This is a genomic window from Roseburia faecis, assembly GCF_001406815.1.
In the GTDB taxonomy this organism is placed as follows: Bacteria; Bacillota; Clostridia; order Lachnospirales; family Lachnospiraceae; genus Roseburia; species Roseburia faecis.
Genome location: NZ_CVRR01000071.1, coordinates 1 through 57,671 on the forward strand (window position 1 = coordinate 1; position 57,671 = coordinate 57,671).

The 57,671-nt window shown below is 42.6% G+C and carries 49 protein-coding genes (1 of these 49 running past the window's edge); 44 read left to right on the plus strand and 5 right to left on the minus strand.

Annotated features, from left to right (window positions below):
- Positions 1 to 132 precede the first annotated feature (132 nt).
- The 13 genes from M72_RS14220 to M72_RS14275 all read left to right on the plus strand — a co-directional run bounded on the left by M72_RS14220 (position 133) and on the right by M72_RS14275 (position 16,033).
- Positions 133 to 999: a DMT family transporter gene (locus tag M72_RS14220; protein WP_055068693.1), complete on the plus strand. Its 867-nt coding sequence runs from the start codon at positions 133 to 135 to the stop codon at positions 997 to 999.
- Between the two features lie 12 nt (positions 1,000 to 1,011).
- Complete coding sequence (locus M72_RS14225; RefSeq protein WP_022046336.1) at positions 1,012 to 1,944, plus strand: hypothetical protein; 933 nt, start codon at positions 1,012 to 1,014, stop codon at positions 1,942 to 1,944.
- Between the two features lie 326 nt (positions 1,945 to 2,270).
- On the plus strand, positions 2,271 to 5,438 hold the full coding sequence (gene ileS / locus M72_RS14230) for an isoleucine--tRNA ligase (RefSeq protein ID WP_055068694.1): 3,168 nt from the start codon (positions 2,271 to 2,273) through the stop codon (positions 5,436 to 5,438).
- Positions 5,439 to 5,472: 34 nt separating this feature from the next.
- A complete protein-coding gene (locus tag M72_RS14235; protein WP_055068695.1) occupies positions 5,473 to 7,941 on the plus strand; it encodes a glycogen/starch/alpha-glucan phosphorylase in 2,469 nt (822 codons plus the stop codon).
- Positions 7,942 to 8,097: 156 nt separating this feature from the next.
- A complete protein-coding gene (locus tag M72_RS14240) occupies positions 8,098 to 8,826 on the plus strand; it encodes a LytR/AlgR family response regulator transcription factor (RefSeq protein ID WP_055068696.1) in 729 nt (242 codons plus the stop codon).
- 223 nt (positions 8,827 to 9,049) lie between these two features.
- Positions 9,050 to 9,679, plus strand: a complete 630-nt coding sequence (locus M72_RS14245; protein ID WP_141652758.1) for a hypothetical protein — start codon at positions 9,050 to 9,052, stop codon at positions 9,677 to 9,679.
- A complete protein-coding gene (locus M72_RS14250; protein WP_055068698.1) occupies positions 9,628 to 10,068 on the plus strand; it encodes an ATP-binding protein in 441 nt (146 codons plus the stop codon). Before M72_RS14245 ends, M72_RS14250 begins: the two co-directional genes overlap by 52 nt.
- Positions 10,069 to 10,256: 188 nt before the next feature.
- Positions 10,257 to 10,403 carry an AgrD family cyclic lactone autoinducer peptide gene (locus M72_RS16955; protein ID WP_242853284.1) on the plus strand — a complete coding sequence of 49 codons (147 nt, stop codon included), beginning with the start codon at positions 10,257 to 10,259 and terminating at the stop codon, positions 10,401 to 10,403.
- A gap of 20 nt (positions 10,404 to 10,423) precedes the next feature.
- On the plus strand, positions 10,424 to 13,957 hold the full coding sequence (locus M72_RS14255) for a cellulose binding domain-containing protein (protein WP_055068699.1): 3,534 nt from the start codon (positions 10,424 to 10,426) through the stop codon (positions 13,955 to 13,957).
- A 79-nt stretch (positions 13,958 to 14,036) separates the two neighbouring features.
- On the plus strand, positions 14,037 to 14,591 hold the full coding sequence (locus M72_RS14260; protein ID WP_055068700.1) for a DUF5104 domain-containing protein: 555 nt from the start codon (positions 14,037 to 14,039) through the stop codon (positions 14,589 to 14,591).
- A complete protein-coding gene (locus tag M72_RS14265; protein ID WP_055068701.1) occupies positions 14,581 to 15,168 on the plus strand; it encodes a DUF5104 domain-containing protein in 588 nt (195 codons plus the stop codon). Before M72_RS14260 ends, M72_RS14265 begins: the two co-directional genes overlap by 11 nt.
- Before the next feature lie 26 nt (positions 15,169 to 15,194).
- Entirely contained in the window at positions 15,195 to 15,431 is a 237-nt protein-coding gene (locus M72_RS14270) for a hypothetical protein (protein WP_055068702.1), read from the plus strand.
- Between the two features lie 26 nt (positions 15,432 to 15,457).
- A complete protein-coding gene (locus M72_RS14275; protein WP_055068703.1) occupies positions 15,458 to 16,033 on the plus strand; it encodes an accessory gene regulator B family protein in 576 nt (191 codons plus the stop codon).
- Positions 16,034 to 16,374: 341 nt separating this feature from the next.
- Here the strand turns inward: M72_RS14275 and M72_RS16960 are convergent, their stop codons facing one another.
- The 3 genes from M72_RS16960 to M72_RS14290 all read right to left on the minus strand — a co-directional run bounded on the left by M72_RS16960 (position 16,375) and on the right by M72_RS14290 (position 19,157).
- Entirely contained in the window at positions 16,375 to 16,647 is a 273-nt protein-coding gene (locus M72_RS16960) for a hypothetical protein (RefSeq protein WP_141652761.1), read from the minus strand.
- 344 nt (positions 16,648 to 16,991) lie between these two features.
- Positions 16,992 to 17,843, minus strand: a complete 852-nt coding sequence (locus M72_RS14285; RefSeq protein WP_082413930.1) for a patatin-like phospholipase family protein — start codon at positions 17,841 to 17,843, stop codon at positions 16,992 to 16,994.
- A gap of 459 nt (positions 17,844 to 18,302) precedes the next feature.
- Complete coding sequence (locus M72_RS14290; protein WP_055068706.1) at positions 18,303 to 19,157, minus strand: AraC family transcriptional regulator; 855 nt, start codon at positions 19,155 to 19,157, stop codon at positions 18,303 to 18,305.
- 359 nt (positions 19,158 to 19,516) lie between these two features.
- On the opposite strand from M72_RS14290, the gene M72_RS14295 reads away from it, so the two are divergent.
- From M72_RS14295 to M72_RS14405, 23 genes are all read left to right on the plus strand, one after another.
- Positions 19,517 to 20,878 carry an MFS transporter gene (locus tag M72_RS14295; protein ID WP_055068707.1) on the plus strand — a complete coding sequence of 454 codons (1,362 nt, stop codon included), beginning with the start codon at positions 19,517 to 19,519 and terminating at the stop codon, positions 20,876 to 20,878.
- A gap of 58 nt (positions 20,879 to 20,936) precedes the next feature.
- Positions 20,937 to 22,838: a glycoside hydrolase family 2 TIM barrel-domain containing protein gene (locus M72_RS14300; RefSeq protein ID WP_055068780.1), complete on the plus strand. Its 1,902-nt coding sequence runs from the start codon at positions 20,937 to 20,939 to the stop codon at positions 22,836 to 22,838.
- Positions 22,822 to 23,769, plus strand: a complete 948-nt coding sequence (locus M72_RS14305; RefSeq protein WP_055068708.1) for a beta-galactosidase small subunit — start codon at positions 22,822 to 22,824, stop codon at positions 23,767 to 23,769. Before M72_RS14300 ends, M72_RS14305 begins: the two co-directional genes overlap by 17 nt.
- Positions 23,770 to 23,816: 47 nt before the next feature.
- A complete protein-coding gene (locus M72_RS14310) occupies positions 23,817 to 24,605 on the plus strand; it encodes an AraC family transcriptional regulator (RefSeq protein ID WP_055068709.1) in 789 nt (262 codons plus the stop codon).
- A 123-nt stretch (positions 24,606 to 24,728) separates the two neighbouring features.
- On the plus strand, positions 24,729 to 28,226 hold the full coding sequence (locus M72_RS14315; protein WP_055068781.1) for a DNA polymerase III subunit alpha: 3,498 nt from the start codon (positions 24,729 to 24,731) through the stop codon (positions 28,224 to 28,226).
- A 63-nt stretch (positions 28,227 to 28,289) separates the two neighbouring features.
- Positions 28,290 to 29,261: a 6-phosphofructokinase gene (gene pfkA, locus M72_RS14320; RefSeq protein WP_022046325.1), complete on the plus strand. Its 972-nt coding sequence runs from the start codon at positions 28,290 to 28,292 to the stop codon at positions 29,259 to 29,261.
- Positions 29,262 to 29,354: 93 nt separating this feature from the next.
- Positions 29,355 to 30,128: a threonine/serine exporter family protein gene (locus M72_RS14325; RefSeq protein WP_055068710.1), complete on the plus strand. Its 774-nt coding sequence runs from the start codon at positions 29,355 to 29,357 to the stop codon at positions 30,126 to 30,128.
- Positions 30,125 to 30,559, plus strand: a complete 435-nt coding sequence (locus M72_RS14330; protein ID WP_022046323.1) for a threonine/serine exporter family protein — start codon at positions 30,125 to 30,127, stop codon at positions 30,557 to 30,559. Before M72_RS14325 ends, M72_RS14330 begins: the two co-directional genes overlap by 4 nt.
- Positions 30,560 to 30,586: 27 nt before the next feature.
- On the plus strand, positions 30,587 to 31,381 hold the full coding sequence (locus tag M72_RS14335) for a TrmH family RNA methyltransferase (RefSeq protein WP_055068782.1): 795 nt from the start codon (positions 30,587 to 30,589) through the stop codon (positions 31,379 to 31,381).
- On the plus strand, positions 31,365 to 31,628 hold the full coding sequence (locus M72_RS14340) for a hypothetical protein (protein WP_022046321.1): 264 nt from the start codon (positions 31,365 to 31,367) through the stop codon (positions 31,626 to 31,628). The genes M72_RS14335 and M72_RS14340 overlap by 17 nt, the downstream gene beginning before the upstream one ends.
- A 153-nt stretch (positions 31,629 to 31,781) precedes the next feature.
- Positions 31,782 to 32,441, plus strand: coding sequence for a GTP pyrophosphokinase (locus M72_RS14345; RefSeq protein ID WP_055068711.1), 660 nt, complete (start codon positions 31,782 to 31,784; stop codon positions 32,439 to 32,441).
- A 48-nt stretch (positions 32,442 to 32,489) separates the two neighbouring features.
- Positions 32,490 to 32,834 carry a DUF3837 domain-containing protein gene (locus tag M72_RS14350; protein ID WP_022046319.1) on the plus strand — a complete coding sequence of 115 codons (345 nt, stop codon included), beginning with the start codon at positions 32,490 to 32,492 and terminating at the stop codon, positions 32,832 to 32,834.
- Positions 32,835 to 32,925: 91 nt separating this feature from the next.
- On the plus strand, positions 32,926 to 33,378 hold the full coding sequence (locus M72_RS14355; protein ID WP_082413936.1) for a SpoVA/SpoVAEb family sporulation membrane protein: 453 nt from the start codon (positions 32,926 to 32,928) through the stop codon (positions 33,376 to 33,378).
- Between the two features lie 199 nt (positions 33,379 to 33,577).
- Positions 33,578 to 34,240 carry a stage V sporulation protein AA gene (locus tag M72_RS14360; RefSeq protein WP_055068783.1) on the plus strand — a complete coding sequence of 221 codons (663 nt, stop codon included), beginning with the start codon at positions 33,578 to 33,580 and terminating at the stop codon, positions 34,238 to 34,240.
- Positions 34,221 to 34,679, plus strand: coding sequence for a stage V sporulation protein AB (locus tag M72_RS14365; protein WP_022046316.1), 459 nt, complete (start codon positions 34,221 to 34,223; stop codon positions 34,677 to 34,679). Before M72_RS14360 ends, M72_RS14365 begins: the two co-directional genes overlap by 20 nt.
- 77 nt (positions 34,680 to 34,756) lie before the next feature.
- Positions 34,757 to 37,510, plus strand: a complete 2,754-nt coding sequence (locus M72_RS14370; RefSeq protein WP_055068713.1) for a glycoside hydrolase family 3 protein — start codon at positions 34,757 to 34,759, stop codon at positions 37,508 to 37,510.
- A gap of 3 nt (positions 37,511 to 37,513) precedes the next feature.
- Complete coding sequence (locus tag M72_RS14375) at positions 37,514 to 39,754, plus strand: cyclic nucleotide-binding domain-containing protein (RefSeq protein ID WP_055068714.1); 2,241 nt, start codon at positions 37,514 to 37,516, stop codon at positions 39,752 to 39,754.
- A gap of 8 nt (positions 39,755 to 39,762) precedes the next feature.
- Positions 39,763 to 40,458, plus strand: coding sequence for a tRNA (N6-threonylcarbamoyladenosine(37)-N6)-methyltransferase TrmO (gene tsaA, locus M72_RS14380; protein WP_055068715.1), 696 nt, complete (start codon positions 39,763 to 39,765; stop codon positions 40,456 to 40,458).
- Positions 40,459 to 40,545: 87 nt separating this feature from the next.
- Positions 40,546 to 41,070, plus strand: coding sequence for an adenine phosphoribosyltransferase (locus tag M72_RS14385; RefSeq protein ID WP_022046312.1), 525 nt, complete (start codon positions 40,546 to 40,548; stop codon positions 41,068 to 41,070).
- A gap of 59 nt (positions 41,071 to 41,129) precedes the next feature.
- Entirely contained in the window at positions 41,130 to 42,170 is a 1,041-nt protein-coding gene (locus M72_RS14390) for a stage V sporulation protein AD (protein WP_055068716.1), read from the plus strand.
- A gap of 4 nt (positions 42,171 to 42,174) precedes the next feature.
- On the plus strand, positions 42,175 to 42,534 hold the full coding sequence (locus tag M72_RS14395; RefSeq protein ID WP_055068717.1) for a SpoVA/SpoVAEb family sporulation membrane protein: 360 nt from the start codon (positions 42,175 to 42,177) through the stop codon (positions 42,532 to 42,534).
- A gap of 83 nt (positions 42,535 to 42,617) precedes the next feature.
- The gene (locus M72_RS14400) at positions 42,618 to 42,995 is read left to right on the plus strand and encodes a hypothetical protein (RefSeq protein ID WP_055068718.1); all 378 of its coding nucleotides are present in this window, start codon (positions 42,618 to 42,620) and stop codon (positions 42,993 to 42,995) included.
- A 12-nt stretch (positions 42,996 to 43,007) separates the two neighbouring features.
- Positions 43,008 to 43,490 (plus strand): phosphatase PAP2 family protein, encoded by a 483-nt coding sequence (locus tag M72_RS14405; RefSeq protein WP_022045195.1) that lies wholly within the window; start codon positions 43,008 to 43,010, stop codon positions 43,488 to 43,490.
- 29 nt (positions 43,491 to 43,519) lie between these two features.
- Here the strand turns inward: M72_RS14405 and M72_RS14410 are convergent, their stop codons facing one another.
- Complete coding sequence (locus tag M72_RS14410; RefSeq protein ID WP_022045194.1) at positions 43,520 to 44,395, minus strand: AraC family transcriptional regulator; 876 nt, start codon at positions 44,393 to 44,395, stop codon at positions 43,520 to 43,522.
- Positions 44,396 to 44,420: 25 nt separating this feature from the next.
- Here M72_RS14410 and M72_RS17250 point away from each other — a divergent pair, with 25 nt between their 5' ends.
- The 6 genes from M72_RS17250 (at position 44,421) to M72_RS14435 (ending at position 55,266) form a co-directional block, all read left to right on the plus strand.
- The gene (locus M72_RS17250) at positions 44,421 to 44,564 is read left to right on the plus strand and encodes a hypothetical protein (RefSeq protein ID WP_176694795.1); all 144 of its coding nucleotides are present in this window, start codon (positions 44,421 to 44,423) and stop codon (positions 44,562 to 44,564) included.
- A 104-nt stretch (positions 44,565 to 44,668) separates the two neighbouring features.
- The gene (locus M72_RS14415; RefSeq protein ID WP_022045193.1) at positions 44,669 to 46,921 is read left to right on the plus strand and encodes a glycogen/starch/alpha-glucan phosphorylase; all 2,253 of its coding nucleotides are present in this window, start codon (positions 44,669 to 44,671) and stop codon (positions 46,919 to 46,921) included.
- Positions 46,922 to 47,107: 186 nt separating this feature from the next.
- Entirely contained in the window at positions 47,108 to 48,289 is a 1,182-nt protein-coding gene (locus M72_RS14420) for a BMP family ABC transporter substrate-binding protein (RefSeq protein ID WP_055068719.1), read from the plus strand.
- A 9-nt stretch (positions 48,290 to 48,298) separates the two neighbouring features.
- Positions 48,299 to 49,999, plus strand: a complete 1,701-nt coding sequence (locus M72_RS14425; RefSeq protein ID WP_055068720.1) for a methyl-accepting chemotaxis protein — start codon at positions 48,299 to 48,301, stop codon at positions 49,997 to 49,999.
- A 143-nt stretch (positions 50,000 to 50,142) separates the two neighbouring features.
- Positions 50,143 to 52,557 (plus strand): glycoside hydrolase family 94 protein, encoded by a 2,415-nt coding sequence (locus tag M72_RS14430; RefSeq protein ID WP_055068721.1) that lies wholly within the window; start codon positions 50,143 to 50,145, stop codon positions 52,555 to 52,557.
- A 12-nt stretch (positions 52,558 to 52,569) separates the two neighbouring features.
- Positions 52,570 to 55,266 carry a GH36-type glycosyl hydrolase domain-containing protein gene (locus tag M72_RS14435; protein ID WP_055068722.1) on the plus strand — a complete coding sequence of 899 codons (2,697 nt, stop codon included), beginning with the start codon at positions 52,570 to 52,572 and terminating at the stop codon, positions 55,264 to 55,266.
- Between the two features lie 7 nt (positions 55,267 to 55,273).
- On the opposite strand, the gene M72_RS14440 is transcribed toward M72_RS14435, so the two are convergent.
- Positions 55,274 to 56,011 carry an AraC family transcriptional regulator gene (locus M72_RS14440; protein ID WP_055068723.1) on the minus strand — a complete coding sequence of 246 codons (738 nt, stop codon included), beginning with the start codon at positions 56,009 to 56,011 and terminating at the stop codon, positions 55,274 to 55,276.
- Positions 56,012 to 56,147: 136 nt separating this feature from the next.
- Here M72_RS14440 and M72_RS14445 point away from each other — a divergent pair, with 136 nt between their 5' ends.
- On the plus strand, positions 56,148 to 57,560 hold the full coding sequence (locus tag M72_RS14445) for a type 2 periplasmic-binding domain-containing protein (protein WP_022045188.1): 1,413 nt from the start codon (positions 56,148 to 56,150) through the stop codon (positions 57,558 to 57,560).
- A gap of 90 nt (positions 57,561 to 57,650) precedes the next feature.
- On the plus strand, positions 57,651 to 57,671 hold the beginning of the coding sequence (locus M72_RS14450; RefSeq protein ID WP_022045187.1) for a carbohydrate ABC transporter permease. It continues 894 nt past the right edge of the window; 21 of the gene's 915 nt are visible here — the first part of the coding sequence; the start codon lies at positions 57,651 to 57,653; its stop codon lies beyond the right edge, outside the window.

Consider the following 57,671-nt stretch of genomic DNA (forward strand, 5'->3'; position numbering starts at 1 on the left):
TTTTCGGAATAAATTTCATAAACACAAAGAAAAATGCTCCGAGAAACGGAAGTTTCTCGGAGCACTTTGTCTACGGTCTGAACCGGCATCACGGATGCCGGTTCTATAATAAAAATCTGAGGTGATTGTACAATGAAACAGGAAAATTATATACGTGGCATGATAATGATCATTTTGTCGGCATTCTTTTTTGCGTGTATGAATGTGAGTGTGCGGCTGGCGGGAGATCTGTCGTCCGTACAGAAAAGTTTTTTTCGGAATCTGGTAGCTGCATTTTTTGCGGCAATTATTCTTATCAAAAATCATACAGCACCTAAGGTGGAAAAAACACAGTGGGGTTCACTGTTTTTACGCTGTGCATTTGGGACACTTGGAATTCTTTGTAATTTCTACGCGATTGATCACCTGCTGGTGGCAGATGCTTCTATTTTAAATAAATTATCTCCCTTTTTTGCAATTATTTTTTCCTTCCTGTTATTAAAAGAAAGGATAAAACCAGCTCAGGCAATGTGCGTTATACTGGCATTTGTCGGCTGTTTGTTTGTGGTAAAACCGGGGTTTGAAAATGCACATCTGATCCCTGCGCTTATTGGCGTATGCGGAGGACTGGGTGCAGGAATCGCATATACAATGGTGCGGAAGATGGGTACACACGGAGTAAAGGGACCGGTCATTGTGTTTTATTTTTCCTGCTTTTCCTGTATTATTGTGATACCGTGGATCGTATTTCATTATCAGCCGATGTCACTGCGGCAGTTGTTGACGCTGCTTCTTGCGGGACTTTTTGCAGCGGGAGGACAGTTTACGATCACCGCAGCATATACCTATGCACCCGCCGGAAAAATTTCTATTTTTGATTATTCACAGATTATTTTTGCAACATTACTTGGATTTCTTTTATTCGCGGAGATTCCGGATCGATACAGTCTGATAGGATATGGATTGATCATTCTGGCTTCACTGGGAAATTTTCTGTATAACTGGAAACACAAAGATTAAAGGAGTATTCACATGTCGATTATTTCATTTCGGTGTCATACAACCATTCATCTGGCACCATTGGTAAATCAGGAAACCATTCATCAGGATATGGATAGGGGACAGCAGCTTATGTCAAGGATCAATCAGGGAATCCTTAGGGAGATAAAGCCCAAAAACCCACTGGTTGAATGGTATTACTGGAAGGACAAACACACAGTTTCGGATGTCACAGAGCATAGTTTGTTTAAGATGGCGCAGGGGATGCTGTCCCCCGTGGAAAATGATAATTACCGGTTGGAAGAGATCGAAGAATTAAATAATGCATGGGCCGTTTATGATAAAAAACTGAACACATTTTTTGCGTTTGACCCGGCAATTACGACATTGCAAAAAGATGAGAAGCGAAACCGTGTGCTGGTGGTCTGTGAAGACAAGGAACGCGGGCTGATTGATGTTATTGAAGCGGGAGCTCTGCTGCTTGAGTGTCTGCGTGCATTTACAGGGATAGAAGAACTTTGCTTTCTTCCGGTCAACCCGGACTACTATATATGGACAGGAATGGTGACAGGGATTGACGGATTGAAGATGCGCAGTAATGGATATGCCGGTACCTGGCTGCTTCTGCAGAGTGAAAGCCAGGTGAAGAAATTGCGGATGCTTGCAACAATTTACAGTATGGATTACCCGGATCTGGTAGATTCGGTTGAACTGGCACGCAGACTGGCAAAGGAGGAAGCCGCAGGGCAGTGCATCCGAAGCAGGCATGGGATCGTGCTGTTTACGGAAGAGGGACTTGTGTATATGGATGGAACAAATCCGGACAATGACTGGGAACTGAAGTATCCAATTTATGAGAATGACTGTTATTATGAGATGTTGAGATTTGCTTACCGGAAACAGGTATCCGGGGAACTGGAAAATTACTGTGCATGGAAAGCCTGGCTGAACAGGAATTTTACTTGACATCTGAAAGAATCATTACTATACTTAAAACCAAAGGTGAAAAACGAAGACGAAGACAGTAACTGTGATAGGAAAGTCAAAGAGAGTTGGAACAGGTGAGAGCCAATACGAGTAATATGACAGTGAAAATCACTTCCGAGTTGCGGATCGAAATCCCAGGAGAGTAGAGTTCGACGTATTTCCAGCGTTATGGGAACGAAGTATGCAAATCCTTTTTGAATACGGGATTTAAGTACATGGTAATCAGGTGGTATAACGTGACCCCGCGTCCTAATTACTGGACGTGGGGATTTTTTATTTCAGAATCATAAATGCAGGAGGAAAATATGTACAACAAAGTAGATACCAATATGAACTTTGTCGATCGCGAAAAAGAAACGGAAAAATTCTGGCGCGAAAATGATATCTTCAAAAAATCCATGGAGAACCGTAAGGAAGGCGAGACTTACACATTTTATGACGGACCGCCTACGGCAAACGGAAAACCACATATCGGACATGTAGAGACACGTACCATCAAGGATATGATTCCGAGATTCCAGACCATGAAAGGAAAGTACGTTCCACGGAAAGCCGGATGGGATACCCACGGTCTTCCGGTAGAAATCGAAGTGGAGAAACTTCTTGGACTGGATGGAAAGGATCAGATCGAAGCATATGGTCTTGAGCCATTCATCAAAAAGTGTAAAGAATCCGTCTGGAAATACAAGGGTATGTGGGAAGATTTCTCAAATACGGTAGGTTTCTGGGCAGATATGGACAATCCATATGTCACTTATGATGACAATTTCATTGAGTCTGAGTGGTGGGCGTTAAAGGAGATCTGGAACAAAGGTCTTCTCTACAAGGGATTTAAGATTGTGCCGTATTGTCCGCGTTGTGGAACTCCGCTTTCTGCACAGGAGGTGGCACAGGGCTATAAACTGGTAAAAGAAAAATCCGCAGTTGTTCGTTTTAAGGTTGTGGATGAAGATGCTTATTTCCTGGCATGGACGACAACTCCGTGGACACTGCCAAGTAACGTGGCACTTTGTGTAAACCCGAATGATACCTATATCAAGGTAAAAGCAGTAGATGGTTATACGTATTATCTGGCAGAGGCACTGGCAGACAAGGTGCTTTCTCCACTTCTTTCCAAAGAGGATAAAGAGGCAGGAAAGAAAGCCTACGAAGTGCTTGAAACCTACAAGGGACAGGATCTTGAACGTAAAGAATATGAGCCTCTTTATGCCTGTGCAAAGGAACTGGCAGATAAGCAGGGCAAGAAAGGCTTCTTTGTGACCTGCGATACTTATGTCACGATGTCCGATGGTACTGGAATCGTTCATATCGCACCTGCATTTGGTGAGGATGATGCCAATGTCGGAAGAAACTACGACCTTCCGTTTGTACAGTTCGTAAATGGAAAAGGAGAACTGACTGAGGAGACACCGTTTGCCGGTATGTGGGTAAAGGATGCCGATCCGGAAGTATTAAAGGATTTAAGTGCCAGAAAGCAGCTGTTTGATGCTCCGAAGTTTGAACATGAGTATCCACACTGCTGGAGATGTGACAAGCCTCTGATTTATTATGCAAGAGAGTCCTGGTACATCAAAGAGACTGCAGTAAAGGATGATCTGATCCGCAATAACAACACTGTTAACTGGATTCCGGAATCCATCGGTTCCGGACGTTTCGGAAACTGGCTGGAAAACATTCAGGACTGGGCAATTTCCCGTAACCGTTACTGGGGTACTCCACTTAACATCTGGGAGTGTGCGTGCGGACACAGAGAATGTATCGGAAGCCGCGCTGAATTAGCAGAAAAAGCCGGTGATCCAAAGGCAGCAGAGGTAGAACTTCACAGACCATATATTGATGCGGTGACGATCAAGTGTCCGGAGTGTGGCAAGGATATGCACCGTGTACCGGAAGTATTGGATTGCTGGTTTGATTCCGGAGCTATGCCGTTTGCACAGCATCACTATCCATTTGAAAATAAAGAAGTATTTGAGCAGCAGTTCCCGGCCAAATTTATCTCAGAGGCAGTTGATCAGACCAGAGGATGGTTCCATTCTCTTATGGCAGAATCGACACTGCTTTTCAACAAAGCACCTTATGAGAACGTCATCGTGCTCGGACATGTACAGGATGAAAACGGACAGAAGATGTCCAAGTCCAAGGGAAATGCCGTAGATCCGTTTGATGCCCTGCAGACATACGGCGCAGACGCTATCCGCTGGTATTTCTATACGGCATCCGCACCATGGATTCCAAAGAGATTCTCCGGCAAGCTTGTGCTTGAGGGCCAGCGTAAGTTTATGGGAACGCTCTGGAATACCTATGCGTTCTTCGTACTTTATGCAAATATTGACCAGTTTGACGCTACAAAATACAAGCTGGAGTATGACAAATTATCGGTTATGGATAAGTGGCTGCTTTCTAAGCTCAATTCTGCAGTAGCTGGTGTGGATGAAAGTCTTTCTAATTATAAGATTCCGGAAGCTGCAAAATATCTGCAGGAGTTTGTCGATGATATGAGTAACTGGTATGTCCGCCGCTCCCGTGAGCGTTTCTGGGCAAAAGGCATGGAGCAGGATAAGATCAATGCTTATATGACATTGTATACCGCACTTGTTACAATCAGCAAAGCGGCAGCACCGATGATTCCATTTATGACAGAAGATATTTATCGCAATCTGGTATGCTCCATCGATCCGTCAGCACCGGAAAGTATTCATCTGTGTGACTTCCCGGTTGTGGATGAAAAGCTGATCGACAAAGATCTCGAAACCGCAATGGATGAGGTATTAAAGATCGTTGTTATGGGACGTGCGTGCCGTAACAGTGCCAATATCAAGAACCGTCAGCCGATCGGACAGATGTATATCAAGGCACCGGAAGCACTGGGTGATTTTTATAAAGAGATTATTGCCGATGAGTTGAATGTCAAAAATGTGGCATTTACCGATGATGTTTCTTCTTATACAGATTATCAGTTCAAGCCGCAGCTTCGTACGGTTGGTCCGAAATATGGTAAGTATTTAAAACAGATTCAGGCTGCCCTGTCAGAACTTGACGGAAATGCTGCAATGAAAGAATTAAAAGAGAACGGATGTCTGAAACTTGACAGTGTAAGTTCCGAGGTTGTATTATTGGAGGAGGATCTTCTGATTACCATGACACAGGCCGAAGGCTTTGTGACCGAGGGGGATAACAATGTGACAGTTGTTATGGATACAAGACTGACACCGGAATTGATCGAAGAAGGTTTTGTACGTGAACTGATCAGTAAGATTCAGACCATGCGTAAAGAGGCTGGTTTTGAAGTTATGGATCATATTGCTGTTTCCTATACAGCAGACGAGAAGGTAACTGGTATTTTCAATAAATACGGAGAAAAGATCCAGACAGAGGTACTTGCAAATGCTATCACTGCAGGCACACTTGCCGGATATCAGAAAGAATGGAGCATTAACGGTGAGAAGGTTACGCTGGCAGTGGAAAAACAATAGTGTCACGCAAACCAAGCACAGAGGAGGACTTTTGATGCGAGACAAAGTGTTTAGTAAAAAGGAGTTTATTGCTTCCGTGACAGAAAATGTCAAGACGATGTATCGTAAGACATTGAAAGAAGCGACACAGCAGGAGATTTATCAGGCTGTTTCACTGGCTGTCAAGGATGTTGTCATGGATGAATGGATGGCAACACAGCAGGTCATTGAAAAAGATGACCCTAAGATATTGTATTATATGTCCATGGAGTTTCTGATGGGCAGGGCACTGGGGAATAATCTGATTAATCTGGGGGCTTATGGGGAAGTAAAAGAAGCACTTGAAGAGATTGGACTGGATTTGAGTGTCATTGAAGACCAGGAGCCGGATCCGGCTCTTGGAAATGGTGGACTTGGCCGGCTGGCAGCATGTTTTATGGATTCTCTTGCTACCTTGGGCTATGCCGCATATGGATGTGGAATTCGTTATCGTTATGGTATGTTTAAGCAGCAGATCATCGATGGATTCCAGGTAGAAGTACCGGACAACTGGCTGAAGGATGGATATCCATTCGAGCTGCGCAGACCGGAATACTGCTACGAGATCAAGTTTGGTGGTCATGTGGAAGAAACCGCAGGGGAGGACGGAAATCTGCACTTTGAGCAGGTAGGGTATCAGTCTGTTCTTGCAATTCCTTATGATATGCCGATCGTTGGCTACGGCAACCATGTGGTAGATTCCCTGATGATCTGGGATGCACAGCCGAAGGAAGAGTTTTCACTGGATTCCTTTGACCGTGGAGATTACGATCAGGCAGTGGAGCAGGAAAATCTTGCCCGCAACCTGGTAGAGGTGCTGTATCCGAACGACAATCACGTAAAAGGAAAGGAACTGCGCTTAAAACAGCAGTATTTCTTTGTTTCCGCAAGTATCCAGCGTGCGCTGGAGCGTTTTAAGAAACATCACAATGATCTGCATGATCTGCCAAAGAAGGTAACGTTCCAGATGAATGATACCCATCCGACGGTTGCTGTTGCAGAACTGATGCGAATCCTTCTGGATGAGGAAGGCATGTCATGGGATGAGGCATGGGAGATCACAACACACTGTGTAGCTTATACCAACCATACCATCATGGCAGAGGCACTTGAAAAGTGGCCGATCGACATCTTCCAGAGACTGCTTCCGCGTGTATATCAGATCGTGGATGAGATCAACCGCCGTTTTGTAGAAGAGATCCGTGCAAAATATCCGGATAATGAGGAGAAGGTGCGCAAGATGGCAATTCTCTACGACGGACAGGTGAAGATGGCAAATCTTGCAATTGTTGCCGGATATTCTGTCAACGGTGTGGCAAGACTGCATACAGAGATTCTTGAGAAGCAGGAACTTCGTGATTTCTATGAACTGTTTCCGGAGAAATTTAACAATAAAACCAACGGTATCACACAGAGACGTTTCCTTGCACATGGAAATCCACTGCTTGCAGATTGGGTAACAAAGCATGTCGGAAAAGACTGGATCACAAGTCTTGCGAAGGTCGAGGATCTGACAAAATATGCAACCGATCCGAAAGCACAGCAGGAATTTCTGGAGATCAAAAAGCAGAATAAGATCCGTCTGGCAAAATATATCAAGGAGCACAATGGTATCGAAGTCGATCCGAATTCTATCTTTGATGTACAGGTTAAGAGACTGCATGAGTATAAGAGACAGCTTATGAATATCCTGCATGTGATGTATCTGTACAACCAGATCAAGGCAAATCCGGGCATGGATTTCTATCCGAGAACTTTTATCTTCGGAGCAAAGGCTGCAGCCGGATATCGTACGGCAAAGAAGACCATCAAGCTGATTAACACTGTTGCGGATGTAATCAATAATGATCCATCCATCAACGGAAAGATCAAGGTTGTGTTCATTGAGGATTACCGCGTATCCATTGCAGAGTGGATTTTTGCGGCAGCAGATGTCAGCGAACAGATTTCCACAGCAAGTAAAGAGGCATCCGGAACCGGAAATATGAAGTTTATGTTAAACGGTGCGATCACATTGGGAACCATGGATGGCGCAAATGTTGAGATGTACGAGGAAGTTGGCGCAGACAATATCTTTATCTTTGGTATGAGCGCAGACGAAGTCATTGCACATGAGCAGCATCATGATTACAATCCATATGATATTTACAATAATGATGAGGATATCAAGAAGGTTGTCAACCAGCTGGTAGATGGAACGTATTCTCATAATGACCGTGAGTTGTTCCGCGAGCTGTACAACTCACTGCTCAATCCACAGCAGGGACAGGTAGCAGACCGCTACTTTATCCTTGCAGATTTCCGTGCATATGCAAATGCACAGAAGAAGATCGGTGTTTATTACACCAACAAGAGTGCGTGGGTAAAGTCTGCAATTTTAAATATTGCGCACAGTGGTAAATTCTCTTCTGACAGAACCATTCAGGAATATGTCGATGATATCTGGAAACTGGATAAGATTGAAGTGAATACGGAAGGCTGTTAATCGCTTGGATGGCAGTAAAAAAGGCGGGAACCTGGTTGCGGTTTCCGCCTTTTTCGCGTAGAAATACTGGTCAAAAATTTCCTTTGTGGTAACATTTTCAGGATCAGTTTGACGTAGATAAAAGAAATGGTAAAATAAAAATGGAGGAGAATATCGATGAAAATTGCAATATGTGATGATGAAAAACATTACTGCAAACAGATACAGGAATGTGTGGAAATATATTTGGACAAGCATCATATATACGGGAAAACAGAAATTTTTATGGATGGAAATGCTTTGTTAGAAAAAGGTATGCTGGCGGAATTTGATGCTTTGTTTCTAGATGTGGAATTTGGTGGAAAAGCGCAGGGAATGAAAATTGCAAGAGAGGTGCATCAGAGAAATGCAATGCTTCCGATTGTATTTGTGTCGGCATTTATTAAATATTCCGTAGAAGGATATCGCGTAAATGCGCTACGTTATCTTTTGAAAAATGCAAAAGATTTGCAGAAAGAAATAGAAGAAAGCATGGATACCGTTCTTTCCGTGTATACGCAGAGACAAAAGAAAAAAACATTTCGTTTTCGGGGGGAGACCGTAACGCTTTTACTGGATCAGATTATGTATATTGAAAGCAAAGCTCATCAGCTGTTTTTTTATTTGTGCGATGATACCTGTCGATGTATGGGAAAACGGACACTTGATGAAATGCAGAGAGAACTGACGGAGGATGAAGGAAGATTTTTGCGTATCCATAAAAGTTTTTTGGTGAATATGAACGACATCAGCACGCTCAAACGTTATCAGGTTCAGTTATTTTCGGGAAAACAGCTGCCGATTCCGCGAGAGCGTTATGCGGTGGTGGAAATGCAGTATGAGGAGTGGAAAAACAGAAATGATTGATTTTGTGGAAAATCTGTTTTTTATTTTAATTGAGACGATATGTTGCTGTCTGTATTTTCAAACGTTTTCAAAATTTCGGTTTACAAAGAAAATACAAATCTTGCAATTTATTGGGCTGACAGGGTGTATGACGGCGGTAATCTATCTTTTTGCAACAATTCCTTTTTGGAAAATGCCAACAGTCTGGTTTTTATTTGCGGTATCGATGTATGGAATGTTTCAAATGAAATTTTTCGAAGCATTGGGAATGGGAGCCTTGTACTATGCCCTTCTTCTGGTTGTGGATGTATTGGCATATGCCTGTAATGACATTTTGCAATTTCGTATGGGAGGGGAAACAAAAGTGTATGGGTGGAAAGCATGGCTGATTGCATTGCTTGGGAAAATGTTCTTATTTATAATTATTCTTTTTGTAAGACGAATATTCGGAAAATCGGCAGTAGAAACACTCTCGAAGAGAGAATGGATAAAGTTTCTGGTATTTCCGATATTCACCATTTTTATGATCACATGGATGCTGGTGGTCGTTCAGAGTTCACAGGCGGGACCTGGAAAAATCCCTATAGTGTTGGCATTTTCACTGGTAGGACTCAATGTTTTTATTTATGGATTGCTCTATGATATCCTTCAGAAAGAAGTCAGGACAAGAGAATATATGGTGTCCATGGCGAAAGCAGAGGGAAAAATACAATTATATCAAAAGCAGACGGCTTTTATACATGATTACCAGAATCAGATGCAGTGTGTCAGAACATTGCTGATGAAAAAAATTACAAGGAGGCAGAGCAGTATTTGGAGCAGATGTGTAATGTGGGTGCGGATGTATGGAATGTTATTGATACGAATCATATGATTGTAAATGCGGTTCTCAACGCAAAATATCAGGAAGCACAGGAAAGTGGAATTGGAGTTACGATAAAGATTAATGATTTATCTGGCTGGAGGATGGCTTACAATGATGTGACGATATTGCTTGCAAATTTGCTTGATAATGCAATTGAAGCCTGCAAATTATGCGAAGACAAAAAGCATATCTGGTTTAAATGTGTTCAGGAATCGGGAAAAATTATTTTATCCGTAAAAAATACATATTGCGAAATGAATAGGAAAAAGAAAGAGGGACTACACGGAATAGGATTAAAAAATGTAGAACATGTGATCACATCTTATGGTGGAAATTACAGTATAAAAAAAATACAGGGAAAATTTATTGTGACTATTTTATTCTGGATGGAAGAATAGAGATTCAAGCAGCTGAAAAGAGAACTTTTACAGATATTATGTAAGGGTTCTCTTTTTTGTTGTGATAAATGGTCGAATTTTGTACCAGTAATGCTGTTTTTTGTTCATAGGCTTGCTTGGAGAAAATTATTCTTATAATGTAAAAATGGAGGTAGAATATAAAGTTTAAATAATAGTTTAGAAAGGAAGTGAAAAATAAAATGTTGAAGCTGTCAGAAAAAACATTAAAAGTGCTTTGGAAAATTGCTACAAGAGAAGTGGATAAGCAGAAATTATCATGGCCGCCACTTTGTGCGGGAATTTATCATCAACCTAAAAGACCAAAGAAAAAATAAAAAGATAAGGAGTAAAGTTTATGAAAATAAAATGGAAACGAGCAGTGAGCATTATACTTGTAATGACACTTATGGTAACTTTCGCCCAATGGAAGGTTTACGCGGATGAAGAAAAAGAAACGACAGAGATAGTTGAAAATAATTTGGAAGTTGTATATCAGGAGAAAGAATATAAGATAATCATTAGTTTGAAAGAACATTGGGATAGTGGATATAATGCTAATGTAAAAATTGAAAATATAGGTGAGGAAACAATTGAAAACTGGTATTTGCAGTGGGTGTATGAAGAAGATATTACAAATATCTGGAATGCTGAAGTGAAGTCACATCAAGATGCAAACTATATAATTAAAAATGTTACATGGAATCAGGATATTGAATCAGGAAAATCAATTGAATTTGGTTTTAGTGGAAATAAAAGTTTTACAGGCTTTCCAAAAGAATGTAAACTGGTTGGCGATAGCTCGGAAGTGAAAAAAGATGATTATACAATTCAATATCAGTTGGATAGTGATTGGGGAGATGGCTTTACAGGGAGAGTTTTAATTACAAACAATACAGAGCAGACACTAGAAGATTGGGTATTGGAAATGGATTTTGCGCGTCAAATTACAAATATTTGGGATGGGAAAATCAAATTACATGAAGAAAATCATTATATAATTCAAAATGCTGGATATAATAGTAATATAATGGCGGGGCAAACTATTTCATTTGGATTTAATGGAATAAATGGAAAAAAGGAAATGGAGCCGGAAGCATATCATTTGTATTCATATAATGATGAAGCTGAACAATATAAGACGATTCATTTTGAACTTAATATTGATCCGGATGGAGTTACGAATATACCAGAGGATCAAATTGTGGAAACAGGTAAATATATGCAGGAACCAGAACAAAATCCACAAAAAGATGGATATGTTTTTTTGGGATGGAGTACAGATGTAAATGGAGATGAATATTTTATTCCGGATGAAACACCTATTGTAAAAGATTTAGTGCTTTATGCAGATTGGTTTAATTATATAGATGAAACAGATACAGATAAAGATGGTTTAAGTGATGAGTTAGAGAGAATATTAGAAACAGATCCATTGAAAGAAGATACAGATGGAGATGGAATAAATGATAGAATAGAAATTGATCAGTTGCGAACAGATCCGACAATGTCGGATAGTGATCAAAATGGCATAGAAGATGGGGAAGAGGATAGTGATGAAGATGGTTTAAAAAATAAAGAGGAATTGGAGATTGGAACAGATCCGATGAATGAGGATACCGATGGGGATGGATTGAATGATTTTGAAGAAATAAATACATATGGGACAGATCCAGTGAATGAGGACTCTGATGGGGATGAAGTTTCAGATAAAAAAGAAATTGAAATAGGGACAGATCCACTGAAAAAAGAAGAAAGTTTTCATGTTACAGAACAAGCGGAAGGTGATGGAAAAGTGCAGGCATCTGTTACGATTGATTTAAATGGTGAACAGGTTGAAACACTTACGGTAAAACCAACCGGAACTGAATTCCTTTTTCCAAAAGAAATGCCTGGATACATTGGAAATGCATATGAATTTTCTGTAGATGGAACGTTTGATTCTGCAAAGTTGTCTTTTACATTTGACGAGGAATTATTAAAAGATAAGGATTTTGACCCGATAATTTATTATTATAACGAAAACATAGGAATGGAGGAAATGCCAACATCCATTCATGGAAATACGGCGACAACCGAAACAACACATTTTTCAAAATATATTTTATTAAACAGGAAAGAGTATGAAAAATCATTTACTTGGATTGATAGTTCTCCAATCGATGTGTATAATAATGCTGAAGTTGTTTTTGTTATGGATGATACAGGGAGCATGAAGACAAATGATAAATCTTTTAAACGTCTTTCAGCAGCAAAGAGTATGATAGAAAATCTACCGGATTCCTGTAAGATAGGTATAGTACGATTTAGTAATGAATCTAAGAAACTAACAAAGAAGCTTGTGACAAATAAAACAGAAGCCGAAAAATATCTTACTACCGATTATTTTTCTTCGAGTGGCAGTACAGAAATGTATAAAGCGGTAAAAAATACATTTTCACTATATGAGTCAAGTGATATAAAAACACTTAAGATCATGATAGTGCTTACGGATAGTGCTTCAAAAAATTTAGAAGAGCATGATGTAACCGTACAGCAGGCAAAAGAAAAAGATATCCGAATATATACCATTGGGCTTGGAACTGCAACAAATTATTTTAAAAAATATCTAAAACCATTGGCTGAAGATACAGATGGAGCATTTTATATGGCAACGGATGCTACGAAGATAAAGGATGTATTTGAAAAATGTAATCAAAGAATTGATTTACAGATGGATAGTGATGGAGATGGATTATGTGATTATGCAGAAGATAATTTGACTTTGTTTAACGGGGTAAAAATAACAACGGATAGATACAAAGCTGATAGTGATGAGGATGGATTAAGCGATGGCGAAGAAATACTTGTAACAAGACCACAATATTGCGATAATGGGAAAAAAATGAGGCTTGTATTATTGGGGAAATCAAATCCATGTAGTAGTGATAGTGATGGAGATGGACTGAATGATGGAAGAGTATCGTTTAAAAATGGAAATATTATTGCACCGAAAGATCCAGATCCTAATAATGCAAATGAACCGATGGGATTATGGAATGCGCATATTGACCAACAGAAAGTAAGAGTAAGCAGAAAATATGAATTTGAACATGATTATTCAAAGAAACAGCTGCAAAAATATATAAATAATGGAATGAAGAAAGGAACCACCAAGAAGACGGTACACCAAATTGTCGAATGGGCATTGGATATGAGAAATACCGTAAACCAAAATGAAAAAAAGATTAAGTGCTTTGCAAAGTTTTTAAAAAGATTTACAAGTGGAAAGGAAGCAACGGAGGCGGGGGCAGCTATTTTAAATTTTGTAAAAGATACAGATGATGAGGCATATCATTCCCAGGTAGAAACTTGGCAAAGAAGTTTTGGATATAATGTGTTTTATGATGAAGTATTCCGGATTGGAACAAAGATGAATGAAAAAGATTTTCCATTCAAAGTAGGAAATGAAGAGTATGCGCTTTGGATGTGGAAAGGGAATTACTGGAATTTGCATAGTGGAGCAGAAATAGGGTTGTACAAATATGATAGAACCCATGCTGGAACAAAACATTATGATGCCATTGATTTTGAAGTACCAATGCGTTTGAGTTTGTATCGATATTCTAACAATGGGAAGCAGATCGATACGATATTTAACTGGTATCCATATGGTGGTCAATGGTGGATTACAGGATTTAGTGGAGATAATTCTCAATTCAGAAATACAAATTGTAATAACATGGCAGCTATTGGGTATGTTGATTTATCAAAACATATAGATATATATAAAGGGATTAGGAATGCTGGCAGAAATTATAAAGGGGATAGAAAGACCGCGAATAATAAGTATTTGATTTTTGATGATAAAAATTATTTGATTTGGATATATTGGTACGAAGGAATTAAATAAATAATGCCCAAAAAACATTTATAATAATACTGGTAATGGAACTATGTACTGCTCTGGATAATGGAAGGATGGTAGGAAAATGATGAAAAAAAAAATGATCGTAAATGACATTTTATGTTTATTCAGTTGTTTTTTTTTGATGGGATGTAATGCAATTAAAGAAGATAATACAAAGGTATACGTTGATTCTTATAGCCAAACAGCTCTGCAACAGGCTGACATCATTATGGATGGCATTCAGTCAGAAAATTGCGAAGAAATAGCAGATATTTTTTGCACTTATATCAAAAAAAATCATCCGGAGCTGCAAACAGATATAAAAGCATGGATGAAATATATTGATGGCAATATTATATCTTATGATCCGCCAACAACAGAAAGAGGATCGTTAAATACCGGGGAATCAGGAGTGGAAATGTTGGTTATGGAAGCTGATATTGATAATGTGAAGACGGATACCGGAAAAACTTACTGCATAGGTATGGGGTCATATTCTGTATTTAAAAATCATTCAGATTGCGTAGGAGTGACAGATTTATTAATTCGTGATTTGGATGCAGAAAAAGAAAACAAAGAGGATTCGCAAGTTAGAGTGGAATATGATGATATATGGACGATAGAATATGGAAAATGAAATAAAGCGGTTAGAAAAAAATAGAAGTGTCACGATAGTAGTAATGCTGGTAATCATGCTGGCAATCGTATTGAGTGCATGCACAGTTTCGGCAGGTGGGGAACCGCATGTAAAATCCAAAAGTGAAAAAGCAATTGAGCAGGCAAAAACAATACTACAGGGGATAAAATCCGGTGATGCAGAGAAAATAGCAGATCAGTTTAGTCCGATTGCGAAAGAAAAACATCCGGAATTAGAAAATGATATCAAAAAATGGATGGGTTTTTTAGACGGAGAAATTATATCCTATGGTGAACCTGTTCGTGATTTTGGGGATGCAACATGGGATGAAGATGGATATATTATATGGGGAGGAAGTATAGAAATTGATAATGTAAAAACCGATACAGGGAAAACAGATGAGATTGTTTATGGGGTGTATGCTACAGTAAGGGATCATCCAGAATATGAAGGGGTGACAGATTTACTTGTAATTGATACCAAAAAACAAGAAAAGGCAAATATGGAAGATAAAGACATAGATCTTTCTGATGCGCAGAAAAGCGTGGGCTATGATGATGTTTATTGGGAGTGGTAGACAAAGGAACAGTAGGAGAAAAAGTTATGGCGTTTGTGACAATGATTTTTGCATACATGGTAATAGCTGGAGTAATTGCAATGGTGATTGCCGGGACAATCAGCACGATAGGTCTTATTGTCTTGATTATATCGTTGATTCGACGGCACAGGGCTAAAGTCCGGGGAGAAACGCCAAAAAAATTTGGTTTGATTACAGGATGGATTTTGTTTTTGCTGCCAATATTTGTAGTTATTAGTTTTATAGTCTATTGGTTTGTTTGAATATTGAGTTGGTGGAAGTGGAGATAATGTTAGATCAAATAATTAAAAATTGTCTGGATCAAATGCAGGAAAAAAATCTGATTATGGAAGACAACAGGGAATATTATCAGTATGCTATGGAACTATTGGTAGAAGAAAGTTTGACAGTTGGAACAATACTTGTGGTAATTATATGTATGCAGGAATTTGTGAATGGGGTGATTTTTCTTATTTCATTTTTGGCTTTACGAAGAAGAACTGGTGGTTTTCATATGAAGACGTTTAAAGCATGCTACGTGGCAACCATCGGGACATTTATAGGTGTTTTGCTTGTGAAAAATATTATGTATACATATTCAAAATTGTTGCTTGTTTTTACCTGTATAGCGGCTAGTTATCTTTTGATTGTAGGTACGATGAATCATCCTAATATAGATATGGATAAAATAGAATTGTTGGCAAGTAAAAAATGTGCCAGAATGGTATGTATAATAGAATTGTTAATGATTATAGTTGGAATGCAAATTAGAAATTTTGAAGAAATTTCTATAATGATATCATTGGCAATTATATTATGCTCTGTTTCTATGAAACTTGCGCAGCTTGTGAGACAAAAAATATAACATTGCGGAGAAAATAATGGGAATTGTATTAACTAAGTTAGTGCGATTCCCATTATCTGATAGTTTGTGAAAACTAAGGAATGCCGTGTATGGAATGAGAGAGCAACTAATTAACCGTGGTTAGAGCCGCATACTTGATTTATGGAAGTTTTAAAGCCTTTCTGTGGGAAATGATAGTACATCATCATCAATAATAATTAACGGATACATTAATTGTTGTCTGGTCAAAAATTCCCTTTGTATTTAAAATGATTTTCTGTGTAGCATCGTTAAGCAACAGATTTGTATCTTCCACACAGCGGTTTTCGACAGTATAGACATGTCTGCCGATATGGAACGGATCAAAGGTGCAGACAAAGATTACAAAACTCTGTTTTAACTGTGTGTTCAATGTTGTAAACTGTATTGGAATCGTCCTCAACATAGACATCTAGTCGGATGCTTTTGGCATCGAGAGAAAGATTGATCGTTTTCTGGTCTTGTGGGTACTCAATGCGCGAAATCTTAATATTCAGTATTGTTTCCCAAAACGGTTTGCAGTACTTTGGATTGCGCATGATAATGCCAAACATAAAATCATCACTAATGGTAAGAACTTCGAACTTTTTGCTCATATGCATCTTCTTCTCCTTTGTAGTGGTGGAGAGGAAAAGGTGTCATATAGAGGCTGTTTTTCTATCAGAATTGTTACATGGAAGTCTCCAGCTTTCAATATCTGAATAGTTACAAAACAATAATAAAATAACAACTGAATCTTTGTTCTGCACGAAATTTCTCTCCAATATCTAATTAGTACACATGGAAAAATGGATGAAATATCCAATGAAATGCAGTCAAATATAAAAAGACTGCACATTCGATATGTGTAAAGAAAATATAGTATGTGGAAGGCATATATACAATAGGAAAATAGAACTAAAAACAGATAGCGGATGATAAATATCCGCTATCTGTTTTTTTAGGAAAGAAATGTATGCAGTTCGTTCAGGCGTGCATCAAAGTCGGAAATCCCCAGATCATACAACTCCTGTTCTAACTTTTCATCACGCGCGTAGGTACTCATCTTTAATTCTTTCGAAGGTGCAAAGACAAGCGCTTTTCCAGCGGATTCCTGTTTTTTTACATCGGCAATATTCTGACGGTACATCAGATGCCGGTTGTCAAGTGCTGCAATTGTCTGCGGATATTTACGCAGGGCATGCCGGTAAATGTGCCGGAAGCCTTCCGGTTGCTTTACAAAGCTGCGCGGTTTGCTCAAGATCACGACTACACGGTCGCATCCTTTTGCAAATGCGCGCATAATCGGAACAGAATCGGATAATCCGCCATCAAAATATGTCTGATCTTTAAAAGAAATCGGACGACACATCACAGGCAGGGCACAGCTTGCCATAATGGCACGGTAGTCATCCTGTTTCATATCGTCTTTGGTAAAATAAACGGGCTTTCCAGTTGCGGCATCTGTTGCCACGAGTTCAAACTCGGCCGGATTTTCCACGATGGCAGGATAATCGATCGGGTCAGCTCCATCGGAGTTGGTCAGTGTCTGATAAATATACTGAAGACCGAAAAACTGTCCGGTGCGCAGCAGATTTTTGACACCCATATAACCGGGCTCATGCAGATGGTCTACATAAAAACGAAGATTGCGCCCGCGTTGTCCGGCGAGATAGCTTGCTGTGTTTGCAGATCCGGCCGATACGCCGATGCAGTAATCGAATGTAATGTGTTCATCTAAAAAGCGGTCAAGAATGCCTGCGCTGTAGGCACATTTCATGCCGCCGCCTTCTACTACAAGTCCTGTCTTCATGTCTGGGATACTCCTTTTGCCTGAAATTAGCATTATTGTAGCACTTTTTTTCTTTTTGTCAAATTTTTAACAATATGTGTTTGTTTTTCTGCAACCGTTTCAGTAGTGCCGGGACATTTGAAAAAAAGTGATTGGCTGACAATTCCTTAGAATGGGGACAGCCCGGAAGGCAGAGATATTGGATTTTTTGATATGAGATATGATTTGACGAATGGGGAGATTGAGGAAGGTATGGGATAATATTTAAAAATGATAATATCCTTTTGTGAAGAAAGTTTCATAAAAGCTAAGAAAGTTTTCAATAAAGTTGTGGAATTTGTTTCTCATGGAAGTTCATCTCCTTTCTGTTTACGTTGTCATTATAAAACACGAAAGGGGATATTACTTGCCAAAATAAAAAAATAAATGGACAAAAATTGCAAAAAGCAGAGATTCCAATCCTCTGCTTTTTGCATTTTTTTATATGTTTTTACGATATTCAGAAGGTGACAGCCCTTTTGTCTTTTGAAAAATCCGGCTGAAATACAGTGGATTATCATATCCGACAATTTGTGCGATCTCATTGATATTATATTGTGTATTCTGAAGCAGTGCTTCGGCATTATATATTCTTTTTTGCAGAATGAATTGTTTTGGTGTGATTCCGGCATATAATCTGAAATTACGGATAAACCAACTGGCACTGACATGATTTTGTTCGGCATAGTCATCAATGCTGATTGGTTCATTGTAATGCTCACTGAAATAAGAAATTGCTTTGTCTATTTCCTCAGCAGCATGGGAGTTCACTGTGTTGACAGAAAATTTAAAGTGGCGCTGTAGTTTTATAAAAATTTGTCTTAAATACATTTCAAGCATTTCAGAATAGCTATCCTGACACATTTGTAATTCTTTTATCATGGCACGGAAAAGATACTGATATTCCGAACCGGAACCACAGTGGAACACCCTTTTATCATTTGTCAATCCATAGGAACGGAGCAGATTGGTGACATTGTTTCCTGTAAAATGAACCCAGTAAACCTCCGTCTGGTCGTTGGCATAGTATTCATATTTCTGGGGTTCTCTTGGGCGGTATAAAACCATATGACCAGCATGAACAATCGTTTCTTCCTCATCGTTGTCAAAATGAAAATGAGCTTTCCCGGCAGCAATAAAGATCAACTGAAAATCAACTCTGCCACGTGGTCTCCAGGTGGGAAGTTTAGGGTGCGTATATAACTTGTAAGTCCCACACATGGTTACGACAAGTGGCTTGGATTTATCTTTTCTGTCAATTGTTGAGTTATTCAGATATGCATTATTGGTATACATTTGAGACCCCCATATGATAATTGAAAATGTTCATGAAATAATAATCTGAAATACATAAATTTATGTTTGGCTCATGATGCAATTTTATCATTTTATGCATGTCTTGTCTATTTGGATTTTAAACGTTTGAAATAATGGTATTTTTTGTATAAATTAACGTGCTGGAAAATGAAAGTCAATAAAAGTACATGTCAAAAATAACAAAAGAAAGGAATAAAGAAAATGGTTTTTGTTAATTATACTGTTTTGTGCATGTTTTGTGTAATTTATGATATGGTTTTTTGACATCAGTTTTTATATACTATCTATAACAAAGTTGTGGGAACAAAAATAAGGATCATCGAAAGGAGCAGTTTCACATGGAAGAAAAGAAATACCTGAAATGGTATAACAAGGTGGGGTATGGAACCGGAGATCTGGCAGGAAATGTCGTGTATGCATTTCTTTCCTCGTTTGTAATGTTGTATCTGACAAATACGGTAGGGTTAAATCCGGGAGTTGTCGGAACATTGATCATGGTATCAAAATTATTCGACGGTGTCAGTGATATGTTTTTTGGTACATTGATTGACAAAACAAAGAGCAGACTTGGAAAAGCAAGACCGTGGATGCTTTATGCATATATTGGCTGTGCAGTAACGCTTGTGGCGAACTTTGCAATACCGGAAAGTCTTGGAAAAACAGCACAGTATGCGTGGTTTTTTATTGCATATACTTTGCTGAATGCAGTATTTTTTACTGCAAACAATATTGCCTATGCATCACTGGTTACGTTTTGTACAAAAAATAGCAAAGAACGGGTAGAAATGGGGTCGTTCCGTTTTATTTTTGCGTTTTTAACAAGTCTGATCATTCAATCTATCACCGTTCAGTTTGTAAGAATGGCAGGCGGTGGAGCTGCTGCATGGAGAACCGTAGCAATCATATACGCAGTAATCGGACTGATTGTAAACACAATTTCCGTATTCTCAATCAAAGAACTTCCGGAGGAAGAATTAAAGGCAGGCAGAGAACAGACAGAAGAAAAATATGGTTTGATTGAAGCCGCAAAACTTTTATTTTCCAATAAATATTATCTTATGATTTGTGTTACTTATATTTGTCAGCAGATCTATTCGGCTATGTTAAATATGGGTATTTACTATATGATTTATGTTTTGAAAAATGAAGATTTATATTCGGTCTTTTCCTGGGCAATTAATATCCCTGTCATCATTGCAATGTGTATTACACCTATGCTTGTGGAAAAGATGAAGGGATTATATCGAATGAATCTTGCAGGATACATTCTTGGAACAGCCGGACGTGTCGGTGTTATTTTTGCAGGCTATATGGGAAGTGTTCCGCTGATGCTTGCTTTTACCGCAATCGCAGCACTTGGAATGGCACCATGGCAGGGAGATATGGGAGCTGTTGTGGCAAGCTGTTCAGAATACACATACCTGACAAAACATAAACACATTGATGGAACCATGTATTCCTGTACATCCTTTGGAACCAAAATCGGGGGTGGAATCGGAGTTGCCCTCTGCGGATGGCTGCTTGATGCAAGCGGATTTGTCAAGGAAGCGGCCGTGCAGCCTGCATCCTGCATGAATATGCTTCACATTATGTATTTATGGATTCCAATGATCCTGTCATTAGTCATTACATTTATTATGTCAGAAATGAATGTGGAAGCAGCGAACCGGCGACTTAGAGAACAGATGGAGGAGTGTTGACGTGGAATATAGTGGAATGAAAGAAATTGTATGGGGTGTATGGAAAGAGAGGGAAAATATGAACGCTGATATGAAATGGCTGGACAATCCGGAAGTGTTTAAGGTAAATCAATTGGAATCACATAGTGATCATTGTTATTATCTGGATTATTCAGACATGAAAAAAGAAAAAAATCCATTATTACAGTCATTAAATGGTCAATGGGAGTTTGCTTACAGCAAAAATGTGATGGAAAGACCTGTTGATTTTTATAAGGAAACATTTGATGCATCAGGATTTGATAAAATTATGGTTCCAGGACATATCGAACTGGCTGGATATGATAAAATCCGTTACATCAACACGATGTATCCGTGGGAAGGAAAAGAGTACCACAGAGGAGCCTATAGCATGGAGGCAACCGGAGCAGAAGAAGGAATGTTTTCAGAGGCACAGTACAATCCGGTAGGCTCTTATATCAAATACTTTGATTTGGACAGGAGTATGTGTGGAAAAAGAATCCATATCTGCTTCGAAGGTGTAGAAGAAGCTATGTATCTGTGGCTGAATGGCCAGTTTATAGGGTATGCCGAAGACAGCTTTACACCTTCTGAGTTTGATCTGACACCATATATTAAGGAAAAAGGAAATGTACTGGCAGTGCAGGTACATAAGATGAGCACAGCGGCATTTTTGGAGGATCAGGACTTTTTCAGATTTTTTGGAATTTTCAGAAATGTTACGTTGAAGGCATTACCGGATGTTCATCTGGAGGATGTATGGTTTAAACCTGTGTTAAATCAGGATAATGTAAGCGGAAGGGTATCGACTAGCATGAAGGTATCTGCACCTGACAGTCAGCATGTAACTGCATGCTTTATTTTAAAAGACAGGGAGGAAAATGTATTAGTAGAGAAATCCATACAGTTAACGAAAGAAAACGGCCATATGGAAGGCACGATTTGTGTTGATTTGGAAAATGTCAAACTGTGGGATAATCATAATCCATATTTATATCATGCTTATGTTGAGCTTAAAGCAGAGGATGGTTCTCTGGCAGAGGTAATTCCTTATGATATCGGTTTCAGAAGAATAGAGATTATAGATAAAGTAATTTATCTGAATGGAAAACGACTTGTTATCACAGGAGTAAACCGTCATGAGTGGAATGCAAAAACAGGAAGATGCATTGGTGTGGAAGATATGAAAGCAGACATATCCTGTATGCTCAGGAACAATATTAATTCTGTTCGTACCTGCCACTATCCTGACCAGATACCATGGTACTATATGTGCGACAATGCAGGTATTTATGTGATGGCAGAAACAAATCTGGAAAGCCATGGTTCATTCCAGAAGCTGGGGGCAATCGAGCCATCGTGTAATGTACCGGGGTCTTTTCCACAGTGGAGAGATGCTGTGCTTGATCGTGCAAAAAACAATTTTGAAACTTTTAAAAATCATACGTCCATCCTTTTCTGGTCATTAGGAAATGAATCCTATGCAGGAGACGACATTGAGGCAATGAATGTTTATTTTGCGGAAAAGCAGGATGGAAGACTGGTTCATTATGAAAGCTCTTATTATAATAGGGCATATGAGGATACTATTTCTGATTTAGAGACAAGAATGTATGCAAAACCGGAGGATGTAGAGGAATACCTGAATAATAGTCCGAAGAAACCATATATTTTATGTGAATTCATGCATGATATGGGAAATTCCATGGGAGGACTTGGTTCTTATATGAAGCTGATTGACAAATATGATAGGTATCATGGCGGATTTATATGGGATTTTATTGATCAGGCAATTATGGTAAAAGATCCGGTGACAGGAAAAGATGTTTTACGCTATGGAGGGGATTTTGATGATAAACCGGCAGACTATGAATTTTCAGCAAATGGAATCGTATTTGCTGACAGGAAAGAGAAACCGGCAATGCAGGAAGTGAGGTATTACTATGGCTTATACAGATAAATTAAGAGTGGTCTATGGTGACTATACACTTGGTGTACATGGGGAGGGATTTGATTATATTTTTTCTTATGCACAGGGTGGACTGGAATCTATCGTTAAAAATGGATATGAGTGGCTGTACCGTTGTCCAAAACCTACTTTCTGGAGAGCATTGACAGATAATGACAGGGGAAGCAGGTTTCACATTAAAAGCGGAAGCTGGCTTTCCGCAGATATGTTCATTGACTGTAAGGGAATAAAGGTCATCATGGATGGCAAGGAGCAGACCCCATATGCCCCTGATAATAATAGCTATGGTGGTGATGTTTATGCGGATGAAATTGTCGTAACATACACATACGAGACCATAACCACTCCGGAGACAACGGTTCTTGTAAGCTATACCGTTGATGTATCTGGAAAGATTCGCGTGGATGTACATTATCATGGGGTACAGGGACTTCCAGAATTACCTGTATTTGGAATGAGATTTATCATGCCAACACTGGCAGACAAATATTTATATAAGGGACTCTCCGGGGAAACATATCCTGACAGAAAAGCGGGGGCAAAAGAAGGAATCTATGAGATTGAAGACCTGAGTCTTACACAATATCTTGTTCCGCAGGAATGTGGTATGAGAATGGATACAGAGTGGCTTGAGATTACAAGACATACGGCTCTTGATAACAGCAGGACAGACAGTTCATCACAGATACTGCGCATTGAAAAGAATGGCGAAAAATTTGCATTTTCCTGTCTGCCTTATACAGCATCTGAGATTGAAAATGCCCTTCACCACGAAGAACTACCACCGGCAAGAAGAACCGTTTTATGTGTATATGGTGCAGTAAGAGGTGTTGGAGGCATCGACAGCTGGGGAACTGATGTGGAAGAGGGATATCGTATCAGTGCAGAAGATAATATAGATTATTCATTTACCATATGCTGATTGTGGTTGGAGAAACAGGGAGTATAAATAAAAGGAGTTGCTTGTAAGTGCTATTGGTATATGAAAACAGAAATACAGGAGTATCCGCGGAGTGGAAGAAGCCAGTACATGTGCCGCCGCATCTACATGAGGCAATAGAAGTAGTGTATGTAACGGATGGAGAAATAGAACTTGGAGTGGGACAGGAATTGTTCCATATGGATGAAGGGGATTTTGCAGTTGTGTTTCCAAATGTAATACATCATTATCAGGTGTTTGGGGAAAAAGAAAACAAGGTAATATTCCTGTACCTTGAACCAACACTGTTTCCTTCCTATTACAGGGAATTGCAGATATACAGCCCGAAGAACCCGGTTGTAAAAAAAGAGCAGGTGCATCCGGATGTGGTAAATGCCATAAAATATCTGACCGGAATAACAGAGGGGGATCCCCGGATGATACAGGCATATGCACAGATGATCCTTGCACATGTTTTCACAACAATGCCAATGATGGACAAAAGTGCGGTAGGGAGTGATGATCTGATTTATAATGCGGTAGAATACGTGGCCAAAAATTTTAGGGAAAACATCAGCCTTGAAAAAATGGCATATGAATTGTGTGTAAGTAAATATGTGTTGTCAAGAATGTTTGCAAAAACCTTTCACTGTAATTTTAGTAAATATGTGAATGGAGTCCGGTTAAATTATGCAGTTGCGGCACTGGAAAACACAATGGATTCCATTACAAATATATGTCTTGATTGTGGATTTGAAAGTCAAAGAACTTTTAACCGCGTGTTTAAGGAAAGATATAAAATCACACCTAGAGAATATCGAAAAAGGATAATTATGTAAAGCGATGTAGAAAAAGTTGTGGTGTTTCCTGAGAAAGAGAAAACTTGTCATAACAGCCGAAAATAGATATAATAGTTACACATGTGGGATACCACAATGAACGAAAAAGGTGAGGAAACAATCATGGCATTTGTACATCTGCATACACATACGGAATATTCATTACTCGATGGTTCCAACAAAATAAAAGAATATGTAAGCCGTGTGAAAGAACTGGGGATGAACAGTGCCGCGATCACTGACCATGGCAATATGTATGGTGTGGTGGAATTTTACAAGACGGCAAAGGCAGCAGATATTAATCCGGTGATTGGCTGTGAGATCTATGTGGCGCCGAATTCCCGGTTTGACCGCGAGACCAGCCATGGCGAGGACCGGTATTACCATCTGATCCTGCTTGCGGAAAACAATACCGGTTATGCGAACCTTATGAAGATCGTCTCCATCGGGTTTACGGAAGGGTATTATTACCGGCCGCGTGTGGATTTTGAGACGCTGCAGAAATACCATGAGGGACTGATCTGCCTGTCGGCGTGTCTGGCGGGAGAAGTGCCGCGCTATATTGTGCGTGGATTTTATGAAGAGGCAAAAGGCATTGCAAAAAAATACCAGGACTGTTTTGGAAAAGACAACTATTTCCTGGAATTACAGGATCATGGCATCCCGGATCAGAAGACGGTCAACCAGGGGCTTCTTCGGATCAGTCAGGAACTGGACATTCCCCTTGTCTGCACGAACGATATCCACTATACCTATGAAACGGATGTGGAGGCACACGATGTCCTTCTCTGTATCCAGACCGGTAAAAAGATTACGGATGAAGACCGTATGCGTTACGAGGGCGGACAGTTTTTCGTAAAAAGCGAGGAGCAGATGCGGAGTCTGTTTCCGTATGCAAAAGAAGCCGCAGACAACACGCAGAAAATCGCAGACCGCTGCCATGTCACACTCGAATTTGGCAATTACCAGATTCCAAAATATGCACCGCCGGAAGGCTATGACAGTGCGTGGACATTTCTGGATGCGCTGTGTGAGAAGGGATTTAAGGAAAAATATACGGACAATCCGGCGTACGATGAGACGCAGTGTGCAAAGATCCATGACGATATGGAATACGAGCTTGGCATTATCCAGAAGATGGGATTTGTCGAGTATATCTTAATCGTGTGGGATTACATCAACTGGGCGAAAACACATGACTGCTGGGTCGGACCGGGGCGTGGTTCCGGCGCGGGCAGCCGCGTGTGCTATTGTACCGGCATTACAAACATTGATCCGGTCAAATATAACCTCCTTTTTGAGCGTTTTTTAAATCCGGAGCGTGTGTCCATGCCGGATATTGATGTGGATTTTGAGTATGCGGAGCGTTCCCGCGTGATCGAGTACGTCACAGAAAAATATGGAAAGGATTCTGTGACACAGATTACGACCTTTGGTACGATGGCAGCCCGCGGTGTCATCAAGGCAGTTGGAAAAGCACTCGATTTTCCGTATGCGGAGATGGACCGTGTGGCAAAAATGGTGCCGATGGAACTGAACATTACGATTGACCGTGCCCTGCAGGTCAACCCGGAATTCCGCAGCCTCTATGATGGGGATGCACGTATGCACGAACTGATTGACATGGCAAAGCGTCTCGAAGGGCTGCCGAACCACACATCCGTACATGCGGCAGGGGTTGTGATCTATCCGGGAGAGGCGAGCAATTATGTGCCGCTGGGGCGTGCCAGTGACGGAACACCGACGGCAGAGTACAATATGGTACAGCTTGAGGAACTTGGTCTTTTAAAGATGGATTTCTTAGGACTCCGCACGCTTACCGTATTAAAAGATGCCGTCAAAAATGTAAAGGCATCCCAAGGCATCGACATTGACATCGATCATATCGATTTGAATGATAAAAAGGTGCTTGATTTTATCGGAACCGGGCGCACCGAGGGTGTGTTCCAGCTGGAATCTGCGGGCATGCAGAACTTCATGAAAGAGTTAAAACCACAGAATTTCGAGGATATTGTTGCCGGAATTTCCCTGTACCGTCCGGGACCTATGGATTTTATTCCAAACTACATCAGGGGAAAGAATAATGCAGACACCGTTACTTACGTGACGCCGGAATTGCAGCCGATCCTTGAGCCAACGTATGGATGTATCGTTTATCAGGAGCAGGTGATGCAGATCGTACAGCAGCTTGCGGGGTATACGATGGGACAGGCGGACAACATCCGCCGCGCCATGAGCAAAAAAAAGCAGTATGTCATCGATGCGGAGCGGCAGAGTTTCGTCTACGGAGATTCAGAGCGCGGCATCAGGGGCTGCGTGGCAAACGGCATTGATGAGAAAGCGGCAAACAGTATTTACGATTCCATGGTGGATTTTGCAAAGTATGCGTTTAACAAATCCCATGCGGCAGCCTATGCGGTCATCAGTGTGCAGACTGCGTGGCTGAAGTTTTACTATCCGGTGGAATTTATGGCAGCACTTATGACGTCCGTGATTGACAATTCGGCAAAAGCCGCGGAGTATCTGCTGCATTGTAAGGAACTCGGTATTTCCGTGCTCCCGCCGGATATCAATGTGGGACAGGGAGAATTCACGGCAGAGGGAAATGCCGTGCGCTATGGTCTGTATGCCATTAAATCCCTGGGACGTCCGGTGATTGACAGCATCATCGGGGAACGCAAAAAAGGTGGTTCATACCGCACCCTGCAGGATTTCATTGAACGTACGGTGCAGCGGGACATCAACAAACGTGCGATCGAGAATCTGATCAAGGCAGGTGCCTGTGACGGGCTTGACGGTAACCGGCATCAGATGTCCATTGTCTATACGTCCATTGTAGATGATGTCGTGCGACGGAAAAAGACCGGGCTGGAAGGACAGATGAGCCTGTTTGATTTTGTCGGGGAGGAAGATAAAAAGGACTACGAAGTCCATTATCCGAATGTGGAGGAGTTCCCGAAGGAAGTGCTGCTTGGCTTTGAAAAAGAAGTGCTTGGGATTTATTTAAGCGGGCATCCGCTGGAAGATTACCTTGGTAAAATGAAGAAAAATGTCACGGCAAATGCAGCGGATTTTGTCAGGGAAGAGGAAAGCGGCGCGATTCGTGTGACAGATAATATGCATGTGGTTGTGGGTGGCATGATTGCAGCAAAAACAGTTAAATATACAAGGAATAATCAGGCAATGGCATTTCTGACAGTGGAGGATCTGACCGGTTCTGTGGAAATTATTGTATTCCCAAAAGATTATGAGAGGTACAACCGCTTTTTGAATGATGAGGAGAAGATTTTCGTAGTCGGACACGCAACGGTGGAGGAGGAACAGGACGGAAAAGTGATCTGCGAGCGGATCGTTCCGTTTGACGATACCAGAAAGGAACTCTGGCTGCAGTTTCCGACAAAGAGTGATTTTGCGGAGAAAGAACAGCAGGTGTATGATATTCTCCGGGATTCGGACGGAAATGATGAAGTGGTAATTTATATATCAGATGTCAAAGCATTTAAAAGATTGCCAAGAAACCGTGCGGTTGGTATAAATTCTGTGCTCTTGGCACGTTTGACGGAATTTCTGGGCGAAAAAAATGTAAAAGTTGTGGAAAAAGGCATTGAAAATCGCGCGTAATAAGTATAGAATAAAACAGATTAAAGAATTTCATTTTAATTTTAATAAATGGAGGATTTCACAATGGCGAAAGAGATTAACACAATTGGTGTACTGACCAGTGGAGGAGATGCCCCGGGAATGAACGCTGCAATCCGTGCAGTTGTCCGTCAGGCTATATCTAAAGGAAAGAAAGTGAAAGGAATCAAGCGTGGATACGCTGGATTATTAAACGAAGAAATTATTGACATGAACGGACAGAGCGTTTCAGATACAATCTCTCGTGGTGGTACTATTTTACAGACTGCCCGTTGTATGGAGTTTACCACACCGGAAGGACAGCAGAAAGGTGCGGAGATCTGTAAGAAGCATGGAATTGATGCAATTGTAGTTATCGGTGGAGATGGTTCTTTCAAGGGTGCACAGAAGCTTGCTGCACTGGGAATCAATACCATTGGTCTTCCGGGAACCATTGATCTGGATATTGCATGTACTGATTATACCATTGGTTTTGACACCGCTGTTAATACAGCCATGGAAGCGATTGATAAGGTTCGTGATACTTCTACATCTCATGAGAGATGCTCAATTATTGAGGTTATGGGTCGGGGAGCCGGACATATCGCATTATGGTGCGGTCTTGCGAACGGTGCTGAGGAGATTCTTCTTCCGGAAAAATATGATTACGATGAGCAGCGTCTGATTGATCAGGTAGTCAACGCAAGAAAGAACGGAAAGCAGCACTATATTATTGTAAATGCTGAGGGTATCGGTCATTCACAGAGCATGGCAAAGCGTATCGAGGAAGCGACAGGTGTTGAGACACGCGCAACGATTCTCGGACATATGCAGCGTGGTGGAAGCCCGACATGTAAGGACCGTGTCTATGCAACCACAATGGGTGCAATGGCAGTTGACCTTCTCTGCGAAGGAAAGAGCAACCGTGTCATTGGACATAAGGGTGGCAAGTTTGTAGATTTCGACATTGATGAAGCTCTGGCTATGAAGAAAGATGTCGATGAGTACATGTACGAAATCTCAAAGACACTGGTATAGTTATTCCTTTTATTGGAGAACATAGTGCGGCAGGGAATTCTCTCTGCCGCATTTTTAGGTTTGAAATCAATGGGATTTTCAAGGAGACGGGCAATGGACAACACCAAGGAAATTCTCACACTGGCAGTAGAAATCGGGGACGCGATGCTGCGGTGCGGAGCAGAAATTTACCGGGTGGAAGATTCTGTGATACGCATATTGGAAGCTTTTGGTCTGGATGATTTTGATGCTTATGTTTTATCCAACGGAATTTTTGCAAGTGCAAATGAGAGCAGGGAGGATGCCTGCAGTGTGGTAAGATATGTTCCACTTTCGGCAACCCATCTGGGGAAACTCGCTGCTTTAAATCAGCTGACCCGAGATATCTGTAATCATAAATGTTCGGTTGCAGAGGCATCAGAGCGGTTGAAACAGTGCAAAAAAATTCCGGTTTATGCGAATGCGGTACAGTTACTGGCATGTGGAATCGGTTGTGCAGCGTTTACCTTCATGTTTGGAGGGCATCTGCCGGAAGCACTGTATGCATTTTTTGTAGGGCTGATAGAGCAGCTGGCATTGTTTGTGTGCCGGAAGCGTAAAGTTTCCAGATTTTTAACGAATGTATATGTCAGTCTGCTGATCTCTTTGCTTAGTCTGCCAGCGGCCGCGGGTGTGATACCTGTTTTGCATGACAAAGTGGTGATCGGGGCAATTATGCCGTTAGTACCTGGAATTGCACTGACAACATCCATTCGTGATTTTTATAATGGCGATTATTTGTCCGGAACGATCCATCTGATTGATGCACTTCTTACGGCACTTTGCATTGCAGTGGGCATTGCACTGCCGATTCTGTTGTTGCGATATGGAGGAAATTTACCGGTATGAGTTATGTGCTTCAGTTTTTTATTGCAGCGGTTGCCACGGTTACTTTTGCCATTTTGTTTGCGGCACCGAAAAAGGAACTGGTTTTCTGTGGCGTATCAGGCGGGCTTGCCTGGCTGGTTTATTTTATTTTGTACAGGCAGTCGGGGAATGTGGTTTTGGGCAGTCTGGTGGCAACCTTTGTTTTGACAATTTTAAGTCGTATTCTGGCAGTAGCAAGATGCAATCCTGCCACGATTTATCTGGTATCCGGGATTTTCCCACTGGTTCCGGGAGCCGGTATCTATTATACGGCATATTATCTGATATCCGGAATGCCGGCAAAATGCTCGGCAAAAGGGCTGGAAACTTTTGAGATTGCCCTGGCCATTGTATTTGGGATTATTTTTGGCTTCTCGATTCCGGAAACACTGTTTCATAAAAGGAAACAGTAAGTAATGGGAAAGGATTGTACGGATGATATGATTACAAGCAGTGCAAATCAGCAGATGAAACATCTGTCACAGCTGATGAAAAGGGCGAAAGAACGAAAAAAAGAACAGGTCTTTGTTGTGGAAGGAATAAAGATGTTTCAGGAAGCACCGGCGGATACGGTGGTGTCTGTCTACGTGTCGGAAAGTTTTCTGGAAAAACCGGAACATGAAAAATGCCTGCAGGGATACCGGTATGAGGTCGTGAGTGATGCGGTATTCCGGGAAATTTCGGATACACAGACTCCGCAGGGAATCCTTGCGATTGTCCGCATGCCGAAGTATGATCTGTCCGATCTTTTGCAGGGGGATCACACGCATCTTTTAATTCTTGAGAGCGTGCAGGATCCGGGAAATCTTGGAACGATGGTGCGCACCGGAGAGGGTGCCGGCATCACGGGAATTATAATGAATAAAACGACGGTGGATCTGTTTAACCCGAAAACCATACGCTCGACGATGGGAAGTATCTACCGTGTTCCGTACCTGATCACGGAGCATCTGCCGGATCTGCTTGATGAGCTGCATAAGGAGAATATCAGATTGTATGCGGCACATTTAAAAGGAGATACATATTATGATGCCTTTGATTTTACCGGGGCATGTGGCTTCCTGATTGGAAATGAGGGGAACGGTCTGTCTGATGAAATTGCAGAGTGTGCGGATTGCTATCTGAAGATTCCCATGGAGGGAAAGGTGGAGTCGCTGAATGCAGCCGTTTCTGCAGCACTTTTGATGTATGAATGTAAGAGACAGCGGGGAGAGCACAATGAAAATATGGTTTAAAATCTGGGAAAACACACACTTATTAAAATCGGAAACCATAGAAGATGATACGGAGGATACACGTACACATAAGATTTTTCATGCGCTTGAAGAAGTCTGTCTGAAGTGGGATCTTGGAAAACCGATCTGGTTTGATGCGAATATAGCGGAATTTCAAAGGCATGCGCGAACGAGGTTTGGCAAGGACAATTTTGTGGAGGAAACAGAATTTGATTATCTGGAGATACAGGTGATAGACGAAGATTAAAAAAATATTAAATTTGTTGCTTTCTGCGTACAGAACGTGTTTCTTGTGATATGATAATACCATATGGGAAAGCACGTTAATACATGTGTGAGGTCTGCTTTCGCATTTATGAAAGGAATGTCTGCCATTGTGGCAGGAAAGAGGAGGAATGACATGGGAACATCGCAGATGCTGGGGGAAGATATTGATAGTTGGGAAACTATGATGTTTTTATATAATTCTGCACTGAAAGAGGTGGGAACAAAACTTGAGATTTTAAATGACGAGTTTGTTCATATACATAAGTACAATCCGATTGAATATATTAAGTCGAGGATTAAAACACCGGAAAGTATTGTAAAAAAATTAAAGCGTGACGGATATGAGAGTACGATCGAGAATATGAGAAATTATATTAACGATATTGCAGGAATCCGTATTGTCTGCTCGTTTACTTCGGATATTTACCGTCTTGCAGAGATGATCGGAAAACAGAATGACCTGACCGTGATCTGTGTAAAAGACTATATCAAAAATCCGAAAGTCAGCGGTTACAAGAGTTTCCATATGCACGTGACGGTTCCTATCTTTTTATCGGACCGTGTGGTTGAGACAAAGGTGGAAATCCAGATCCGCACCATTGCAATGGATTTCTGGGCAAGTCTGGAGCACAAGATTTATTATAAATTTGAGGGGCATGCCCCGGAATATATCAGCCGGGATCTGCGTGCCTGTGCAGAAATTGTTTCAAACCTCGATGCAAAGATGCTGCAGCTGAATGAAGCAATTTTAGAAGAAAAGGAAAAAGAGGAACAGAAGAAAAAGGAAGAATAGTTACGAAGAATAAAACTATTACGGAACAGTCGGAAAGAAGGGAATGCTATGGTACCTTCCATTGCACGTCAGAGTGTGATTTTAAAATGTAATATGCAAAAATCCGTGATGCTTGGAAACTACGAATTTTTCTATGCTGCGGGATTGATGAGAAAATTATACAACATAGAGATCCGGACAGATATGGAACCGGAACAGATTCTGGAAGCGATTCTGCAGATGCAGGATAATCTGGCTCCGCAGAGTGAACAGGAAAAATATCTGATACAGATCATAAAGAATTATGAGCCGTCAGCGGATCATGATGCACAGATGGATGAACTGTTTGCCTGGGGAGAACAGGAACCTGACATGTGGCAGGTCACGACATCGTTCCATCCGGTTATAAGGTAACTATGAGCGATAGTTACCTTATATTTTTGCAATTTTCGTACATACTACAAGTAATTTTAAAAGAAAGATGAGGATGTATGAAATGAGTAAGATGACTCTGGAACAGGAAGAAGTGCGCAATCAGGAGTATAATGAGTATGTCGAACAGATGACACCGAAACATAATCTGTGGGCAAATATGGGAAAAGCCTTTTTGCTGGGGGGAGGTATCTGCCTGTTGGGACAGATTATTTTACAGATTGCAGCCGGGGTATTCGGACTTAAGGCAGAGGATGCCGCTCTTTGGTGCAGTTTACTTCTTGTTCTTCTTTCGGTGATCCTGACGAGCTGTAATGTATATGGGATTCTTGCCAACTGGGGAGGTGCAGGGGCATTGGTTCCGATTACCGGATTTGCAAATGGCGTGTGTGCTTCTGCGGTGGAATTCCAGAAAGAGGGACAGGTATTTGGTATCGGATGCCAGATTTTTAAGATTGCCGGTCCGGTGATTTTGTATGGGATTTTTTCAAGCTGGGTGCTGGGATTGATTTACTGGCTATTTTAAATTCGGTGGTATCTATGTCGATAAAATCCATGTAAAAGATACCAGTGAGGTATCTATATACTGAAAATTTAATGTTCAGATACCGTGTTTTATCATCAAGTGATTTAACAGGATGCTTTTCGATTATATTTTTTTTCCGCGTACTTTTCCTGAATTTGCACATACTACCATAGAAAATAAGGAAGCAAAGAGGTGCAGAATGAAAGAAAAACGGGAAATAGTTTATCTGAAGGCAGACCGCAACAGTGTCTGCCATGATCCAAAAATAAAGATACAGGATGTGATGTCTGTACAGTGTGCAGATTCTGCAATCTGTGCCGGAATAAAAAATAAAACACTGTATACGTTTAAGAAAAACGATGACCAGAAAAAAGAAGGAAAAAAGAAAAAACGAATGGAAGTATTTTCGATGCTAAATGTGATCGAACGGATACAGACGGATTACCCGGATGTGGAAATTGTTAGTATCGGGGAACAGGATTTTGTGGTGCAATTGTTAGATGCACCGATGGCACCGAAATGGCTGGAGACGCTTAAAGTTGTTGTGATGGTTGTAGTAATCTTTCTTGGAGCGGCATTTACGATTATGGCATTTAACAATGACGTGTCCGTGGGGGAAGTGTTCAACCGGTTTTATCAGCAGGTGATGGGAAAAGAAAAACCGAAAGTATCAGAAATTGAAATTTTTTACTGTCTTGGACTGGCAGTGGGAATTTTGGTATTTTTTAACCATATCGGAAAGAAAAAAATTACTTCAGATCCGACACCGATTCAGGTTGAGATGCGAAAGTATGAACAGGATGTCGATATGGCGTTTATAGAGAACGCGGGAAGAAAGGGGCATGAACACGATGTTTCTTAGACACATTTTTATGGCGGGCCTTGCGACAGCCTGCGGCATTGCGGTTTCTGCCGGAACGTTTGCGTTTCTTCTGGTGATCGGGGTCATTCCGCGCATGATCAAACGCTGCAATTTTGGAGAACGGATACTGATGGTCGAAAATACGGTTATACTGGGGGTATTGACCGGTGCCGTATTTTCTGTGGTGGAGTGGAAGGCACAGCTGCCGTATCCGTGGCTGGCGCATGTCATTTTGGGCGCTTATGGAACTGCAGCGGGAATTTTTGTGGGATGTATTGCGGTGGCACTGGCAGAAATATTAAATACTTTTCCGATCCTGTTCCGGCGTCTGTATATCAACCGTGGACTCAGTGGTGTTATGATTGCCATGGCACTGGGGAAAATGGCTGGTTCTTTTTATTATTTCTTTTTTGGTTACGGGCTTCCAAAATATTGGTAAATCCATATTTTCTAATTGCAATCTTCTTTGTGACTGGCGTATAATAAAAGGTATGATTAGTTTCAGGAGGATTTTAAATGGGCAGATATGCATTGGATATGGAAAAATATGCAGATTTGGCAAGGACTGCATCTGCTGAGGGATGCGTGTTATTGAAAAATGACAACAGTACCCTGCCACTTAAAAAAGGAGATAAAGTTGCTGTATTTGGGCGCATGGCGTTTCATTATTACAAAAGCGGACTTGGCTCGGGCGGACTGGTAAATACACGCTATGTGGTTGGAATCCTTGATGCGCTGCGCGCCTGCAAAGATATTGCGCTGGATGAAGAACTGATTGGGATCTACGAAAAATGGATTAAAGACCATCCATATGACGAAGGTGAGGGATGGGGGCTGGTTCCGTGGTCACAGGAAGAAATGCCCGTGACGGAAGAGATGCTTCAAACCGCATCCGGGGATGATGTGGCACTGGTGATTCTTGGACGTACGGCGGGGGAAGACCAGGACAATACGGACAAGCCGGGCAGTTATAAGCTGACACGGACAGAAGAAGACCTGATCCGTAAAGTGAGCAGTCAATTTTCACGCACGGCCGTTATTTTAAATGTGGGAAATATCATTGATATGAAATGGGTCAGAGAATTTGATCCGGCAGCGGTACTCTATGCATGGCAGGGAGGTCAGGAAGGTGGAAACGGTGTCTGTGATGTACTTACGGGGCGTGTGAATCCGTGCGGAAAACTGACCGATACGATTGCAGAGGATATCAGTGACTATCCATCCACGTCAAATTTCGGGGATTTACAGAAAAACTATTATAAAGAAGATATCTATGTGGGATATCGGTATTTTGAGACATTTGCCAAAGATAAAGTTTTGTATCCGTTTGGATTTGGATTGTCGTATACTTCTTTTTCCGTGCAAGCGTCTGCAGAAGAAAAGGACGAGCATACGGTCTGTGTAAAGGCAACAGTGAAAAATACCGGAACAAAACCGGGGAAAGAAGTGCTTGAAGTATATGCCAAAGCCCCACAGGGGGTACTGGATACACCGGTGCGTGTTCTTTGTGGATTTGCAAAGACAAAGGAACTGGCAGCAGGGGAAGAAGAGCATATTACTCTGGAGATTCCGAAAAATACATTTGCCTCCTATGATGACAGTGGTGTAACCGGACACAGGGACTGTTTTGTGCTGCTGGAGGGTACTTATACCATTTATGTGGGAACCGATGTGCGGACGGCACAAAAGGCAGGCAGTTATCCGCAGACGTTTACAGTACTTGAACAGCTTGAGGAAGTCTGTGCACCGCAGAAACCGTTTGCCCGTATGACAAGAAAGCCGGGTGATGTGATCGGATATTCCGATACACCGGAACGGATCTATGGTCCGTATGACCGAGTGGAAAAACCGGCAGAGATTTCACAGACTGGTGATAAAGGCTATCGTCTGGAAGATGTATATGACAAAAAGATTTCCATGGAGACATTTGTGGCACAATTGTCGGACGAGGATCTGATTATGCTGTTCCGCGGAGAAGGCATGTGCAGTCCGAAGGTGACTCCGGGTACTGCAGCGGCATTTGCAGGACTGACTTCGTCTTTGAGGAAGTTTAGAATTCCGGCAGAATGTGCATCGGACGGACCATCCGGAATACGTATGGACTGCGGAACAAAGGCATTTTCCCTTCCGAACGGAACGCTGCTCGGATGTACATTTAACTGTGAACTGGTGCGTCAATTATATGAAATGACAGGGCTTGAACTACGGTTAAACCGTGTAGATACATTGCTCGGACCGGGATTGAATATTCACAGAAATCCGTTGAACGGACGAAACTTTGAGTATATTTCCGAAGATCCGTTTTTAACCGGAAAAATGGGAGCCGCACAGCTGCAGGGACTTAATATTGCAGGTTCCACAGGAACCATCAAACATTTTGCGGCAAACAATCAGGAAACGAAACGACATGAGGCAGATTCGATTATTTCCGTGCGGGCACTGCGGGAAATTTATCTGAAGGGATTTGAAATTGCGGTAAAAGAAGGACCGGCCCGCTCTGTTATGACTACATATGGCCCGGTCAACGGGGTGTGGACTGCAGGAAGTTATGATCTCAATACCATTGTATTGCGCAAAGACTGGGGATTTTCCGGCATCGTTATGACTGACTGGTGGGCAAAGGCAAACCATGAGGGACAGCCATCGGATCCGCGTATACATGCGGTCATGGCAGCGGCACAGAATGATGTATATATGGTGACTGCAGACGCGCAGGATATGCAGCAGGATGATATGCTCGAAGAATTCCAGAAGGGAAATCTTACGAGAGGACAGCTGCAGAGAAATGCCATCAATATATTGCAGTTTGTACTAAAATCCCCGGCGATGCTTTATGAGATGGATAGGATTTCTCCGGAAGAACTTAAAGACCGGAAGAATGCTGCAAAAGATGATCCGGATGTCTCAAAGATGATGAAATTTGTGACAGATGAGCAGGGAAATATCCGCATTTCCGGTGGCGGCTGGGATACACATCAGGGAAAAGAAATACTTGCGGATCTGGATATGAAAGCCGGAAGTTATGAACTGCAGATGAAAGTGAAATCAAATCTGGATGATCTGGCACAGCTTCCGGTAACAGTATATCTGGATAATATCATCAAAGGAACACTGTCATTTAGGGGATCGAAAGGGCAGTGGGTGACACAGCAGATCCGGTTTGATACATTCGAGGGACATCATTATATGAAATTATATTTTGGGGCAACCGGACTTACGGTAGATCATATAGCGTTTCAGCTGTCCGGGGGCGCAGACAAGGAGCAGTAAGACATGAATGTTTTAAAGGTAAAAAAGGGAGAAACGCTTGCCAGAAAACAGGACAAGGTGATGGAATGGTATCTGATTCAGGAGGGATCGGTGATCCGGCAGTTTGCATTTGCAGAGATCATTATGCACCGGAATGCAATTGTGGGTATTCTCGAGAACGAATGGTTTGCCTGCGATTATGTGGCAAATGAAGATACGACATTGATTGTGATTCCATGTAAAAATGCACAGGATCTGCGGAAGATTTTGTCCGAACATGAGAATTTCCGCCCGATTTTTTTGCGTACGGCAGTGGAACAGCGGCATCAGGCACTGTGTCTGTATGCCAGTCTGCAGAAAAAATGCATGCTTTTACATAATGCTGCGGAAACGTTGTACAGCGAATACAAAAATCTGTGCAGCGAGAAGCTTCTTGATGAACAGGATTTTCCGCGTATGGAACAGTTTGCAGCTTTAAAAATGCAGCACCGTGCGGAAAACTGGGAGATTGCAAACAGTAACAGTCTGGTCCGGAGTTATCTGAAAGAATATATGCAGCTGATGATCAAAGATGACAGTCTGTGTGTGGGAGCAATCATGGAGGCGGCGGCACAGATGCGTCGTGTGACACAGGGAATCGGCGAGATGGTAAATTATCTGCAGTACAACAGGGATATTTTATTTTCAGATTCCAGAGATGATATTTTTCGTCTGTTTTTTACAATGGCAGTCCAGCAGTCGCAGAAAAAGCAGGACATTTCCGAGATCAAAAAGCGTCTGTTAAATATGGTGGATGTCATGACAAAGCTTGATGTGTACGATAAAAAACAGATGGCGGAGGCACATGAACTCTGCGAAAATTACGACTTTACCAAGGAGTCCGAAGGACGTATCAATATTATGCGTGAGGATTGTATTGCACATATTATGGAGTATGCAGGATATGGCAGCGATATGATCAGGGATTTCCACAGCATTGTGCAGCAGTACCGGGAGCTGCCGGATATGATGTCTACAGACAATGAGGCGAGACAGCTGCGCAGGGAAATCACAAAGGTCTTTTACGATATTTATACCAAGGCGTTTATGAGATCAGTTGAGGAACTGGTCAAGCCGTCACCGATCATGATGATGTTTTTCAATTTTGGGTTTATGGATGCGGAGGTGCTGGGGGAAACTAACACAAATGCACTGTATAATCTGACGGATTCGCTTGGATTGTTTCACTCTGCAAATGTCTATACGGTTTATGACTGGCTGGTACAGATTTATCAGGGAAAGAAAGAACCGTCCCGCAATGAATTTGACCAGGATTTCAATGCATTTCTGCTGGAAGAAAAGAGAACTGGGAATATTACGGAAGAGCAGATGCAACAGTATAAAAATGACCGCAGGCAGAAAGTACAGTTTGAGATCCGCAATATGTTTACCTCCGGAAACCGTGTGACCTATGGCCGTGTGACTACATTCTGTCCGGTTCTGATGGAAGAGGATTTCATCAACACCGTGGAAAAGATGGCAGTTACCGCAGAAAAAATTGCCGATGCCATCAATAAGGTGCGCTGTGTGGATTATTCTGCACTCTATCATGATGTCATGTTTTCCGATCCGGATCGCGGAATCAATCAGGAATGGATCAAAAAGGAAATTCTGCCGGATGTGATTCTGATGCCAAATGCCGGAACCCGTACCCTGATGTGGCAGGAGACATCCGGGGCCAAGATTGATACACCAGCGCGTTTTCTGTTTCCGATCTTTTCCGCAGTGGATCTCGATGATCAGATGGTGGAATGTATCGGCCGATACCGCTGGGAGATCTGCAGACGTGTGCAGGGTGTATACTGGAACGATATCCGGGAGAAATCGCTTACGGCGGAGTACTGTGATTATATTCAGTATTATCGCAAAAATTCAGATCTTTCTGCAGATGCAAAGGAAAAGATCAAGACTGCATTGTCCCGTGCGCGCAACAGTTACCGTGAGGTATTTGTCAAGGATTATCAGGCGTGGATGAAGTATGAGTCACAGGGAAGTTTCCGACTGAATAAAGTGGCAAGAGATATTCTGGTAAGGTATTGTCCGTTTGCAAAGGATATCCGCCAGGGACTGGCCACCAATCCACAGTATCAGAATGCATTTCACAGACTTGATGCGGAAAACAGAAAGAAACTGCAGCGGTTCCGTTCTGTTTATGATAAATATGAGGCTGCCGGCGGAGAGATCACACCGGAACTGAAAGAAAATCTGCGGTTTTATCAGATGTAGGAACGGATATGGAATATATAGCTTATGTAGAGACCCCGTATAAAGAAAAATTTGGAATTCCCAGACAGAGCGGGCTGGCGGAGAGTACCTGTGGAGAGATCATCTTTACACCGAAATTCCGGAATCCGGATGCGGTGCGTGGAATCGAGGAGTTTTCCCACCTGTGGCTTCTCTGGGAGTTTTCGAGGGCAAAGCAGGATACCTTTCATGCAACGGTAGCACCTCCCCGTCTGGGAGGAAAAGAAAAACGGGGCGTGTTTGCCACACGTTCCCCCTTTCGCCCGAATTCGATCGGTCTTTCGTGCGTGAAACTTGAAAAAGTGCGCATCGATCAGAAGCTTGGACCGGTTCTTACGGTTTCCGGGCTGGATCTGCTTGATCACACACCGCTTTTTGATATCAAACCGTATCTGCCGTACGTGGATGCCCATCCGGAGGCAAAAAACGGTTTTGCGGAAGAATTCCGGGAGTTTCAGATACCGGTAGTATTTCCGGAGGAATTGCAGGCGCAGCTTCCGGAACATCTGCGAGGACCGCTTCTTGAGGTTCTGGCACAGGATCCAAGGGCAGCATACAACAAAAAGCCGGATTATATCTACGGGATGGCATTTGCTGATTATGACATCCGGTTTACGGTGGCAGAGGGAATCCTGACGGTAAAAGAGGTCACAAGGCGCACGCAGGAGTGGAAAAAAGTCAAGTGAGAGTTGCGCTTGCGTGTGGAAAGTCTTATAATAGAACCATCAAAAGTCAAAAACGCGAAGAAATTCGTGTAGTAGTGAGGTAAGAGGATGAAAGAGTTAAAAGAGTACATTCGCAGTATCCCGGATTTCCCGGAGAAGGGAATTATTTTCCGTGATGTCACAAGTGTACTGCAGGATGCAGATGCACTGAAGCTTTCCATTGATGAACTGGCAAAACGCTTGGAGGGCGTTGATTTTGATGTGATCGCCGGAGCAGAATCCAGAGGCTTTATCTTTGGAGCACCACTTGCTTATGTCATGCATAAGCCGTTTGTACCGATTCGTAAAAAGGGAAAACTGCCGTGTGAGACAGTTGAAAAAACATATGATCTGGAGTACGGTACGGCAACGATTGAAATGCATAAAGATGCCGTTAAAAAAGGAGAAAAGGTTGTACTTTTGGATGATCTGATTGCAACCGGCGGAACCATGAAAGCTGCTGCAGAACTGGTAGAGGAACTTGGCGGTGAAGTGGTAAAGATGCTGTTTCTCATAGAGTTAAGCGATCTCAACGGACGGGAAGTCTTAAAGGACTATGACGTGGACTCTGTCGTACAGTTCGAAGGCAAATAATCGAATAAAAAAGAAAATTCTGCACATACTGTATCAAAAACAAAGTAAGGAGAGACAGTATGGATCAGCAGGTTGGATTAGGGAGTCTTTGCTTTGCAAAGGCTCCTTTTATTATTGGAACAGCATCTGTGGTTGGAACCAAAGAGGGGGAAGGCCCCCTGGCAGATGCATTTGACTGTATCGGACCGGATGATAAATTTGGTCAGCAGACATGGGAGGCCGCAGAGAGCAGTCTGCAGAAAGAAGCATTGACGCTTGCCCTCGGGAAAGCAGATCAAAAGCCGGAAGATATGCGGTATCTGTTTGCTGGAGATCTGCTTGGACAGCTGATTGCCTCATCATTTGGACTGAAAACGTTTGAAATTCCACTGTTTGGACTGTACGGGGCATGTTCCACATGTGGAGAAGCACTGGCACTTTCTGCAATGACGGTAGCGGCCGGATATGCGGATCGCGTGGCTGCAGTCACTTCGAGCCATTTTGCCAGTGCGGAAAAACAGTTCCGTTTTCCGCTGGAATACGCAAATCAGCGTCCGGTAAGTGCCACATGGACAGTGACCGGAGGCGGTGCATTTATTCTGTCAAAGGATGCGAAGCAGCCGCTGGCAAAGGTGGCGGGGGTCACAACCGGAAAGATTGTAGATTACGGAATCAAAGATTCCATGAATATGGGAGCCGTGATGGCACCGGCTGCCGCTGAGCTGATTGCGCAGAATCTTACGGATTTTAAACGAAAACCGGAAGATTATGACCGGATTATCACGGGAGACCTGGGAGAAGTCGGTCAGCAGATTCTGTTTGATCTGCTGCTGAAAAAAGGCATGGATATCCGCAAGCAGCATGAGGACTGTGGCATGTTAATTTTTGATTCACAGACACAGGGAACCGGTTCCGGAGGATCGGGATGCGGATGTGCAGCCTCGGTGCTGAGTGCGCATTTTCTGCCAAAACTGGCAAGCGGGGAATTGAAAAGAATACTCTTTGTGCCGACAGGCGCACTGCTTTCTACGGTCAGTTTCAATGAAGGACAGACAATACCGGGGATTGCACACGGTGTTGTGCTGGAAAGCTGTGTTTCATCCGCAAAAAAGGAGGGATAAGGATATGCAGTATGTAATTGCATTTGTAACAGGGGGAATGATCTGTGCACTGTCACAGATCCTGATGGAAAAAACAAAAATGCTTCCGGGACGTATCATGGTTCTTTTGGTCTGCCTGGGGGCCATCCTTGGATTTGTGGGGATCTATGAGCCGTTTTCCAAATGGGCGCAGGCGGGCGCGAATGTGCCGCTTCTGGGATTTGGAAACAATCTCTGGAAGGGTGTCAAAGAGATGGTGGACAAGAAAGGATTTATCGGTATTTTTCTGGGAGGCTTTAAAAACTGTGCGGCAGGACTTTCCGCAGCACTCGTTTTTTCTTATATTGCCTCCCTGCTCTGCCAGCCAAAGATGAAAAAGCACTAGCAAATCGGGAAAATTCTGTTGTATAATAAATGGGAATTTTGCACACACTAGCTCTGTAGATCAAATAAAAGGAGATATGTGTGATGAAAAAATTAAAAGTTCTGATGATGAGCGGAATGCTTGCAGCAGGGATCTGTCTGTTTGCGGCCTGTGGTACAGCAAATGATGACGGAACGAACAATGGTGTAAACGATACTTCCAATACACAGGTTACTACACAGGAAAACATTCCGGGAACGGACAATACGACTGGAAATGGTACAACAGACAATAATACGGATGCCGGAAATTCCAAAAACGATGGCAATGTCGGAAAAGATATCGGGGATATGGGAAAAGATGTCGTGGATGGTGTGAAAGATGCCGGTGATGCTGTGGCAGATGGCGTGGATGATGCAATTGACGCGGTAGATCCGGATGCAGACACAAACAATGGCGGTAAGACCAATACCGGACGTTAGACAGGATTACCTATGAAAAAAGAAACTTACGTTAAAATGACCCAGCCGTTTCGGGATGACCCGAAACGTGCGCGGGCGTTACATAGAGCAAATAAAATATTGACGGTTGTGATTTTTGTGGCATATCCATGCCTGCTTCTGTGGCTGCTGTGGCAGAAGGATATGCGGCTATATAAAGCCATCTGTGTGCCGCTGGACGGATTTATTATTGTGACGGTTGTGCGGGCCTGGATCAACCGGAAACGGCCGTATGAAATATTTGAACTGCCATCTGTGATTCCAAAAGATACGAAAGGACATTCCTGGCCGAGCCGGCATGTGTTTTCCGCGGCAGTGATTGCGTTTACGTTCTGGTTTGTGTGCCCGGCTGTGGGGATTGTATTTTTGCTTATGACAGTTGCTATTGCATGGATCCGGGTAGTTTCCGGAGTGCACTTTATCAGTGATGTAGTGGCGGGATTTCTTTTTGCTGCGTTTTTTTCTTTGTTTTTTTAGTGTGGTTTTCACCGGCTATGCCGGAAAAATTACTGGCTTTCTTTCCGGAACTGGCGCGGTGTCATGCTGTATTTTTGTTTGAACACCCGGTTAAAATAGGAAAGATTTTCAAAACCGGATTCCGCCGCAATATCCAGAATGGAGGAGTCGGAAGTTGTCAGCAGACGCGAGGCGATTGTCAGGCGGTAGTCCCGCAGATAGTCCACGAAAGACGTTCCCATAGTTTCTTTGAAATACCGCATAAAATGAGATTCGGAAAAATCAACGGTTGCCGCGATGTCGGCAATCGTTATTTTTTGCATGTAATTATTTTCAATGTATTTTAAAACAATTTTCATTTTATCAAGCGTTTTGCGGTTACTGCCTGTCGTTAAGTTCCGGCAGCGGTTGTCTAAAATAAAGAAAAACTGGTACAACTGACTTTTGATGTACAGTTCATAGCCCTGTGGTTTGGTCTTGCTGATTTCGTCACAGGCATCAATTGGCATGATGACATCTGTGTAATAAGGATAGACAGGGGTGAAGATGGTTGGAACCGTGACTTTTCCGCTCATAAGAGGAAGAAGAAAATCGGTGGCAGTCACATCGTTCTGCCGTGGAATCAGCATACTCGGATTAAAGATGATATTTTCATATTCCATGAAGGCATCTTCCAGCTGGTCAATGGAGTGGAGCTGTCCCGGAAGAATAAGAACCAGAGTCGGACCTTTTACTTTGTATTCCCGGAAATCTACCGTAATGCGTCCCATCCCCTTTTTGATGTAGATCAGTTCCAGTTCATCGTGCCAGTGCAGCGGTACACGCGGAAAATCCAGTGGGATCGAGCATAGATATGTATTATAAGGGAAGATGATATCCCCATGTGTGATGGTTTCGTGATAATTTTCATATTCAAGTATATTCATATCTTTATTTTAGCAGAATTGTCCTATGACTGTAAAGGACAAAAACGACAGAAAACGCATGAAACAGGCGAAAACACAGGATATGCAGGCACTGTGGAAATGTACCAAGACAGGTGGCACGAAATTGGTGAAATTTAACAGCTGGGGGTTATTTGAATATGAAAAATGATAGAATAGTATCAGTTTTTGCTTGAATACGACAAGAAATCAGCAGGAAAAAATCATATACTAAGTACATCAAAACAACACGAAATCTTGTGGGAGGGAAAACACATGACTTTAGCAAAAGCAGTATCTATGAAATATAACAAGACCATCGAGAAGTGCTCAAACGAGGAAATTTACTATGCACTCCTTGATATGACCAAGCAGATGGCAGAGGACAAGGTCAGCAATGAGGGAAAGAAGAAGCTGTACTACATCTCAGCAGAGTTCTTAATCGGAAAGCTTTTATCCAACAACCTGATCAACCTTGGCATTTATGACAGTGTAAAATCCGAACTTGAAGCATCCGGAAAGAATATCGGTGAGATTGAGGAGATCGAACTTGAGCCTTCACTCGGAAATGGCGGACTTGGACGTCTGGCAGCATGTTTCGTAGATTCCATCGCAACACTCGGATTAAACGGTGACGGTGTCGGATTAAATTATCACTACGGATTGTTCAAACAGGTATTTGATCACAATCTGCAGAAAGAGACTCCAAACCCATGGATCACACCGGACAGCTGGCTGACAAAGACCGATATCACCTATCCGGTACAGTTCGGCGGATTTACCGTACAGTCCAGATTATATAACATTGATGTTGTCGGATACAACAACCGTACGACAAAGCTTCGTCTGTTCGATATCGAAACGGTGGATGAGAGCATTGTCGGAGATACCATTGATTTTAACAAAGATGACATTGCAAAGAATCTGACCTTATTCCTGTATCCAGACGATTCCGATGATAAGGGACGTCTTCTGCGTGTATATCAGCAGTATTTCATGGTAAGCAATGCCGCAAGACTGATTCTTGATGAGGCAGTTGAGAAGGGATCAAACCTGCATGATCTGGCAGATTATGCGACTGTTCAGATCAACGATACCCATCCGTCCATGGTTATCCCGGAGCTGATCCGTCTGTTACAGGAGCGTGGAATTCTTATGGATGAGGCTGTATCTATTGTATCTAAGGTTTGTGCATACACCAACCACACAATCCTTGCAGAAGCACTTGAAAAATGGCCGATCGGATTCCTTGAGAAGGCAGTTCCTCAGCTGATGCCGATCATCCGCGAATTGGACAACCGTGTACGTGCAAAGGTTTCCGATGAAAGCACCTATATTATCAAAGACGGTCTGGTACACATGGCACATATGGATATCCACTACGGATACAGTGTTAACGGTGTTGCATATCTGCACACAGAGATCTTAAAGAACAGTGAGTTAAATAACTTCTACAAGCTCTATCCAGAGAAGTTTAACAATAAGACAAACGGAATCACATTCCGCCGCTGGCTCATGTCCTGCAACCCGGAACTTTCCGCAATGATTACTGACCTGATCGGCGATGGCTGGAAGAAGGATGCCAATGAGCTGGAGAAACTTGGCAATTTCGTAAACGATGATGCCGTTCTCGACCGTCTCCTTGCAGTAAAGGCCGGAAAGAAGGCAGATCTGAAGAATTACCTGAAGATGAAACAGGGATTTGATATTGATGAAAATTCCATCTATGATATTCAGGTAAAGAGACTGCATGAGTACAAGAGACAGCAGATGAATGCACTCTATGTCATCCATAAATATTTCGAGATCAAGGAAGGAAAGAAGCCGGCAACTCCGATCACGGTATTCTTCGGAGCAAAGGCAGCGCCTGCATATATTATCGCAAAGGATATCATTCATCTGATTCTCTGCTTACAGCAGATCATCAACAATGATCCGGAAGTCAGCCCATACTTAAAGGTATTTATGGTAGAAAACTACAATGTAACCATGGCTGAAAAGATGATTCCGGCATGTGATATTTCCGAGCAGATTTCTCTGGCTTCCAAGGAAGCATCCGGAACCGGTAACATGAAGTTCATGTTAAACGGAGCACTGACACTTGGAACTATGGACGGAGCAAATGTTGAGATCGCAGAGCTGGTTGGAAATGAGAATATCTTTACCTTCGGTGAGGATTCCCAGACTGTTATCGACCGCTATGCAAGAGGCGATTACAACTCCAGAAGCTACTATGAGAAAGATTCTGAGTTAAAGAGAGCCGTTGACTTTATTGTAAGTGACACTGTAAAGTCTGTAGGATGCAGTGAGAACTTAGAGCGTCTGTACAATGAGTTGTTAAACAAAGACTGGTTTATGACATTCCCGGATTTCGAGGAATATATTGCAACCAGAGAGAAAGCTTATACAGCTTATACCGATCGCAAGGCATGGGCAAAGAAAGCACTGATCAACATTAGCAAGGCAGGTTTCTTCTCATCTGACAGAACGATTGAGCAGTACAACAAAGAAATCTGGAAATTATCATAAAAATATTTTAACTCCTCCTTTAGTGGGAACCGTATGTTTCGGTTCCCACTTTTTATTGTGCCGGGCACACGGGAACGGGCACGGTGTTTTTAAAATTTTACTGGAAGAATGGGGGTGAATTGGATATAATAAATATTATGAGGTTACAGGGGAGAAAATGGATATAATGTGCGAAGGAGGAACGCTATGAAATGGAAAGGGCGAAGACTGCTTGCCATGGCACTTACCGGTATCTTGCTTGCAGGATGCGGGGCAGCCGGACAGGTCGATGATTATGCAACGAATGAGGGAAGTACACAGGAGGCTTCCACCAAAACAACGGGAACGGAAAGCGGAGGGATTTCAAAGGACAAGATCAAGGTAGGGGTTTTGCACTTATCGGATCCGGCAGAAGGCAGTGGATATACCTATACACATGATCTCGGCATTCAGGCAATGCAGCAGAATCTTGGATTATCAGATGAACAGATTGACAGAAAAATAAATGTTGATGATTCCGATAAAGAGGCAACCGAAAAAGCGATTCAGGAGTGTGTGGATGATGGATGCAATATTATTTTTACCACCAGCTGGGGATATATGGATGCTACGGAGGAGATGGCGGAAAAATATCCGGATATATATTTTGCACATGGAACAGGATACAAAAGCAACGGAAAGAATTTTGTAAACTATTTCGGGCGAATCTATCAGGCAAGATATTTAAGCGGAATCGTAGCGGGAATGAATACCAAAACCAATAAGCTGGGATATGTGGCAGCGATGGATTCCTCCAATTCCGAAGTGACAGGAGGTATTGATGCCTTTGCACTTGGGGTGTATTCCGTGAAACCGGAAGCAAAAATCTATGTAAAAGTCACGAACAGCTGGTTTGACCCGGATGCGGAGAAAGCAGCAGCACAAACCCTGTTAAATATGGACTGTGATGTGGTCACGCAGCACTGTGATACAGAATATCCACAGACAATGGCACAGGAAAAAGGGGTGTATGGTATCGGGTACAATTCCGATATGAGCAAAAATGCTCCGGATGCCTGTCTGTGCAGCGTGATCTGGAACTGGGGTGCTTATTATACAGCAGCGGTGCAGAGCGTGATTGACGGTACCTGGGATGGAAGCAATTATTATGGCGGTATGAATGAAAATCTGGTAGGGATTACGTCACTTGCTGATTTTTGCACAGATGGAACACAGGAGGCTGTGGATACTGCAAAAGAAGATATTTTATCCGGGAAAAACGGTGTGTTTGACGGTGTGATTGAAACAAATACCGGGGAAACGGTTGGTGAAGAAGGAAAAACGCTGGATGATGCCACAATTACAGGTGGAATCAACTGGTATTTTAAAACCGTTGAAGTGGTAGAATAGGGGGCATATATGAGTATACGAAAGAAAATTCTTGCAATCAGCATAGGGCCGGTGCTTGTATTAGGGGTAATTACCCTGCTTTTTATGCTTACGATGGTTAAAAGCTCCCTGATGGATGAGGTACAGGATGCATTAAAAGGTACCGCGGCAGCCACCCTTGCCGCCTATGACCAGAATACCGGGGATTATCTGGAAAGTACCAATGGGGATATCTGGAAAGGAAGCTATAATATATCAAAGTCGGAGAGTCTTGTGGACCGGATCAAAGAGAATACCGGTATGGATGTAACCTTTTTTTATGGAAACAAAAGGATTATGACATCTGCACTGGATAAAAAAGGAAACCGTATCCTTGGTTCAGAAGCCGGAGAGCGTGTGGTGAATCAGGTGATCAAAGGGAAAAAGCCGTTTTTCAGTACAAATGTTTCACTGGATGGGACGAGAAATTATGGATATTTTATTCCAGTGTATCAGAATGGAACGACAGATCAGGTTATCGGTATGGTGTTTGTCGGAACCAATAAGGCACGAAAAGATGCAATTGTCAATAAAATCCTTGGAAGTATTATGATGGCATTGCTTGTAGTGATGCTTTTGTGCATTGTTACGGCGATGCGCATGGCAGCCTCTATCAGTAAAAATATCAAAAACAGTGTTGCTGTTGTAGGAAAACTTGCAGATGGTGATTTAAATGTGTGGGTAGATGAAAAACTTCTGAAACGAAAGGATGAGATTGGTGATCTGTCTCGCGGAACCATGACATTAAGGGATGCCATGAAGTCCGTAATCCGGGATATTTCAGAAAATGCAAAGCAGCTGCTTTCAACGTCACAGATTCTGGGTACGGCAGCAGACAACACCAATGGAACAATGTCACAGGTACAGCAGGCGGTCAGCCTTGTAGTGGATAATTCCAGTGAGCAGGCGAAAAATTCGAGAAATACTTCGGATCATATGAAAATTATGGGGGAGAATATCACGGAAACTACAGCAGAGGTACAAAATCTGGATCAAAATGCCACATTTATGCATTCTTCCAGCGAAAATGCTTCCGCAACGCTGGAAAAACTCTGTGGGATCAATGAACAGGTGGAGCAGATGCTGGCACAGGTTCAGCAGCAGACCGACCGGACAAACGATTCTGTACAGAAGATCCAGCAGGCCACAACCATCATTTCTTCTATTGCAGAGGAAACCAATCTGCTGAGCCTGAATGCCTCCATTGAAGCTGCCCGGGCGGGAGAAAGCGGCCGCGGATTCGCTGTGGTGGCAGGTCAGATTAAAAAACTTGCAGAGCAATCGGATCAGTCGAGTCAGGAAATTGAGCAGATAGCGTCAACGCTGATCAGGGATTCTTCCCTTGCTGTGGAAAGTATGCAGAGTATGCAGCAGATTATTACCAGCCAGAGTGAGAGCATGGCAGAAACGCAGAATATTGTAAAAGAAGTGCTGGGCGAAATTAACAGTTCCATGCAGAGCATCAAACAGATCAAAGCAAGTACCAGACGTTTGGAAGATTCAAGAAATGAAGTCGTTCAGGCAGTTGGGGAATTGTCCGGAATTGCGGAAGAAAATGTGGAAAGCACGAAAAAAACCTACGATGGAACACAGGAAGTTGTGGGAACGTTCCAGCAGGTATATGTAAGTGCCGAGCAGTTGCGTGAGATTTCTGATAAACTGGTAAAAGGAATCGGGTATTTTCATATTTAAAAGAAACACAGAGTGTCGGAAAATTCCGGCACTCTTTTTATGTCATGAATCTGGTATAAATCCTGTGATTCTGATATTCATAAATTTGTAAATCCGTTACAATGGGGTAAAAGGCTTGAAAATTGAAAGGTTGGAGGTTTCACATGAATTTTGGATATTTTGATGATGAGAAAAGAGAGTATGTAATCACACGCCCGGATACACCGGCACCGTGGGCGAATTATCTGGGGTCACCGGAGTATGGTGCGCTGATTTCAAATAATGCAGGAGGATACAGTTTTGCCAGATCTGGTGCAAACGGAAGAATCCTGCGTTATATTTTTAACCAGTTTGATCAGCCGGGACGCTATATTTATCTGCGGGATAATGAGAGCAAAGACTACTGGTCTGCATCCTGGCAGCCGGTAGGAAAAGATCTGGAAAGTTATAAAAGTGAGTGTCATCATGGAACAGCATACACAAAGATGCTTGCAGATTACAGTGGAATCCATTCTGAAGTATGTTATTATGTGCCGTTGAATCAGACATATGAGGTCTGGCATCTGAAAGTGACCAATGCGTCAGCGTGTGAAAGAAACCTGACCATCACCGGTTATGCGGAATTTACCAACAACAATAATTATGAACAGGATCAGGTAAATCTGCAGTATTCCCAGTTCATCACGAGTACGGTATTTGAGACAAACCGTATCCGGCATATTATTCACGGTAATCTGGACTGGGTGAAAGAAGGAGAGGAAGTGGATAACAAGCTTGCAATCTCCCGTTTCTTTGCATTGACCGGTGCACCGGTGGACAGTTACTGTGGAGATAAAGAATCGTTTCTTGGACGCTATCACGGATATCATAATCCGGTGGGGGTGGAAAACGGAAAATTATCCGGGGAAATGTGCTACAACGAAAACGGGTGCGGAGCACTGGCAGCTCAGATGCTTCTGAAACCGGGAGAAACAAAGGAAATTGCATTTCTTGTCGGAATGAAAGAACATGAGGAAGCAGAAGCAATCTGTAACCGCTATGCAGATGTGGCAGCACAGTGTGAGACGGAACTGAAAGAACTGACGGGCTACTGGCATGAAAAACTGGAACATTTTCAGGTACATACACCAAGCAGGGAATTTGATACCATGATCAATACCTGGAACGCATACAATTGTTTTATGACATTCATCTGGTCACGTGCGGCGTCATTTTTCTACTGTGGTCTGCGAAACGGTTACGGATACCGCGATACCGTGCAGGATATTCAGGGTGTGATTCATCTTGCACCGGAGATGGCACTCGAAAAGATCCGGTTTATGCTTTCGGCACAGGTGGATAACGGAGGAGGACTTCCGCTTGTCAAATTTACACACAATGCCGGACATGAGGATACGCCGGATGATGCTTCCTATGTACAGGAAACCGGGCATCCGGCATATCGTGCGGATGATGCTCTGTGGCTGTTTCCAACGGTATATAAATATATTGCGGAGTCCGGAAATCTGGCATTTATCGATGAAGTGATTCCGTTTGCCAATAAAGATGAAGCCACTGTATACGAGCACTTGAAGAGAGCACTTGCGTTTTCTGTGAATCATCTGGGACCGCACGGACTTCCGGCAGGACTTTATGCGGACTGGAATGACTGTCTGCGTCTGGGCAAAAATGGAGAGTCCTCGTTTGTTGCACTGCAGTTTTATTATGCAATGACGATTTTAAAACAGTTTGCCGCATACAAAGAAGATCAGGCATATATGGATTATCTGGAAGAAGAACAGAAAAAACTTGGAACATTAATTAACAATCTCTGCTGGAATGAGGATCGTTTTATCCGTGGATTTACGGAAGCCGGAGAGGTGATTGGAAAACGCACGGATCCGGAAGCAAATATGTGGCTGAATCCACAGAGCTGGGCTGTGATTAGTGGACTGGCAACAAAGCAGCAGGCAGAACTTTCCATGGAAAATGTAAGAAAGCGGTTAAACACAGAGTATGGAGCGATTCTGATGGATCCACCATATCACCTGCATGCATTTGACGGAGCACTGGCTGTGATTTACAATCCCGGTACAAAAGAAAATGCCGGTATCTTTTCCCAGTCGCAGGGATGGCTGATTCTGGCAGAAGCATTGCTGGGGCATGGGGATCAGGCATTTACCTATTTTATGGAAAATGCACCGTCTGCACAGAACGATCGTGCTGAGATCCGGAAACTGGAGCCATACTGTTATGGACAGTTTACGGAAGGAAAAGACAGCCCGCATTTTGGTCGTTCCCATGTGCACTGGCTGACCGGAACTGCTTCCACTGTAATGGTAGGATGTGTGGAAGGAATCCTTGGCATGCGTCCGGACTTTGGAGGACTTCGTATTGCACCATCCATTCCGGCGGACTGGGATCAGTTTACCATTGAGAAGGATTTCCGGGGAAAACATCTTCATATTGTGGTAGAAAATCCAGAGCATGTACAGAGTGGATGCAAAGCGTTGTACGTGAATGAGGAAAAGATGGAAGACAACTACATTCCGGTAGAAAAAATGACCGATCAGACGAAGGTACGCCTTGTGATGGCATAGAAGGGAGAAGTTATGAAAAACGATATGCAGTTTACAGGAAAAAACGGAGAATTTCAAATCCGTCATATGGTTGAAAAAACACAGCTCAATTTTCCGGTGGCAAATGAAGAGGGAATCAAAAGCAGCGTGACGCAGACCTTCGGCGGCGATTGTAAGCTGGATCAGAACCATTTTCTGCTGGAACCGGTGAGCATCGAAAATCTGCACAATAACAGAAGTACCCGCAATGTCTGGTGTACAATCAACCGGAAGGAACATGTGTCACTGACCGGAGTTTCGGCGCAGGCAGAATATGCACATTTCCTTGGAAAAGAGGAGGAAGTGACATTCGATGCCGGATTTATGTGGCAGGAGACGAAGCGGGAATTAAAAGAACAGAAAATCGAGGCAGCCGTGCGGATCTTTGCTCCGCTTGGAGTACCGGCAGAACTGATGCAGGTGCGCGTTACCAATAAATCGGATATGGATATGTGTGTGCGCGTGACTTCTGCTATCCCAATTTACGGCAGAAGCGCGGATAATCTGCGCGATCACCGCCATGTAACTTCCTTGCTTCACCGGATCCGTACTACCGGACGCGGCGTGATCTGTAAACCGGTATTGTCATTTGATGAACGCGGACATCAGAAAAATCATATGATTTATTTTGAGATGGGCAGTCAGGGAGATGGAACAAAACCGGAATCGTTCTTCCCAACGGTGGAATCGTTTATCGGAGAAACCGGAACATTTCTGGCACCGGATGCGCTTAAAAATAAAGAAAAAGGCTGTCCGGCCGGTTGTACCGTGGATGGAAAAGAAGCAATGGGGGCGATGGCATTTCCGGAGATTACCCTTGCAGCAGGAGCACATGTCGATTATATTCTGCTTGGTGGCATGACAGAGGATCCGAAGCTGGCAGAACAGGCAGCAGAAATGTTTTGCACGACCAAACAGGCAGATGCTGCCTTTGAACAGGCAAAAAATTACTGGAATGGGCTGGTCAATATTTCCTTTGAAACCGGAAACCCCAAAGAAGACAGTTATCTGAAATGGATCTGTTTCCAGCCGGTTCTTCGCAGAATCTACGGATGTTCGTTTTTGCCGTACCATGATTATGGCAGAGGCGGCAGGGGCTGGCGTGATCTGTGGCAGGATTGTCTCTCCCTTCTGATTCTCGACCCGAAGGAAGTTCGCTCCATGATTTTAAACAGCTTTGCGGGTGTCCGTTTTGACGGGACCAATGCGACAATTATCGGGGATAAGCCGGGAGAATTTGTTGCAGACCGCAACAATATTACAAGAGTCTGGATGGATCATGCGTACTGGCCGTTTGTTACCACAAAATTGTATCTGAACCAGACGGGAGATCTGGATATTCTGGATCAGAAAGTGGCGTATTTTAAGGACCCACAGGCAAAGCGTGGAACTGCCGGGGACGCAGAGTGGACACCGGCATATGGGATGCGCCAGAAAGATGTAAATGGCAATATTTACGAGGGCACGGTTTTAGAACATCTGCTTTTGCAGAATCTGTGCGCTTTCTACGAGGCGGGAGAACATGGAATGATGCGTCTTCGCGGTGCTGACTGGAATGATGCACTGGATATGGCAGCGGAAAAAGGAGAAAGCGTGGCTTTTACCTGTGCGTATATCGGAAATCTCCGTGATTTGGCAGATACCCTTGAAAAATACGAAGCGGCAAGCGGAAAGAAAGAGATTACACTGGCAAAAGAGATGGAAATTCTGATCAGACAGGACCGCACATCGTATGATTCGGCAGAAAAACGGAATGTTGTTTTAAATAATTATGTGAGTCAGTGTGTGCATAATATTTCTGGAGAACAGATTTCTGTGGATATCAGTACTCTGGTGCAGAATCTGCGGGAGCGTGCTGACTGGTATACCGGATTGATCCGTACGCAGGAATGGGTAACGGACGAAAACGGAAATGGCTGGTTTAACGGATATTATGATAATCACGGCAGACCGGTGGAAGGCAAAAGGGATAATCATGTCCGCATGATGCTGACCGGTCAGGTATTTTCTGTTATGGGAAATGTCGCAGATGATGCACAGACCGCTGCGATTACAAAAAGTGCAGACCTGTATCTGTATAAAAAAGAGGTGGGAGGCTACCGGCTGAACACGGATTTTAAGGAAGAAAAATTTGATCTGGGACGAATGTTTGGATTTGCTTATGGCGAAAAAGAAAATGGTGCGGTTTTTTCCCATATGACGGTGATGTATGCAAATGCATTGTATCAGAGAGGTTTTGTAAAGGAAGGATATAGGGCATTGTACACTCTGCTCGAACAGGCCATGAACACACCGGTGAGCCTGATGTATCCTGGAATTCCGGAATATTTTGATGCGGACGGAAAAGGCAAATATCCGTATCTGACCGGGGCAGCCAGCTGGTATATGATGACAATGGTTACACAGATTTTTGGATTCCGCGGAGAATGGGGAGATCTGGTACTAGAACCCAAAATTCTGTTGCGGCAGTTTGACGAAAGTGGCAATTATTCGGCACAGTTCCCATTCCGTGGACAGACATACGCAGTGGTTTACCAGAATCCACAAAAGAAAGAATATGGGGATTACCAGATCACGGAAGTATGGCTGGATGGTCAGCGGTATGCCGGAGAAACAAATACAGGCATCTGCATTCCGTTTGCCGTACTTGAAGGAAAAGAAAACCATACACTTCGGATTGTTCTGGGATAGCAGAATTTTACCATGTGCTTTTGTACTTGGAACTGCGGTATTGTTTTGGGGTCATACCGACATAGTGCTGGAATGTCTGGATAAAATGACTCTGGGAAGAAAATGATAAATAGTTTGCAATCTGAATGTAGGTAAAATCGGAAAAGCGTAGAAGATTCTGCGCTTTTTCGATTTTTTTTTCGCGGATATAATCACTGATCGACACACCGAGGTTCTGCTTAAACAACCGGGACAGATAGCTGGCAGACAAATTGGTGCAGACCGCAAGATCTTCCACGGTGATTCTTGCACTGATGTGGGCATAGATATAATCAATACACTGTGCAACCGGTTTGGATAATGCGGTATTCTTCTGCAGAAGGCGCATTTTTCCGGTGAAGTCAAGAGCCATCTCATGATGCAGATCTGATATTTCCTGAATGGTGCTGCAGGCATCCATGTGAATAATGTAAAAATCGCTCAGACGGTAGGCCTGCTCTGTTTCCATGCCGCCGTCAATGCAATACCGTGTGACCAGTGCAACGGTAATAACAAAATGATATTTTAAGTTTGTCAGGGGATTTTTGGAAAGAATTCCCATGCCTTCGGGATTGGTAAACGCTTCTTCCTTTAAATTTTTACTGACTGCTTCGATGTTTCCGTCTTTTACGGCTTCAAAAAAGGAATATTCCTCGGAAAGTGCACGATGATGGATTTCGTATTCGCTGTCTTCGATTTCTTTTTTGCTCCATTGATTTTTCAGCATGGCAAGACCTCCTGTTTATATCTGTAGATTATGTCATGAATCTGATATATTTGCAAGCATTTTTGTATCAGAACCCATTGGAAAACTCTATAATAAAACCATGCTTAAGGCAGAAAAGAAAAGGAGGAAATTTACTATGAAAAAGAAAGCAGTCAGTGCATTATTATGTGCAGCCATGGTAGCAGGAATGCTTGCAGGTTGCGGAAAAGGAAGTGATTCCGGTACACCGTCAGATACATCCAAGGGGGATGCGTCAAACGCAACAGAAAGTGCTTCATCAAATCTGAAAGATGATGGAAAGGTATTAAATATTTACTGCTGGAACGAGGAGTTCAAGAGCCGTATTACCGCACACTATCCGGATTACAAGGAAGTGGATGCAACACACGGAAAAATCGGAGATGTGGATGTTGTATGGAACATCACACCGAGTGATGACAATGCATATCAGAACAACCTGGATGCAGCACTGTTAAATCAGCAGGATGCTCCGGCAGATGACAAGATTGATATTTTTCTGGTAGAAGCGGACAACGCATTAAAGTATGTAGATACGGATTACACAGCACCGGTAAAGGATCTTGGAATTACCGATGCGGATCTTTCCAAGCAGTACCAGTACACAAAGGATATCGTAACCGATTCCAAGGGAGTGTTAAAAGGAGTTTCATGGCAGGGATGTCCAGGTGTTCTTTTCTATAACAGAGAGGCTGCAAAGGATGTACTGGGAACCGATGATCCGGATGAAGTACAGAATTATGTATGTGACTGGGATACTTTCAATGATACTGCTGCAAAAATGCAGGCAAAAGGTTACAAGATGATTTCATCTGTAAATGATACATACCGTGTATACTCCAACAATGTCTCAAGCAAGTGGGTAGAAGACGGAAAAGTACAGGTAGATGACAATATCATGAAATGGGTGGACGATTCCAAGAAACTTGTAGATGCAAAAGAGGCAGGAACCTTTGATATGTGGTCCGATGACTGGTCAAAGGGATTCTATCCGGACGGAAAAGTATTCTGCTACTTTGGACCGGCATGGCTTGTAAACTTCTCTATGGCAGCTGATACCGAAGGATCTATCGGTTACAACGGCGGATGGGGTGCAGCCCAGGGACCACAGGGATTCTTCTGGGGCGGTACATGGATCTGCGCAGCACAGGATACAGATAATGCAAGTCTTGTAAAAGACATTATGTTAAAGATGACAACCGATGATGACGTCATGAAAGACATTGTTTTAGATGATGATGATTTCGTAAACAACAATACCGTTATGAACGGACTGGCAGACGGATCGATTAAGGCAAAAGACGGAAAAGAATATAGCAGCAAGATCCTTGGAGGACAGAACCCACTGTCTATGTACTGCGCAGGTGTTGAGACACTGGATCTGAGCAACATTTCCGCATATGACCAGGGCTGCAACGAAGAGTTCCAGAAAGCAATGAAGAATTACTTTGAAGGAAAGGCAACCAAGGACGAAGCATTAGAGTTATTCTACAAAGGTGTTACCGAGAAATATCCAGAGCTTACTTACTAATTTTTGTTACACATAAGGTCTGAAGCCGGAGTCACCTCTCCCCTATTATGGCTCCGGCGGGACGACCGCCAATACCGCGGAGGTAGAAATATGAATAAGAGTAAAGGAAAG

Coding starts and splice junctions, on each gene's coding strand:
- M72_RS14220 (WP_055068693.1), top strand. CDS start 133: ATGAAACAGGAAAATTATATACGTGGCATGATAATGATCATTTTGTCG.
- M72_RS14225 (WP_022046336.1), top strand. CDS start 1,012: ATGTCGATTATTTCATTTCGGTGTCATACAACCATTCATCTGGCACCA.
- ileS (WP_055068694.1), top strand. CDS start 2,271: ATGTACAACAAAGTAGATACCAATATGAACTTTGTCGATCGCGAAAAA.
- M72_RS14235 (WP_055068695.1), top strand. CDS start 5,473: ATGCGAGACAAAGTGTTTAGTAAAAAGGAGTTTATTGCTTCCGTGACA.
- M72_RS14240 (WP_055068696.1), top strand. CDS start 8,098: ATGAAAATTGCAATATGTGATGATGAAAAACATTACTGCAAACAGATA.
- M72_RS14245 (WP_141652758.1), top strand. CDS start 9,050: ATGAAATTTTTCGAAGCATTGGGAATGGGAGCCTTGTACTATGCCCTT.
- M72_RS14250 (WP_055068698.1), top strand. CDS start 9,628: ATGTGTAATGTGGGTGCGGATGTATGGAATGTTATTGATACGAATCAT.
- M72_RS14255 (WP_055068699.1), top strand. CDS start 10,424: ATGAAAATAAAATGGAAACGAGCAGTGAGCATTATACTTGTAATGACA.
- M72_RS14260 (WP_055068700.1), top strand. CDS start 14,037: ATGATGAAAAAAAAAATGATCGTAAATGACATTTTATGTTTATTCAGT.
- M72_RS14265 (WP_055068701.1), top strand. CDS start 14,581: ATGGAAAATGAAATAAAGCGGTTAGAAAAAAATAGAAGTGTCACGATA.
- M72_RS14270 (WP_055068702.1), top strand. CDS start 15,195: ATGGCGTTTGTGACAATGATTTTTGCATACATGGTAATAGCTGGAGTA.
- M72_RS14275 (WP_055068703.1), top strand. CDS start 15,458: ATGTTAGATCAAATAATTAAAAATTGTCTGGATCAAATGCAGGAAAAA.
- M72_RS16960 (WP_141652761.1), bottom strand. CDS start 16,647: ATGAGCAAAAAGTTCGAAGTTCTTACCATTAGTGATGATTTTATGTTT.
- M72_RS14285 (WP_082413930.1), bottom strand. CDS start 17,843: ATGAAGACAGGACTTGTAGTAGAAGGCGGCGGCATGAAATGTGCCTAC.
- M72_RS14290 (WP_055068706.1), bottom strand. CDS start 19,157: ATGTATACCAATAATGCATATCTGAATAACTCAACAATTGACAGAAAA.
- M72_RS14295 (WP_055068707.1), top strand. CDS start 19,517: ATGGAAGAAAAGAAATACCTGAAATGGTATAACAAGGTGGGGTATGGA.
- M72_RS14300 (WP_055068780.1), top strand. CDS start 20,937: ATGAACGCTGATATGAAATGGCTGGACAATCCGGAAGTGTTTAAGGTA.
- M72_RS14305 (WP_055068708.1), top strand. CDS start 22,822: ATGGCTTATACAGATAAATTAAGAGTGGTCTATGGTGACTATACACTT.
- M72_RS14315 (WP_055068781.1), top strand. CDS start 24,729: ATGGCATTTGTACATCTGCATACACATACGGAATATTCATTACTCGAT.
- pfkA (WP_022046325.1), top strand. CDS start 28,290: ATGGCGAAAGAGATTAACACAATTGGTGTACTGACCAGTGGAGGAGAT.
- M72_RS14325 (WP_055068710.1), top strand. CDS start 29,355: ATGGACAACACCAAGGAAATTCTCACACTGGCAGTAGAAATCGGGGAC.
- M72_RS14330 (WP_022046323.1), top strand. CDS start 30,125: ATGAGTTATGTGCTTCAGTTTTTTATTGCAGCGGTTGCCACGGTTACT.
- M72_RS14335 (WP_055068782.1), top strand. CDS start 30,587: ATGATTACAAGCAGTGCAAATCAGCAGATGAAACATCTGTCACAGCTG.
- M72_RS14340 (WP_022046321.1), top strand. CDS start 31,365: ATGAAAATATGGTTTAAAATCTGGGAAAACACACACTTATTAAAATCG.
- M72_RS14345 (WP_055068711.1), top strand. CDS start 31,782: ATGGGAACATCGCAGATGCTGGGGGAAGATATTGATAGTTGGGAAACT.
- M72_RS14350 (WP_022046319.1), top strand. CDS start 32,490: ATGGTACCTTCCATTGCACGTCAGAGTGTGATTTTAAAATGTAATATG.
- M72_RS14355 (WP_082413936.1), top strand. CDS start 32,926: ATGACTCTGGAACAGGAAGAAGTGCGCAATCAGGAGTATAATGAGTAT.
- M72_RS14360 (WP_055068783.1), top strand. CDS start 33,578: ATGAAAGAAAAACGGGAAATAGTTTATCTGAAGGCAGACCGCAACAGT.
- M72_RS14365 (WP_022046316.1), top strand. CDS start 34,221: ATGAACACGATGTTTCTTAGACACATTTTTATGGCGGGCCTTGCGACA.
- M72_RS14370 (WP_055068713.1), top strand. CDS start 34,757: ATGGGCAGATATGCATTGGATATGGAAAAATATGCAGATTTGGCAAGG.
- M72_RS14375 (WP_055068714.1), top strand. CDS start 37,514: ATGAATGTTTTAAAGGTAAAAAAGGGAGAAACGCTTGCCAGAAAACAG.
- tsaA (WP_055068715.1), top strand. CDS start 39,763: ATGGAATATATAGCTTATGTAGAGACCCCGTATAAAGAAAAATTTGGA.
- M72_RS14385 (WP_022046312.1), top strand. CDS start 40,546: ATGAAAGAGTTAAAAGAGTACATTCGCAGTATCCCGGATTTCCCGGAG.
- M72_RS14390 (WP_055068716.1), top strand. CDS start 41,130: ATGGATCAGCAGGTTGGATTAGGGAGTCTTTGCTTTGCAAAGGCTCCT.
- M72_RS14395 (WP_055068717.1), top strand. CDS start 42,175: ATGCAGTATGTAATTGCATTTGTAACAGGGGGAATGATCTGTGCACTG.
- M72_RS14400 (WP_055068718.1), top strand. CDS start 42,618: ATGAAAAAATTAAAAGTTCTGATGATGAGCGGAATGCTTGCAGCAGGG.
- M72_RS14405 (WP_022045195.1), top strand. CDS start 43,008: ATGAAAAAAGAAACTTACGTTAAAATGACCCAGCCGTTTCGGGATGAC.
- M72_RS14410 (WP_022045194.1), bottom strand. CDS start 44,395: ATGAATATACTTGAATATGAAAATTATCACGAAACCATCACACATGGG.
- M72_RS17250 (WP_176694795.1), top strand. CDS start 44,421: ATGACTGTAAAGGACAAAAACGACAGAAAACGCATGAAACAGGCGAAA.
- M72_RS14415 (WP_022045193.1), top strand. CDS start 44,669: ATGACTTTAGCAAAAGCAGTATCTATGAAATATAACAAGACCATCGAG.
- M72_RS14420 (WP_055068719.1), top strand. CDS start 47,108: ATGAAATGGAAAGGGCGAAGACTGCTTGCCATGGCACTTACCGGTATC.
- M72_RS14425 (WP_055068720.1), top strand. CDS start 48,299: ATGAGTATACGAAAGAAAATTCTTGCAATCAGCATAGGGCCGGTGCTT.
- M72_RS14430 (WP_055068721.1), top strand. CDS start 50,143: ATGAATTTTGGATATTTTGATGATGAGAAAAGAGAGTATGTAATCACA.
- M72_RS14435 (WP_055068722.1), top strand. CDS start 52,570: ATGAAAAACGATATGCAGTTTACAGGAAAAAACGGAGAATTTCAAATC.
- M72_RS14440 (WP_055068723.1), bottom strand. CDS start 56,011: ATGCTGAAAAATCAATGGAGCAAAAAAGAAATCGAAGACAGCGAATAC.
- M72_RS14445 (WP_022045188.1), top strand. CDS start 56,148: ATGAAAAAGAAAGCAGTCAGTGCATTATTATGTGCAGCCATGGTAGCA.